The organism is Calothrix sp. CBUCES-K 9914 (genome assembly GCF_059640475.1).
The window spans coordinates 1-57,671 of the sequence record NZ_JBXXZH010000016.1 but is presented as its reverse complement, the minus strand read 5'-3'; the positions used below and the strand labels follow the sequence as shown (position 1 = coordinate 57,671).

41 protein-coding genes and 1 CRISPR repeat array (1 of these 42 running past the window's edge) are annotated in these 57,671 nt (G+C 39.9%); of the genes, 5 read left to right on the top strand and 36 right to left on the bottom strand.

The window, feature by feature from the left end:
• On the bottom strand, nt 1–3,086 hold the 5' portion of the coding sequence (locus AC2JBO_RS05585; RefSeq protein WP_496952641.1) for a beta strand repeat-containing protein. 1,294 nt of this gene lie to the left of the window's left edge; the window shows 3,086 of its 4,380 coding nt (coding positions 1–3,086); its start codon is at nt 3,084–3,086; its stop codon lies off the left edge, out of view.
• Nucleotides 3,087–3,300: 214 nt separating this feature from the next.
• On the opposite strand from AC2JBO_RS05585, the gene AC2JBO_RS05580 reads away from it, so the two are divergent.
• Nucleotides 3,301–3,573 (top strand): hypothetical protein, encoded by a 273-nt coding sequence (locus AC2JBO_RS05580; RefSeq protein ID WP_496952640.1) that lies wholly within the window; start codon nt 3,301–3,303, stop codon nt 3,571–3,573.
• A gap of 201 nt (nt 3,574–3,774) precedes the next feature.
• Here AC2JBO_RS05580 and AC2JBO_RS05575 read toward each other — a convergent pair whose 3' ends face one another.
• The 4 genes from AC2JBO_RS05575 to AC2JBO_RS05560 form a co-directional block, all read right to left on the bottom strand.
• The gene (locus AC2JBO_RS05575; protein WP_496952639.1) at nt 3,775–4,719 is read right to left on the bottom strand and encodes a GDP-L-fucose synthase family protein; all 945 of its coding nucleotides are present in this window, start codon (nt 4,717–4,719) and stop codon (nt 3,775–3,777) included.
• A gap of 116 nt (nt 4,720–4,835) precedes the next feature.
• Entirely contained in the window at nt 4,836–5,912 is a 1,077-nt protein-coding gene (gene gmd, locus AC2JBO_RS05570; RefSeq protein ID WP_496952638.1) for a GDP-mannose 4,6-dehydratase, read from the bottom strand.
• A gap of 393 nt (nt 5,913–6,305) precedes the next feature.
• Nucleotides 6,306–7,055 (bottom strand): undecaprenyl-phosphate galactose phosphotransferase family protein, encoded by a 750-nt coding sequence (locus AC2JBO_RS05565; protein WP_496952653.1) that lies wholly within the window; start codon nt 7,053–7,055, stop codon nt 6,306–6,308.
• A gap of 93 nt (nt 7,056–7,148) precedes the next feature.
• Nucleotides 7,149–8,306, bottom strand: coding sequence for a glycosyltransferase (locus tag AC2JBO_RS05560; protein WP_496952637.1), 1,158 nt, complete (start codon nt 8,304–8,306; stop codon nt 7,149–7,151).
• Nucleotides 8,307–8,537: 231 nt separating this feature from the next.
• Here AC2JBO_RS05560 and AC2JBO_RS05555 point away from each other — a divergent pair, with 231 nt between their 5' ends.
• Nucleotides 8,538–9,470 carry an NAD-dependent epimerase/dehydratase family protein gene (locus tag AC2JBO_RS05555; protein WP_496952636.1) on the top strand — a complete coding sequence of 311 codons (933 nt, stop codon included), beginning with the start codon at nt 8,538–8,540 and terminating at the stop codon, nt 9,468–9,470.
• A gap of 120 nt (nt 9,471–9,590) precedes the next feature.
• Nucleotides 9,591–10,208 (top strand): hypothetical protein, encoded by a 618-nt coding sequence (locus AC2JBO_RS05550; RefSeq protein WP_496952635.1) that lies wholly within the window; start codon nt 9,591–9,593, stop codon nt 10,206–10,208.
• 79 nt (nt 10,209–10,287) lie between these two features.
• Here the strand turns inward: AC2JBO_RS05550 and AC2JBO_RS05545 are convergent, their stop codons facing one another.
• From AC2JBO_RS05545 to AC2JBO_RS05450, 20 genes are all read right to left on the bottom strand, one after another.
• A complete protein-coding gene (locus tag AC2JBO_RS05545) occupies nt 10,288–11,349 on the bottom strand; it encodes a metal ABC transporter solute-binding protein, Zn/Mn family (protein WP_496952634.1) in 1,062 nt (353 codons plus the stop codon).
• A gap of 104 nt (nt 11,350–11,453) precedes the next feature.
• Nucleotides 11,454–12,758, bottom strand: coding sequence for a PrsW family glutamic-type intramembrane protease (locus AC2JBO_RS05540; RefSeq protein WP_496952633.1), 1,305 nt, complete (start codon nt 12,756–12,758; stop codon nt 11,454–11,456).
• A gap of 385 nt (nt 12,759–13,143) precedes the next feature.
• Nucleotides 13,144–13,413: a hypothetical protein gene (locus AC2JBO_RS05535; protein WP_496952632.1), complete on the bottom strand. Its 270-nt coding sequence runs from the start codon at nt 13,411–13,413 to the stop codon at nt 13,144–13,146.
• A gap of 129 nt (nt 13,414–13,542) precedes the next feature.
• Nucleotides 13,543–14,595, bottom strand: a complete 1,053-nt coding sequence (locus tag AC2JBO_RS05530) for a WD40 domain-containing protein (protein ID WP_496952631.1) — start codon at nt 14,593–14,595, stop codon at nt 13,543–13,545.
• 543 nt (nt 14,596–15,138) lie between these two features.
• Nucleotides 15,139–17,400: a CRISPR direct-repeat array (repeat unit 37 nt; unit sequence GTTTCAATCCCTAGTAGGGATTATTTATAGTTTAAAC).
• Nucleotides 17,401–17,871: 471 nt separating this feature from the next.
• A complete protein-coding gene (locus AC2JBO_RS05525) occupies nt 17,872–18,849 on the bottom strand; it encodes a CobW family GTP-binding protein (RefSeq protein ID WP_496952630.1) in 978 nt (325 codons plus the stop codon).
• Between the two features lie 182 nt (nt 18,850–19,031).
• On the bottom strand, nt 19,032–19,943 hold the full coding sequence (locus AC2JBO_RS05520) for an alpha/beta fold hydrolase (RefSeq protein ID WP_496952629.1): 912 nt from the start codon (nt 19,941–19,943) through the stop codon (nt 19,032–19,034).
• Nucleotides 19,940–20,377 (bottom strand): SufE family protein, encoded by a 438-nt coding sequence (locus AC2JBO_RS05515; RefSeq protein WP_496952628.1) that lies wholly within the window; start codon nt 20,375–20,377, stop codon nt 19,940–19,942. The genes AC2JBO_RS05520 and AC2JBO_RS05515 overlap by 4 nt, the downstream gene beginning before the upstream one ends.
• 46 nt (nt 20,378–20,423) lie before the next feature.
• Nucleotides 20,424–21,125 carry a polysaccharide deacetylase family protein gene (locus AC2JBO_RS05510; protein ID WP_496952627.1) on the bottom strand — a complete coding sequence of 234 codons (702 nt, stop codon included), beginning with the start codon at nt 21,123–21,125 and terminating at the stop codon, nt 20,424–20,426.
• 178 nt (nt 21,126–21,303) lie between these two features.
• On the bottom strand, nt 21,304–22,506 hold the full coding sequence (locus AC2JBO_RS05505) for a glycosyltransferase family 2 protein (protein WP_496952626.1): 1,203 nt from the start codon (nt 22,504–22,506) through the stop codon (nt 21,304–21,306).
• Nucleotides 22,507–23,013: 507 nt separating this feature from the next.
• Nucleotides 23,014–23,556 (bottom strand): alpha/beta hydrolase, encoded by a 543-nt coding sequence (locus tag AC2JBO_RS05500; protein ID WP_496952625.1) that lies wholly within the window; start codon nt 23,554–23,556, stop codon nt 23,014–23,016.
• 117 nt (nt 23,557–23,673) lie between these two features.
• Nucleotides 23,674–24,714, bottom strand: a complete 1,041-nt coding sequence (locus tag AC2JBO_RS05495; protein ID WP_496952624.1) for an N-acetyltransferase DgcN family protein — start codon at nt 24,712–24,714, stop codon at nt 23,674–23,676.
• Nucleotides 24,698–25,750 carry a dipeptide epimerase gene (locus AC2JBO_RS05490; protein ID WP_496952623.1) on the bottom strand — a complete coding sequence of 351 codons (1,053 nt, stop codon included), beginning with the start codon at nt 25,748–25,750 and terminating at the stop codon, nt 24,698–24,700. Before AC2JBO_RS05490 ends, AC2JBO_RS05495 begins: the two co-directional genes overlap by 17 nt.
• Nucleotides 25,741–26,502, bottom strand: a complete 762-nt coding sequence (locus AC2JBO_RS05485) for an LmeA family phospholipid-binding protein (RefSeq protein ID WP_496952622.1) — start codon at nt 26,500–26,502, stop codon at nt 25,741–25,743. Before AC2JBO_RS05485 ends, AC2JBO_RS05490 begins: the two co-directional genes overlap by 10 nt.
• Before the next feature lie 170 nt (nt 26,503–26,672).
• Nucleotides 26,673–28,025: a cytochrome P450 gene (locus tag AC2JBO_RS05480; RefSeq protein WP_496952621.1), complete on the bottom strand. Its 1,353-nt coding sequence runs from the start codon at nt 28,023–28,025 to the stop codon at nt 26,673–26,675.
• Between the two features lie 242 nt (nt 28,026–28,267).
• Entirely contained in the window at nt 28,268–29,074 is an 807-nt protein-coding gene (locus AC2JBO_RS05475) for an SDR family NAD(P)-dependent oxidoreductase (protein ID WP_496952620.1), read from the bottom strand.
• 187 nt (nt 29,075–29,261) lie between these two features.
• Nucleotides 29,262–29,498: a hypothetical protein gene (locus AC2JBO_RS05470; protein ID WP_496952619.1), complete on the bottom strand. Its 237-nt coding sequence runs from the start codon at nt 29,496–29,498 to the stop codon at nt 29,262–29,264.
• A 136-nt stretch (nt 29,499–29,634) separates the two neighbouring features.
• The gene (locus tag AC2JBO_RS05465; RefSeq protein WP_496952618.1) at nt 29,635–30,975 is read right to left on the bottom strand and encodes a cytochrome P450; all 1,341 of its coding nucleotides are present in this window, start codon (nt 30,973–30,975) and stop codon (nt 29,635–29,637) included.
• 54 nt (nt 30,976–31,029) lie between these two features.
• Nucleotides 31,030–32,418, bottom strand: a complete 1,389-nt coding sequence (locus tag AC2JBO_RS05460) for a cytochrome P450 (protein WP_496952617.1) — start codon at nt 32,416–32,418, stop codon at nt 31,030–31,032.
• Between the two features lie 219 nt (nt 32,419–32,637).
• Nucleotides 32,638–32,913 carry a type II toxin-antitoxin system RelE family toxin gene (locus tag AC2JBO_RS05455; protein ID WP_496952616.1) on the bottom strand — a complete coding sequence of 92 codons (276 nt, stop codon included), beginning with the start codon at nt 32,911–32,913 and terminating at the stop codon, nt 32,638–32,640.
• Nucleotides 32,906–33,163, bottom strand: coding sequence for a type II toxin-antitoxin system Phd/YefM family antitoxin (locus AC2JBO_RS05450; RefSeq protein ID WP_496952615.1), 258 nt, complete (start codon nt 33,161–33,163; stop codon nt 32,906–32,908). The genes AC2JBO_RS05455 and AC2JBO_RS05450 overlap by 8 nt, the downstream gene beginning before the upstream one ends.
• Before the next feature lie 282 nt (nt 33,164–33,445).
• Between AC2JBO_RS05450 and AC2JBO_RS05445 the strand changes: the two genes are divergently transcribed.
• A complete protein-coding gene (locus AC2JBO_RS05445; RefSeq protein ID WP_496952614.1) occupies nt 33,446–35,650 on the top strand; it encodes a phosphoketolase family protein in 2,205 nt (734 codons plus the stop codon).
• A 119-nt stretch (nt 35,651–35,769) separates the two neighbouring features.
• On the opposite strand, the gene AC2JBO_RS05440 is transcribed toward AC2JBO_RS05445, so the two are convergent.
• The 10 genes from AC2JBO_RS05440 to tnpA form a co-directional block, all read right to left on the bottom strand.
• Nucleotides 35,770–36,600, bottom strand: a complete 831-nt coding sequence (locus tag AC2JBO_RS05440; RefSeq protein WP_496952613.1) for an Rpn family recombination-promoting nuclease/putative transposase — start codon at nt 36,598–36,600, stop codon at nt 35,770–35,772.
• Nucleotides 36,601–36,728: 128 nt separating this feature from the next.
• Nucleotides 36,729–42,188, bottom strand: a complete 5,460-nt coding sequence (gene mads8, locus AC2JBO_RS05435) for a methylation-associated defense system ATP-binding protein MAD8 (RefSeq protein WP_496952612.1) — start codon at nt 42,186–42,188, stop codon at nt 36,729–36,731.
• Entirely contained in the window at nt 42,188–43,861 is a 1,674-nt protein-coding gene (gene mads7, locus AC2JBO_RS05430; protein WP_496952611.1) for a methylation-associated defense system protein MAD7, read from the bottom strand. Before mads7 ends, mads8 begins: the two co-directional genes overlap by 1 nt.
• A gap of 21 nt (nt 43,862–43,882) precedes the next feature.
• Nucleotides 43,883–48,037: a methylation-associated defense system protein kinase MAD6 gene (gene mads6 / locus AC2JBO_RS05425; protein ID WP_496952610.1), complete on the bottom strand. Its 4,155-nt coding sequence runs from the start codon at nt 48,035–48,037 to the stop codon at nt 43,883–43,885.
• Nucleotides 48,037–49,455 carry a methylation-associated defense system restriction endonuclease subunit S MAD5 gene (gene mads5, locus AC2JBO_RS05420; RefSeq protein WP_496952609.1) on the bottom strand — a complete coding sequence of 473 codons (1,419 nt, stop codon included), beginning with the start codon at nt 49,453–49,455 and terminating at the stop codon, nt 48,037–48,039. Before mads5 ends, mads6 begins: the two co-directional genes overlap by 1 nt.
• Complete coding sequence (mads4, locus tag AC2JBO_RS05415) at nt 49,452–50,096, bottom strand: methylation-associated defense system protein MAD4 (protein ID WP_496952608.1); 645 nt, start codon at nt 50,094–50,096, stop codon at nt 49,452–49,454. Before mads4 ends, mads5 begins: the two co-directional genes overlap by 4 nt.
• Nucleotides 50,093–51,361 carry a methylation-associated defense system AAA family ATPase MAD3 gene (gene mads3 / locus AC2JBO_RS05410; RefSeq protein ID WP_496952607.1) on the bottom strand — a complete coding sequence of 423 codons (1,269 nt, stop codon included), beginning with the start codon at nt 51,359–51,361 and terminating at the stop codon, nt 50,093–50,095. The genes mads4 and mads3 overlap by 4 nt, the downstream gene beginning before the upstream one ends.
• Complete coding sequence (gene mads2, locus AC2JBO_RS05405) at nt 51,358–53,400, bottom strand: methylation-associated defense system DNA methyltransferase MAD2 (protein ID WP_496952606.1); 2,043 nt, start codon at nt 53,398–53,400, stop codon at nt 51,358–51,360. Before mads2 ends, mads3 begins: the two co-directional genes overlap by 4 nt.
• Nucleotides 53,401–53,451: 51 nt before the next feature.
• Nucleotides 53,452–53,832 carry a helix-turn-helix domain-containing protein gene (locus AC2JBO_RS05400; RefSeq protein WP_496952605.1) on the bottom strand — a complete coding sequence of 127 codons (381 nt, stop codon included), beginning with the start codon at nt 53,830–53,832 and terminating at the stop codon, nt 53,452–53,454.
• A 555-nt stretch (nt 53,833–54,387) separates the two neighbouring features.
• A complete protein-coding gene (gene tnpA, locus AC2JBO_RS05395) occupies nt 54,388–54,792 on the bottom strand; it encodes an IS200/IS605 family transposase (protein WP_496952604.1) in 405 nt (134 codons plus the stop codon).
• A 275-nt stretch (nt 54,793–55,067) separates the two neighbouring features.
• Between tnpA and AC2JBO_RS05390 the strand changes: the two genes are divergently transcribed.
• Nucleotides 55,068–55,298, top strand: coding sequence for a hypothetical protein (locus AC2JBO_RS05390; protein ID WP_496952603.1), 231 nt, complete (start codon nt 55,068–55,070; stop codon nt 55,296–55,298).
• A 2,183-nt stretch (nt 55,299–57,481) separates the two neighbouring features.
• Here the strand turns inward: AC2JBO_RS05390 and AC2JBO_RS05385 are convergent.
• The coding region (locus tag AC2JBO_RS05385; protein ID WP_496952602.1) for a hypothetical protein at nt 57,482–57,671 on the bottom strand (190 nt) is incomplete at its 5' end.

The following is a 57,671-nucleotide window of genomic DNA, read 5'->3' as shown; positions in this document are numbered from 1 at the left end:
GTATTGACTGAAATATTGCCACCTCTAGAGGCATTTAAAGTTCTGGCATTAAGTACGCCTCTATCCCAAACACGCAAACTAGCAGTTGTAACGGTTATATTTCCACCTTGTCCACTATCACTTGCTTCTGTTCCAGAAATTAAACCGCTAACAAACCCAGAAGTTGAGTTGAAGCCAGAGATAATAGCTGCATCTGTTGCCTTCACTTCAATATCGCCAGCTTTACCATTCCCCAAAGTTAGGCTTTGCACAACACCGCCATCTTTTAACGATAGAGAACGACTTTGGATATCAATTTTTCCACTATTACCAGTGGCGCCTGGTCCCACACCACTCAGAATAGAACCATTGTCGAGACTGACATCATCTGAAGAAACAAGTATATTTCCGCCATTGCCGTTACCAAAGGTTGTTGCAGCAATAACGGCTTGGTCTTGAACTAATAACTTTCCTGTTTGAATATTAATTACACCTGCATTACCTGCATTCTGAGTTTGTCCAGAAGTTTGGGTGTATAGCCCAGTAGGAAATTCCACATCACCAAACTGACGGGAAAACGCTAGAGGTGGAATGTAACCACCTAGTTTTATGCCTGGAGGTAGTCCAGAACCAGGAGCAGCAAATAAGCCTTGTTGTGTATAAAAATAACGTACAAGTTCTGGACTAGAACCACTCAAACGCACAAATTCAGGAGCAATTATTGTTAAATTGCCTCCTGTACCCTGAGTTGGTGTAGAAGTTGATACTTGTGTTCCATCTTTTAAAGCGACTGACCGCGCGCGAATTTCAATATCACCGCTTTTACCTGCACCATTTGTACTTGTAGAAATAATACTGTTGGCGGCTTCAAAAGCTCCGTTAGTCGTGACAGTAATATTGTTTGACTCAGTGCCACCGTAACTGATAAGTGAACCTGTAGTTATATCATTAAGGGCTGTTAAAGCAATTGCTCCTCCCTTTTTTGAGATACCATCTGGATTAATTGGCGATTCATTACTAACTGAGAAAGCAAAAATATCCTGTGTTTTGATGCTGCCATTAGGAGCAGTGAGAGTAACTCGACCGGCATTGCCCGAATCACCTGTATAATTCACCAGGGAATAAGAGCTAACCCCACCAAGACTAATATTTCCGTTGGTAGTGTTGAGGGAAATATCTCCGCCATTACCAGCATTGCCACTTGCTGCTGAGGAATTTGAGGATAAATTATCGCGAATAGCAATATCTTTTAAAGCTGTTAAGTTAATGGCGCCACCATTACCAGAATTACCAAAACTAGCGCTGGACAAACTGTTAATGCTGAAGTAGCCATTGATTTGAATACCACCTTGAGGAGCATTGAGTGTAACATTTCCCCCGTTTCCAATGTTGCCAAATCGAGCAGAACTGTTAGAGCTAATACTATCAGTAATGGCAATGCTACCGTTAGATGTATATAAGTTAACTGCTCCCCCACTGCCACTAATGGCATTACTTTTGCTACCAACTACAGAATTGGGGTCATTATCGTTATCGTTACGTACACTTGAGTCGATACTACCAACTACTTTAATCCCGTTAGGGGCTGTCAGTGTGATTTTTCCACCATTGCCAACATTACCCGTTTGGAGAAAGTTATCATACGGGGAACCTAATTCTAATGCAGCTTGGGACGAAATTGTTGAGAAAAAAGTACTTGTACCTGTAATATCAATGTTATTGCCTGCACTAACTGTAATTGCTCCACCATTTCCAACCTTTGCATCGGTAACTGCAATATTAGATAGTGAACCTAGGCTACCTGTAGAAGCGGCATCTAAACGACCTTGGATTTTAACACTGCCATTAGAGGCGGTAAGAGAAATATCTCCACCATTACCTGTACCACCAAGATTGGCAGTGGACCCAGAAGAAATATTGCCTGTAATATCAATATTATTTGCAGCTAAGAGTTTGATATTTGCCCCATCTCCGGCTCTAGAAACTTGTCTTGACAGAGGATTGTATGAGTAAGCACTCAAATCCCCTTTGATATTAATACTACCTTGAGGGGCATTAAGAGTAATTGCTCCAGCATTTCCAGGTATACCAGAATTAGTGCTAGGTGATGAATCTAAATTGCCTGTAATGTTTATATCACCATTCAAAGTATTAAGTACTATAGTACCACCATTGCCTGTATTACCAGATTGTGTAAAAGCCCAAGAATTTAAATCACCTGTAATATTGATACTGCCATTTGAGGTATTAAGGGAAATAGGGGCGCCATTACCCGCGTCACCAAGTCGAGCAAAAGCAAAGGAATCTAACTCACCAGAAACGGTAATATTACCAGTAGCCTTGAGAGTAATGGCGCCAGCAGGACTACCAAAATAACCAGTTGTACCAATATTTTTAACTGTTATGTTACTTCCCAAAATCTCTACTTGACCACCCAAAGCAATTAAATCTCCACCGCTGCTGTCCACATCACCACCTACTAACCGCAAACTCTGTCCGTCTTTAACTCTCAGTCCAGATAAAGAACTACCTGCGGGAGTTTGGCCTGCTGGTGCAACTGATTTATTTATAATTGGCGCCGCATTAATTTGATTAAACAAAAAAGCCGAAGGATTTACCGTCAACAAAGGTGAAGGAACGTTTTTATCAGTAGCGCTAAAAAATCCAAGATTCCCGAATTGCAGTGCATTTGCTGTACTTGCAGTAAATGAACCACCTATATCCAACCGCGCGTTCTGTCCAAAAATAATCCCACTCGGATTTATGAAAAAAAGGTTTACCCCATTTTGTGTACGAATCAACCCATCAATTACAGATTGATTACCACCTGTCACGCGCGAGAGAATATTTTGAATATTAGGACTACTTTGAAAAATTGCCGCTTCGTTACTATCGAGATTAAACTTACCAAAGCTGTGAAATAAATTGTTACCAACCGTTTGCCCTACAGATTGAGGAATTGTGTAATTAACTCCCGTTAAAGTTTCTTTTGTTCCCAAAGACCCATCCAGGGTGATGTTTTGCGCCAAAACTTTAGTGCTAGGGTATGCTAAGGCGACACAGGAAGCCAAAATTCTTGACAGTAATACCAGCCTATCTTTCGGCATAGATTACCCTCCTACCAACAATATCAGCAGATTGGTTATGTATAGGATACTGAGTTTAGTTTAAGGGTAAATACAAAGCTTAAAAAGCTATTGATTGTAAATTTGTGTAAAGACGCTGCATATTTTCTGAGTGCAGACGTAAACGTAAATTAGGAAAAATTTTGGGTTGTATCTACTACCCAAGTGATTTATTGTATCTTTACTATCTGCTAGCTTGACAGACACCAAAGACCGTTTAGCACCTGGAACACAAAATACTTTTGTACTAAGTATGGGTTTGTCTGAAGCTGTGCCTGGGTTTAAAGCCTTACTCAATGTACCATCAGAATTAGACACAATTGTCAAGCAAAAGCCTACCGATACCAAAGGCATTTATCCTGGAGAACAATTCCTTAATAAGGCTTTCGACTTTCCTGCCGAACCATTAGTACTTCATGTCATTAAATTTGGACAGTTGGCGCCAAATAATAACTCTTCTCTGGTGTGAACTCTGTGTCTCTGTGGTAAAAAAACTATATGACTGCACAGGCGGGACGCCTATGCTACGTCAACGTTTTCGTTATTTTGTATATGGTGCAATTTCCTTACCAAACAACGGTTAAGATTTATTAAACTAGTAGACAGTTAGCAAAAATGTCCACAAGGCGTGGACATTTTTTACAGTATCTATAAGTTGTACTGTGGATAATTACTGAGCGTTTTGGCGCCACCAGTCAATTGTATTCTTCAACCCTTCCTCAAATCCAACTTGTGCAGTAAAGCCAAAAGCTTGTTTAGCTCGTTCGGTATCGAGGCAACGACGGGGTTGACCGTTGGGTTTGTCGGTTTCCCAAACGATTTCACCTTCAAATTCCATTAACTTACATATTAAAGTTATCAAGTCCTTGATGGAAATTTCATAACCTGTACCTAAGTTTACAGGTTCGGAATCGTTAAAAAACTGAGTTCCCATCACGATACCGCGCGCTGCATCTTCTGAATAAAGAAACTCACGAGTGGGAGTTCCATCACCCCAAACTGGAAGTTGCTTGTCACCTCTCGCTTGCGCTTCTTGGACTTTACGAATTAAAGCTGGGATAACATGTGAGCTTCTGGGATCAAAGTTATCCTCTGGCCCATACAAATTAACAGGCAACAGGTAAATACCGTTAAAGCCGTACTGTTGACGATAAGCTTGGAGTTGCACTAACAACGCTTTTTTCGCAATACCATAAGGTGCATTCGTTTCCTCAGGGTAGCCATTCCAAATATCATCTTCTTTGAAAGGCACTGGCGTAAACTTCGGATACGCGCATATTGTACCAACACAAACAAATTTTTCGACACCAGCTTCGTAAGCAGCGTGAATTAACTGTGTTCCCATCATTAAGTTGTCATAAAACAACTCTGCTGGTTTCTCGCGGTTCAAGCCAATACCGCCGACATGTGCCGCTAGATGGATGACAACATCTTGCTGGTCTGAGGCGCGCTTACAAGCTTCCATTTGCCGCAGATCATAGTCGCGTGAACGCACCACTGTGATTTTCTCTGGGCTAGCTCCAGCCTTACATAACTGGCTAATTACCTGTTTACCAAGAAAACCGGCGCCACCAGTTACAAGAATCCGTTTGTTATTTAGCTCTAAGCCAGTCATAGGATTTTGGATTTTCCCTAAAAGGGACATGAATGGGATTTGGTATTTTGGATTCTATAGAATCAAATTTGATTTTTGAAATATATGTAGGTGGCTTCTGCCACCTAAATCTAAAATTAGAAGTGTAACGCACCTAGTTCTTGACGAACAGTTGCGATATCTTTTGGAAGGGCACCATTTTTATTAGGTGAGGTAATACCCAAAGCTTGTAAGTCAGCTTCAACCATCAACTGCACAAGTTCATCAAATGTTACAGATGGTTTCCATCCTAACTTTTGCTGCGCTTTGGTTGAGTCACCAATTAATAAATCTACTTCTGCTGGACGTAAATAACGCTGATCAAATTCAACGTAATCTTCCCAGTTCAAATTTACATAACCAAACGCTCGCTCTAAAAAGTCACGTACTGTATAGGTTTCGCCAGTTGCAATTACATAGTCATCGGGAGCATCTTGCTGGAGCATCAACCACATTGCTCGTACATAATCTTTTGCATAACCCCAGTCACGCTTAGAATCTAGATTACCCATGTATAGCTTTTTCTGTCTACCCGCAGCAATTCGAGCAACTGCCATTGTAATTTTACGGGTTACAAAAGTTTCTCCACGACGTGGTGATTCATGGTTAAATAAAATACCGTTACAAGCAAATAAGTTGTAGGATTCACGGTAATTTATTGTTTGCCAGTGAGCGTATACCTTAGCGCAAGCATAAGGACTACGAGGATAAAAAGGAGTTGTTTCGCTTTGTGGTACTGCTTGTACCAAACCGTACATCTCTGATGAACCAGCTTGATAGAATCGTACTTGAATGCCTGTACGCTGTTGATAGTCACGAATTGCTTCCAACAGACGTAAAGTTCCTACACCTACCGAGTCAACAGTATATTCTGGCGAATCAAAGCTAACACGTACATGGGACTGGGCGCCGAGGTTGTAAATTTCTACGGGTTGAACTTCCTCTAAAATACGGCGCAGTGTAGTGCCATCTGTTAAGTCACCATAGTGTAACAACAAACGTACTCCCTCTTTATGAGGGTCTTCGTACATATGGTCGATACGGTCAGTATTGAATGTAGAAGTACGACGGATAATACCGTGAACCTCATAACCCTGCTCAAGCAAAAACTCACTCAGATAAGAACCATCTTGACCTGTGATACCTGTTATCAGCGCTCGCTTTCTTTGCGTCATGCTTTATATCCCTTGTTATTTGCTCTTCTAAACTAATCTAAGTAATAGACATATACAACCTGATACAATTTAACAAGTCTAGCTAGATTTCCCAATGGGAAAGCTACTAATAATTGTTTGTATTTAGAGAAATGTATCAGTATATATACTTACTTTCGCTCCCTGAACACAACTCTTTAAGCTTAACTACGAAATATTAAGTCACTCAGTAGTGTTATGTTCATATTCATCGAAACTTTATATAATTTATATATTTATGAAGAACATATTAATTTGATCATTTGTTGAAATGATTTTTTGAAAAAACTGGTTCCAAAAATAAATACTAAATTAAGTATCTGTAAAGCAAATTTTTACTTTACAGATACAATCAAAAATATACAAGTATACTCTTCAGTAGGCGCCGTTATCTTTGGGTATAACAACCACACCGACAGTCTTTAAAACAATCCAAAGATCGAGCCAGAATGTTCTAAATTTTACATAATGGAGGTCAATCTGAACCCGCCTAGGATAAGGAATGTCATTACGTCCAGAAACTTGCCACAACCCAGTAATACCAGGTCGAATTGTTAAGATTTGTTCGATGTGGCAACCATATTTGGGTAATTCTTCCTCTACTAGTGGTCGTGGACCAACAACGCTCATGTCTCCCATCAAGACATTCCAGAACTGAGGGAATTCATCCAAGCTAGTTATCCGCAAAAAGCGACCAATAAGCGTAATTCTAGGGTCGTGTTTGAGCTTAAAATTTGACTCAAACTCTTGCCTCAACTGCGGTGAGGTTTGCATCATTTGCACGAGAATCTCGTCCGCATTGGTCACCATTGTACGAAATTTTATACAATTAAATCGTTTATAGTTCTTCCCGACTCGTTCTTGGATGTAAAAAATCGGTCCTTGTGAACTGATTGCGATCAGCAACGCTAGCACTAAGTATACAGGGAAAAAAGCTATTAGCATGAATAGCGAGAACGCTATATCAAACAATCGCTTGGCAAACTCTCCGTTGATACTCTCGAATGGCAAAGGCGATGGTGTCTTTTTTTGTTGAACCAGTTTTATAATACTGGGTTTAGACGACCCGCTAGTTGTTTGCCTTTGGTTTCGTTTCCCGGAGAGTAGTGAGCTTTGAGCTGTCATCATACTCCTTTATAATCCACACCACACATAGTCCCAATCTTAAAGCTTAATGGAGGCGCCGTGAGAAGGAACCCACTGGCAAAAGCATACCAATCAAGACTTCATAGACTCCTGTTCCTTGTTTCTTTGAAAGCACCCATTTACAAACTCAAGATAGCGACGCGCAAAAACACCCTTGTCAAATTGAGCAGCATGTTCCTTGACATACTGATGGTCGAATTTGTCTCCCCAGGTTTCAAATTCCTTTACTGCTTCAATCATTGCTGCTATCGTTTGAGTTGCAAATAGTATTCCAGTACCAGTCCCAGGTGGTGAGGAGCGAATATCCCGCACAGTTTCCAAAGCACCTCCAGCACCTAGGGCGATGACTGGAGTGCCACAAGCTTGAGCTTCAACCAGAGCGATGCCGAAATCTTCACATGCTGCATACACAAAAGCCTTAGCGGTAGACATATATTTTTTTACCACATCATCTGGTTGCCATCCCAGTATATTAATATTAGGTTTTGATATCTGTCGTATTTTTTCCATTTCTGCTCCTGTGCCGATAATAACTAAAGGTTTTTGAAGTTCATTAAAAGCTTTGACTATTAAGGATACTTGTTTATAGCTTACTAAACGGGAGACAATAACGTAATAGTCTTCTTTTTGGGCTAAAAATGGAAAATTTTCGATATTGACAGGTGGGTAAATCACTGTTGAGGAGCGACGGTAGCAGCGCCAAATCCGTGCCTTAGTATGGTGTGAGTTAGCAATGAAATAATCTACACGATTTGCGCTTAACACATCCCACTGACGTAAGCGGTGCAGTATATAACGAGATATCCACCCAGCGGCGCCGTGTCCAAGATTACTCGCGTTTAAGTAATCGAACGTTAAATCCCAGGCATAACGCATCGGACTATGGCAATAGCAAATATGTAGTTGGTTTGGACTTGTTAATATACCTTTAGCAACCGCGTGTGATGAAGAGAGTATTACGTCGTAGGAACGCAAATCCAATTGTTCAATCGCTAAGGGCATCAAAGGCAAGTATTTTTGTACGCCTTTCTCTGAAAAAGGAAAATTTTGGAGAAAAGTGGCGCCAATCTGACGTTTATATAAATAACTATCAGGATTTCGAGATTCAAAATCGATCAAGGCATACAAGTCAGCGTCAATATGGTTCAGAATTTCGCGGACAACGAGTTCTGAACCTCCGGTAGCTTTTGGTGTAAGCCATTCATGTACTAAAGCATATTTTAATGACACAGAAGTGTAGAAAGGAAGCTATAGGGTGAAAAAAAGAATATGTAATTATTTACGAGATTTACTAAGAATCTCTTATTTGCACACAAATGGGCAACGTCCCATCCAAGCTGTCCAGACGTTTTTCTACCAAAACTGGTTCCAGAGGTATACCACAACCTGATAACCTCGTTGTTGGGATTGTTGTTGAGATTAATGTAAACGGCAAGCCAGATATACAAACAAAGGATATTTATGCGAATCTTAATCATGGGTGGCACCCGCTTTATTGGCGTTTACCTCACGCAACTGTTAGTAGAACAGGGACATGAAGTTGTTTTATTTAATCGCGGTAATCGTCCTGCACCTGTACAAGGGGTGGCAACAATTACTGGCGACCGTACAGACCCTGAACAATTGAAGCAAAAACTAGCAAACGAAAAATTCGACGCAATTTTTGACAATAACGGTAGGGAACTTACTGATACTCAACCATTAGCGGAAATTTTTCAAGGCTCCGTGCAACATTTTATATATATGAGTTCCGCTGGAGTATATTTAAAATCCGACCAAATGCCCCATAGAGAAGGAGATGCGGTTGACCAAAAAAGTCGTCACAAGGGTAAATTGGATACCGAAGAATACTTAATACAACAAAACGTACCGTATACATCAATTCGTCCAACTTATATCTATGGACCACAAAACTACAACGACCTAGAAGCTTGGTTTTTTGACCGGATAGTTAAGAACCGTGCTATCCCTATTCCTGGTAACGGGATGCACATCACCCAATTCGGACACGTCAAAGATTTAGCCAAGGCAATGTGTTTAGTTTTGGGTAACTCGAATACGTTAGGGCAAGTTTATAACGTCTCTGGCGACCGTTTTGTCACTTTTGATGGTTTAGCGCGCGCTTGTGCAGTTGCCGCAGGAAAATCTCCTGACGACATCAAAATTGTCCACTACGACCCTAAGAAATTCGATTTTGGCAAGCGAAAAGCTTTTCCAATGCGCGTCCAGCACTTTTTTGCCTCTGTCAGCAAAGCGAGAACCGAGTTAGGGTGGCAACCCGAATACGATTTGGTATCAGGGCTTAGAGACTCGTATGAGAATGATTTTCTCTCCTCCGGAAGGGACAAGAAAGAAATTGATTTTTCTTGCGACGACGAAATTTTAAATAGTTAAGAGTGCTGAGTGCTGAGTGCTGAGTGTTGAGTGTTGAATAGGGTGGGCTATTGCTCACCGTTTCTATTTTTTTATTGGTGTTTGTCTATAGAATATATAGAATCGAAAATATATATAAAAATGCCTTTTGCTTTTGAAATTATTTCTACTCGTGAAGTCCATCGCGACTTTGGAACAGACAGTTACCGTCACTGGACTTTATTAATTGGTGTTCTTCGCTCTGGAGTTATTAAACTTCGCGACCATATTTGTCTACCCTCATATAATGGGCAGCATTTAGTAACTACTGTTATTGGGTTTGAGCCGAGCGTTGGTAATATATCAGAAGGTGAAAAGCTTGTAATGCTGCCTTCGCGCGCTTTTTCTCAAGAAATTCCCGACTTTATGCGGCGCCGACGTAAATTATGGCTGAAACAATCTGAAAAAAAGCAAGTTAAAGCAAGTGAAGTCAGTCAACCTTTCATGCTGGTTACTTGGGAACCAGCATACAGTGCAGCAGATATCAGGTTAGGAGGGGTAGCTAGCGACTGTTCAAAAGAGTCTTATCAAAATCAAATATTAGAATTATTGCGACATTCACCTGAACGTATATTACACTGTCGCGATTGTGCGGCGCCTCTATCAAATATACCTGCTGCAATGCCCGAACTCAAAGAACTTCTTACTCATCCAAACCGAGAACTCGTCAGTCGCGCTGTTGGAATATACAATTACCTTCATTGGCAACAGAAGGGGTAGGGTGCGTGAAGGCTACCAACAATTATTAAACGAAGCTAGAAACTTGTAGCCTTCACGCACCTTACTAACGTCACAATTATTATTCGGTGCGTGACGCTACAAGTCTTGTATCTACGTTGAGATTTTTCGTAGCGTCACGCACCCTACTCTGAATTTTCACATTCGGTCGAAATATTAAATATGTTCCTCCTAATCCTTCTACAATGGTACGTGTATTCGCGACCATCATTTTTTGATATGTGTCGCTATCACTTCCCTTTACACCTAAATTATTTGTCGCAAGCGACCGTTCGGATACTCGAACATCAGCTTGTTTTGCCACGGTTTTAACTAAGTTTGGATTGACTGCGTTATTAATAAAGATAGATGGAACGCGCGTTTGTTTAATATTTTGGATTAAAGGTTTGAATTTTGGGGATGATGGGTTTTCTGAATTAGTTATAGTTTGAAATGCGGTTTCATACTTAAGTCCGTAAGCCGTTGTATAGTAGCCTAGTTCAGCATTATTTGTAATCAGTGTGCGTTGATAAGGTGGAATGCTCGCAATTCTAGATTTAATCCATTTGTCTAGTTTTGCTATATCACTTTTGATTTTATTTGTGTTAGCTGTATACAACTTAGAATTTTTCGGCGCCACTTTCTTTAGGTTATTACTGATAACGTCCACCATAGCAGTAGCATTTTTGGCATCGTGCCATAAGTATGGATTAGTTAACTTTTTGTCACCTTGTTGAATATTCAAGCGAGGTTTAGGGACTGCGACTTGGGCAACAGCTATTTTTGGTACAGGGTTTTTACTAGCTTTGATGATATTAAATACACCCGGTTCAAGATTATAACCGTTGTAAAGAATTAATTTAGCTTTATTTATAGCTTGAATGTCATTTGTTTGTGGTTGATAAGTACGGGGGTTAACGTCAGGTGGAATAAGGCAATTTACATTAACTGTATTTCCTGCTACTTGTTTTGTGAGGTCACACAATACACTTGTAGTTACAACAACTTGAGGTAGATTATTGTTTTGGGGACGTTGCGGCACCGTTGTTTTAATCGTTAAAGTAGTATTTTGTACATTGTTTGGATTGCTACAAGCTGATAATAAAACTTGGAGTGTAAAAAAAGGTATCAGCAACTTCCTCATATTGTCAAACTGTTTTTTAATAGTAAGTATTTATGAGGTATTGTACCCACGTAAGGGCAATTACGCCCATAAGCTTTGCACTATCTTTAACAACTTAAATTTCGTTATTGAATAAAGCGGGTGGCAAAATTAGAAGCGCGTGTGGGTGATATGACGCGCGCTTTGAGAACTGCCCCTATAAGTAAAGCATAAGAAAATCCACCAATCAGTATCCACCAGAGAAGTACAAGAATACCGATGATTTGAGCCAAGGCACCACCAACATCCCATAAACCATGTAGTAAAGCTGCACTGAGATAACCAACTATAAGAATTCGCCAACGTTTGTTTGGCTTTAAAATACTCAACCCGATACAGTAACCAAACCAACCACTCCAAGCCATATGTCCAGCAATTTCCCCTAGAACTCTGGGGATTAATAGTTGTAACCCAGCGAGTTCACCACCAGCAGTTCCTAACTGTTGCCCAATTTGTATGGCTTGCCGTGGTACATATAAGCCTAAAGTTTCAATTAATGTAAAACCAGTTGCGGATGCGGCGCCTAGCAGTATACCATCTAAAGGTTCCTCAACTCCGATTCTACTTCGAGTTGGTTCAGCTAGGCACCTTCCCAAAAAATGAAATATAAAAATTGGTATTGCTTTGGTTAATTCTTCTGACATTCCCGGCCCGACAAAGTTACCAATTAGTGCTGGTATTAAGGATTGTGAATCAGAGAGTCTTCCAGGCAAAATGTTGTAAAATACTGGTGCAATTATAAAAAAGTAAACTGTGGTTAAAAGAATTACACAGAATACCGCAGAACCCGTCATTACCCACCAAGGCTTTCTTTTACCACATAACTGATAGATAAAGAAAAGAGCGGCAAAAGCCAGGTAAGTACCAAGCAGTATCTGGTAAGAGTAGCCTCTCACAATAAATAGTAGTACAACGAATATAACTGTAATTATTCCAGGTACTAAAAACCCTTTGGCAAATAATTGCCGTCTAATTTCTTTTGAGCCAATTGGAAAAATTCCACTGTCATCAGTTCTATTATTTCCGCTGCTAACTGCTGTAGCGACTTTTGTTTGCGCTACTTGATGTTCAAAAACAAACTCTGGTCCATCTTCACCTAATTTTATTCTGTCACCATTTTGTAATTCTTGACTGCTTTGCAAACGCTGATTATTTAAATACGTGCCGCGCGAGCTATTTAAATCACTAAGTGTAAAAATTTGACCTTGCTGTGAGGATGTTACTTTAGCATGGCGCCGGGAGACACTTGGGTAAGCATTGGAGTCAAGAAGTATTTGACAAGTTGCTGGGTCTCTCCCAAGCTCAAAGGATATTTCGTTTGTTCCTTCGAGTGGATAAGTTTGAATGGTTATACCATTATTAGATACTAATCGCAATAACGCATCATTCATATTGGTAGATACCTATTTATATATTGTTAAATTAGTTGCACTTTATGTATTTTATACACACCCCACTACACCACATCACGTCACACCACACCACATTACACCACACCACATTACACCACATCACATTACACCACATCACGTTACACCCTATAAGGGTGAGGCTACACGAACAAAGCCTGCCTACGCAGGCTAGGACTCTAATTTATTGTGTTATTGAGAAATTTAGATGTTTATTAAAAACGAAAAATATTAGTATAAATACGTTGGTACAAGATGTGAAACACATCTATTAATTTTAATTTTTCTTTCTATAATATTGACAAAAACCTGCCCTTTGCGATAAATAAGAGCAGGTTTTGAAAAAATCTATATAGATAATTTATTTTTATAGCATACTGGAAAGTGACAGTTTGCCTTCGAGTTGAAGCTTTGCTTTAACGCAAACAGAACAGCTACAACCCATTGCATCATTTATAGGATTGGATTTTTGTGCGAATCTAGGAACAATAGTAGCGCGCGTAGGATGTTGTGATACTAGTTCAACACGTTGGACAGGTACGGGTTGAATAACTTCTGCCGTTGCTGGACTAACAACAAACAGCAGCGAGGCTAGCAGTACGGGAAAAGTAAATAAAATCAGTTTGGTTAACTTCATGATTTACACCTAAGAAGGCATTTGTGTTACAGCATAACGAATTCGCAGCAATTAGTCATTAGCCACAATCTAAGTATAAAGACTTTTCTTGTGTATGACTTGGTTCCCAGATACTTTAAATTTACACTTTTATTTGCCAAAACCTTGACCGCGTAATGATTTTGACCAAATAAGGATTTTGCCACTGTCACCTCCTGCTGCGAGGAGTTTTCCTTTGGGGTGCCAAGCAAGACTTGAAAATCCTCCATCAGTTGTGAGAACTTGGGAAACTTGTTTTGCTTGTTTCCATAAGCATAACCATCCATCGCTAGCAGCAGAAGCAAGTAGGAAACTATCTGGTGCAAATTCAATACCCTGAATAATATCAACGTGGTTGGTTAAGACGTTTGCTTCCCATCCTTGGGACTCATCTTCTAGTTTTTCCCAAACTACCATACCTTCGACGCTTGATGTTGCAAGTAATGGGGCGCCGATTTGTGTATTAATATTAGACCAAGCAAGTTGACGTATCTTACCAGGGAAACCGCGCATCAGCCAAGGCTCAGAATTACCCCACTCCATTACACCTACTGAACGGTCCATATTACCCGAAGCAAGGAACTTACTATCTTTTGACCAGGCAAGAGCAACACTAACTGTAGGCATTTCCCAAAAATAAGGTTCGTCATCCCAGTTAGAGCAGTTCCAAATTTTAACACCTTTGTTGCCACCAGCAGCCAGGTTTTCGCCGTTACTAGACCAGTCTAATCCTAACGGAGAGGAATCTTCAAAGTTGAGTGTAGCGACTACTTCCTGAGAAGAAGCATCCCAAATTTGAATATAACGGTTCAAGCAAAAAGCAAGCTGGTTACTGGTTGGGTTCCAAACAAGTTTATCAACCCATGCAGGAGCATTTTCCAATGTTGTGACTAACTCACCATCATGCCAAATTTTGACTCTTCCATCTTGTCCCGCTGCAGCTAGAAACTTACCATCATGGGAAAACCCTACACAGTCAACAGACTCCGAAGTCGCAGCTTGTAATATTTCCAGTTCATCATCCTGCCATAGCGCAACTTCTCCCGCAGCAGAAACAACAGCAAGCGTTGAACCAACAGGTGCCCACTTTACAGCCGTTATATAATCTGACAGTGTGGCAGTAAACTTTGGCTCAAAATCTTTTGTAGTAGTTGAAGAACTCATAAACCATATAAATGAGAGTGATACTCAAATTATTATCCTATCAACATCAGGTAAAAATCTACATGTAGGGTGCGTAACGCCATAACAATTTCTCAACGAAGCGAATAATCCGGTGGCGTTACGCACCATAAACATAAAATAATATTATCAATGCCTTAAATATATAATAAACACAGCATTCGCACTTCGATACACGAAATCTATCTGCGGTACACTTCGTTGACACGTCTATACAATTTCGGTATTTTTTATAAATCATTTGTAAAAATTACGATTAAATTGCGAACCGCAAAGTACGCAAAGTACGCAAAGAAAGAAAGAAAGAAAGAAAGAAAGATAATATAAGTTATATGGTATTAATATATTTTTTCAGTTTTTATTATCATAATAAACATTATTATTTTGTTGAAACTATGAAACAAATTAGATGGTGTAAATTAAATATGTTTGGTACTAATAGCAACGTTTACCAGTTTCAAACTTTAAAGAGATTAGTTATAGTTTAAACTTTTTTGTTCATACGCTTCAAATCTTTTTCACTAAGTTTCAATCCCTAGTAGGGATTATTTATAGTTTAAACCAATTGGTTCAATCAAGAACCAAAGCGAAATCAGACTGTTTCAATCCCTAGTAGGGATTATTTATAGTTTAAACTAACGTAGATTGACAATCTCCTAACACAGAATGTTTCAATCCCTAGTAGGGATTATTTATAGTTTAAACCCTCACAGCCTTTTCCTTCCCCCGCATTGTGATGCGTTTCAATCCCTAGTAGGGATTATTTATAGTTTAAACAATTTATACCTTTTTAGAAAGGCTACACGTTTCTAGTTTCAATCCCTAGTAGGGATTATTTATAGTTTAAACTTTCTAGCCACGTTATATAATTGGTGTGGTCTTTAGCCAGTTTCAATCCCTAGTAGGGATTATTTATAGTTTAAACGATTTTGGGCAGATTTGTACTGAGGGGAAGCTGAGTTTCAATCCCTAGTAGGGATTATTTATAGTTTAAACCCCTTAGTAATTCGTCAAGAAAGATATGTTTGGGGTTTCAATCCCTAGTAGGGATTATTTATAGTTTAAACGTCGAATTAAGTTGGGGCAACAAAGATTATGAAGTTTCAATCCCTAGTAGGGATTATTTATAGTTTAAACTTTGATAAGTTTCCATACTACTTGTTTATTATTCACGTAGTTTCAATCCCTAGTAGGGATTATTTATAGTTTAAACAATTGTCTGGGATTTCAGAATCTCAAGCTTCAGGTTTCAATCCCTAGTAGGGATTATTTATAGTTTAAACCTTGCTGCCACAGAATTTACAGATGAGGCGCCTACTCATGTTTCAATCCCTAGTAGGGATTATTTATAGTTTAAACATCAAAAATCGATTGTAATCGCTATTTTGGTTACGTTTCAATCCCTAGTAGGGATTATTTATAGTTTAAACCTGCCTGTAATTGCTCTCTAAATCTGGTATCTTGTTTCAATCCCTAGTAGGGATTATTTATAGTTTAAACTAAGTTGCTCACTGATTTACGCATTTTAGCCGTGGTTTCAATCCCTAGTAGGGATTATTTATAGTTTAAACTTTTTTAGATTCCCAATCACTAAATTTTATTTCAGTTTCAATCCCTAGTAGGGATTATTTATAGTTTAAACTCCAAAAACACTTTACTGCAACAATTAAAGGCAAAGAAAGTTTCAATCCCTAGTAGGGATTATTTATAGTTTAAACTTGGCATTGAATATCATTTGATTGCAGGCTATTAGTTTCAATCCCTAGTAGGGATTATTTATAGTTTAAACTTCGCGAATACGTACCACATATTGAACAAGCCATTGTTTCAATCCCTAGTAGGGATTATTTATAGTTTAAACTTCTTCCATGTCTTTATGTAAGAAAGAGGCGCCATTAAGTTTCAATCCCTAGTAGGGATTATTTATAGTTTAAACCAAGAAGCGGGCGCAGGAAGAAAAAAATTTCCAAGTTTCAATCCCTAGTAGGGATTATTTATAGTTTAAACGTAACACGTCCTGAGAAAACTAAAGTTACTGCCTGTTTCAATCCCTAGTAGGGATTATTTATAGTTTAAACAAAGTATTTTTAAAGCAAGACGCCAAGATAGGTGTTTCAATCCCTAGTAGGGATTATTTATAGTTTAAACTTCCTTCTTCTTTCTTCTTTCTTGTTCAAGGAATTCTGTTTCAATCCCTAGTAGGGATTATTTATAGTTTAAACATCTCAGGAGATGTGGCGCCTAGCTTGAGGATTGTTTCAATCCCTAGTAGGGATTATTTATAGTTTAAACTTAGACTTGCTTGACGAACAAGGGTTGGATGTATTTGGTTTCAATCCCTAGTAGGGATTATTTATAGTTTAAACTCATATATAAGTTACCTGTAAGTTTTACGTCTATGTTTCAATCCCTAGTAGGGATTATTTATAGTTTAAACAATATGTTTTACCTGCGCCTGTGGGCAGCACAAGTTTCAATCCCTAGTAGGGATTATTTATAGTTTAAACAAGCGGGTTTGAGCGATTCTAAGATAATCAAAGTTTCAATCCCTAGTAGGGATTATTTATAGTTTAAACTTGGCAAACGGCGACTAGTTCCCCCTTCTTCTCGGTTTCAATCCCTAGTAGGGATTATTTATAGTTTAAACTAATTCCAGCCAAGACAAGAGACTTAATTAGACCTGTTTCAATCCCTAGTAGGGATTATTTATAGTTTAAACGCAAGAGTTGTTTGGTGAGGGTAGCTATCAGGTTTCAATCCCTAGTAGGGATTATTTATAGTTTAAACTGCTGGCGCCTGGAGTGCTTGTGTTATTAGGTTTTCAAGGTGCATTTCCGCGAACCTCGTTATCATAACATATAAAACAGTGTTTTGATTTTTGTGAAATGGCTGAAATGCTTTCTGGATATGGTGCGCGGGTAGTTTTAATTTTTGAGTGGCTGAAACCCTTGTCCTGAGAGAAGTCCAGCAGTTTTTGCTAAGTCGCATTTTTTGACACCCCCCCTTTCGCGGTGATACATGAGTTTAGTGATAAAATACGTAGGTATATTTGCTTGCGAGAAGGGCAGGCAAGATGCCTACCCTACGTGTTGGTGCCATTTAAAGGACTTTCAAATAAAATCTCTAAAATTGTCTTGTGGGGTGGGCATCCTTGCCCGCCTTCTTTATATGGAACTGATATGGAACGGGCGAGGATGCCCATTCCACAATTACAGGGTTCATTCCACAATTGTAGGGCAATTTAATTTTTGGAAGTTCCTAGGACAGGCAATTTAGGAAGTCTTGTTTTAATTTGGCTTCGTCCAGGTTGCGTCCAATAAAAACTAGTTCGTTTTTACGAGTTTCGGTTTCTTTCCAAGGACGGTCTGGTTTGCCTTCAAATAACATGTGGACTCCTTGGAACACAAAGCGCTCATTTTCTCCCGCTATGTTTAATATTCCTTTCATGCGGAAAATATCAGGGCCTTGAGTTTGTAGTAACTCGCTCATCCAAGCGTTTAGCTTTTCTCCGTCTAAGGCGCCTTTTTCTACGAGCGCTACAGATGTTACAGTTTCATCGTGTTCATGGTCGTGTTCTTCGGTCAGAAATTCTGGCTCTATTTCTAACGCGCGTTCTAAGTCAAAAGCTTTTACACCTAATAGTGCATCCATTTCTAACTCAGAATTACGGGTGCGATAGATTTTTGCCATCACGTTCATCGATCGAATTCGCTTTTCCAGTTCTTCTAGTTCTTCTGGTTCAACTAAATCAGTTTTGTTTAATAATATAACATCGGCAAACGCTATTTGCTCCTGCGCTTCGTCCGCGTCCCAATGTTGCAAAATATGCTTTGCATCTACTACGGTAACGACTGCATCGAGTTCTAATTTCTCTTTCATGTCCTCATCGACAAAGAAAGTCTGAATTACTGGCGCCGGGTCTGCTAACCCAGTAGTTTCAATGACTAAATGGTCAAATTTGTTACGACGCTTCATCAAGTTGCCGATAATGCGTATTAAGTCTCCACGCACTGTACAACAAATACAACCATTGTTCATTTCAAAGATTTCTTCGTCTGCATCGATAACTAATTGGTTATCAATTCCTACTTCTCCAAACTCGTTCACGATAACAGCTACCTTTTTACCGTGTTCGTGGGTGAGAATTCGATTTAATAGCGTTGTTTTGCCGGCGCCAAGATAGCCAGTTAAAACGGTTACGGGAACTGTACTTGTTATATCAGTTGTTGTTGTCATAATATCGCAGAGTGTGGAGTGATAAATTTACCTTTTTGCCAAATACCATTTTCAACTCAATGTGTGTTGTTTCTGGATGATTTAACATTAAACATGTTTATTGTGTTGGGTTCCGTTCCTCCACCTAACCTTCTTTATTATCTTGAATGGTATTCATTCTCAAAGGCTCATAGCTATGATAGCTATATTGCTTGTAAAAATGGAGCAATTGCGGAAACTACTTCTTGTGAATACTCTTCGTGCATCCCTAGTGTGCCTGGAAGCGTGACACTAATAACATTGGGTAATGCTGCTAGTGCATTCATATCAGCGCGCGATTTTGGAGGAGATGATTCGCCAACTACTACCATTAAAGGTATATTCAAACCGCTTGCTAGTTGTAAATACTCAGATTGACTATGTACTGCATCCAGATTACCTGTAACAAATGCTGCTGGTGCATATCTAGCTCCCGGTTTCTGAGTATTACGCCACTTGTGTTCTACAAATTCGGGTGTTAGTTTATTTGCATCAACGTATACATGGCGCCGATACATCCAACTCAAAAATGATGGCGCCGTATTGAGTTTATATAGTAATTGTCCAACAATTGGGGAACGCACCAAATTTTTACCAATATTCGCTTTATCCCGACTTAACCCCATCGTTGGTAATGGTCCTCGCCAAGTTGGCGCCACTAATACAATCCGCGAAAATAGATTTGGTTGCTTATTCGCAAGTTGCAGAACGTATGCACTGCTATGTCCTGCTGACACAACGGCAACAGGAGTTTGTAGGCAATTTATGACAAAATCTTGAAGAAATTGATGATAAATGGCAGGTTGATAATCAAGGGATGGTCGTGACGAGTCTCCAAACCCAGGAAAATCTACAGCTATAGTTTGAAAGTTGGGTGATAGTAGCTTTGCAATACCACCCATTTCCGAACGCATGGACACGGTACTAAATGCAGGTAGTAACAGTACTGGTGTGCCGTTGCCAAGGACTTCATAAACAACCCGGACTTGTTGGTTTTGGTAATTCCATGTGTATTCTCGTTCCTGCCCACCAATATTAAGATTGATTGTGGTGTCTTGAGATAATAAATTTGTCATTGACTGTTAACCTCAGATTCCAAAGCTTTTTTTTGCATGGTTTTGAAAATATTGTAGAAACCATTGGCGCGCGATGGGGTGAGGCTAACGTTTAAACCTGTTTCTTGGATAAAGTCTGGGGTAAGTTGAACAATTTCTGCTGGGGTGAGTCCGTTGAGTCCCTCGACTAATAAACCCACTAAACCTTTTGTTAGTTGGGAGTCAGAGTCTCCAGTAAATGTAACCTTACCATCATCAAACGCAGCAGTAATAAAAACTTGCGAGACGCAACCAGGGACTTTATTTTCTGGTACTTTGTCTTCGTCACTGAGTGGGTTGAGCTTAGTACCATACCAGATTAACTGTTCGTACCGTCGTTTCTGGTCTGTCGCGCGCTGGAAACGCTGAACAATTTTCGCCAAGGACGGTGGCAATGATTCTATCGAAAACGACATAACAACAGCATCAAATAATCGGTATCACATCTTGAGTGTAGATTATTTAAACTACCTTTTCCAAATTTAGCATTTGTGATACCGTTTGGAACTTATAGCCTTGCGCTTGTAGGTTACGCACTATCATTTCTGTTGCCGCAACAGTGGCACCTCGTTCTCCACCACCATCATGCAGTAATATTATGGCGCCAGGGGTAACATTATTAATAACGCGATTTGCAATTACCTCTGGGTTTGCCTCGTGATAGTCTTTCGGGTCTACACTCCACAGAACATTCTTTTTGTGCATTTTATTCAGAATATAAGGTAGCGTAAACCTCTTGTATCCATATGGCGCGCGGAATAAAATTTCTTGCTCAACTCCCAGATGGCGTATTAGTTCATCAGTACGCTGTATTTCTGAACGAATGAAAGATGGTGTTTTCCAAATTAGTTTTTGATGTGAGTAAGAGTGATTACCAATTTCGTGTTTGTGGGCAATCAGTTTTTGGACAGTCTGGGTATGTGCTTCCAAATTTTCTCCAACAGTGAAGAATGTTGCTTTGACTCCAAGTTGGTTAAGTACGTCTATTAGTTGGTCGGTGTAAGGTGGGTTGGGACCATCGTCATAAGTTAAAGCGACTACAGGGTCTTGCGTGTTTATTTGTGTGAAATATTCGCCGAATATTTGCAATTTGGACGTTTTGGCGAGTTTGTCTAATAGTACAAGGGTTATAAATAATACTGTAATTATGATTAGTATATACATTGTATTTATATTTGTAAGGACTTTAGTCCTTAAATTTGAAAAGTTAAGATTCCTTTAAGATTCCCGACTTCGCGTTCATTTGTCGGGAATCTGACCACCCAATCTAATTAACTATCAACTCTAGTGGTTCATGTCAATAAATTTGGTCGGCTCACGGCGTCTCGCCTGACCGCGCGCACTACACATCGCGTTCGGTACGTATCCAGGTTTTTTGAGGTTTGAGAAGGAAGGTGAAATAAATTCTAAGATTCCAAATCATGTATAAGGGTATTGTCAGAAGCGCGCGCGCGGGTAATAGAGTATATCCGAATTTAAACCATGAGCTTGTAATTGCCAGAGTTATACATAACCCTTCAATACCTAAGATTAATGTGGGTAGCCATGTTCCGAAAAGTGTTGATATAAACAACGCGGAGGTAAAACTAACTAGCCAAAGTATTATTAGTAAAGATATAGGCAAAACTGATAAATCTAAAGCGATGGCTATTAAGTCAAATCGTTTTTGTTTTATTGCTGCTAAGAATAATTTGGGTGCTTGTGTCAGCAGAGTTTGCAAGTGTCCGTGAACCCATCTTGTTCGCTGTGCGTTTCCTGCTTGTTTATGTTTGGGAAAATATCCTGTTACGAGTGCGTCTTCACAAAATAGTGGAGCATGACCAATTTGAGTGAAATCTATTCCTATTTGCTTATCTTCTGCGATGTTACCGCTTGCAAATCTGACTTTGGTTATCAAAGACCAGGGGAAAGCCATTCCTGTACCTGTGAGTGAAGCTGGTACACCTAATCTGGAACATCCTCGCTGACGAACAAAGTTTTTGATTAGAAATGCCAGAACTGATACTGCATGTCTTGGTGTAAAGTTCTCCGGCGCCTTCAGTAGATTTGTTGCTTGAACTGGTCGATTTGTCTCTACTGCCATTGCTGCTAAACGTTCTACTGTACCTTCATGAACAGTGCAGTCAGCATCAATTACGACTACTACATCCGGTGGATTGTCTACTAGGTATCTGAAACCGAAGTCAAGCGCATATCCTTTACCTCTATTTTGTAAATCAAACCGTTCAATTACTGTGGCGCCACTGACGCACGCAATATCTGCTGTGTTGTCAGTACAGTTATCTGCAACAACTAATATCTTTTCATTTATTGTTGACGCGCGTTGTACAGATGCGACTGTTGACCCGATACAAACCGCTTCGTTATGAGCTGGTATGACCACACATACATCTAGCTTTTGCTGATTATTTAAAGAATGATTGCGTTTCGGTAGAAGAGCTGCCATACATTCAATAAATAAAACTGCTACTGGTAATGCCAGAAATAATGAAATAATTAGTAATAAAATGTAAATCATGGCCAACAAAAAGTTGCTAGTCAGCATAAAAAACCCCTACTTTCTAGAGTGAATAAAAGGATATTAAAAACTCCGGTATGAACTACCGTTTAAAAAAGAGTTTTAAGATGTCAGTAATCTCAAAAGAGTAGCAATTTATTTCTACAGCGAACAATCACGCTCACGAGAAGGAAACAAAAAATGCTCTTTAAGTTATTATATGGAGTAATCCGGTAATTTTATTTACATTTATTATTTACTTTTGATGAATTTTTCGGTGGTGATTGTATTCTACTTTACAATTGATGAGGTTATTATGAAGCTTATGATGTAAAGTTTAAAATACTAATAAATAAAAAACGAGATTTGTTCGTCCTGTAGGATAGGCATCTTGCCTGTCCATGTATTAGCCTGTTCGTGTATTAGCCTGTCCATGTATTAGCCTGTCCATGTATTAGCCTGTCCATGTATTAGCCTGTCCATGTATTAGCCTGTTCATGTATTAGCCTGTTCGTGTATTTGTAGGACAGGCGAGACGCCTATCCTACGTGATTCTTAAAAGATTTTGGCAAGCGTGCTTAAGCGTTCATAAACAGAGATGAGTTGGTCTCCTTCAAGCTCAACAGAAGTACTTGGGTAGTTACGAATAGCTGCAAGCAGTGTTACTTCGCCATTTCGCTTTATTGACTCACCCAAAGCTGTTCGTAGCGCTTGCTCATCCAGTTGTTTTCCGGGAGGATGAACTACTGAACCTATTTGGTCTACCAAAACTGGCCCTGCCCAACTCGACAATAAATTATTTAAGAAGCCAGTGTCGGCTTTTATTCCTGCTGTCAGTGCCTTACGAGCAACAGCAGGGTTTTGGCCAGCTGCTTGTAAATAACCTCTGAGTGTAGGTGTAGTTTGACCAGTTTGTACAAACTGACTTAATTCGTTAACGGAGATTGTCCCCTGGAACTTACCGTATCGTAAAATAACTTGGTCGGCAGCATTTGCACTAGTGCTAAAAAGTAAAACTCCTGCACTAACTCCTAAAGCTACAAGTAGAGAATTCAAACGCTGTTGCTTGATACGGTTGAAAAAATCAAAAATCTGCATCTTAACTCAACTATTTTATCTTGAGTACATACATCCAATTGTAAAGAATCAGCACTTCTACTGGCTATAACTTACGATGTAGCTATTTTGACTATTTTTAAACAATTTTCAAATACTTCAGCTTCGCATAACAGCATCTAATAACTTACCACCACCAAAACGAATTACATCAGTACAAGGTAAACCAGTTTCTGTTTGCACTTTAACTATTTCTTCTTTGGCAGTGGTTTCGTCTAAATGTCCTGTATTCAAAGCGACACCAACAACAGAGGCGCCTTTGAATGCTCCAGCAGCTTTAGCAACCATTTCGTATAACTTAATAACTTCACTCAAAGGTGGAATATGTATACCTTCCATAACTTCAGTTTGACCTGAACGATGCACGAGAATCAAGTGTGTTGGTTGTGAACCGCGTATCAAAGGTAACGTTGCTGTTGATGCTGGATGTAATAGTGAACCTTGTCCTTCGATGTGCAAAATGTCATAGTTCTTTGCATACCGTAACACCATTTGTTCAACGGCGCCTGCTGCAAAGTCAACTCGTATGGCATCCAAAGGTATTCCGTCACCTTCGAGCATTAACCCAGTTTGCCCTGTCGCCAAAAACTTAGAACGCCACCCTCGCAACCTTGAAGCATGATGTAATTCTATACTCGTAGACATTTTACCAACAGCCATGTCGGTTCCAACAGTTAATATTCGGCGACAAGATAAGTTGCGTGCTTGTGCTGTTGCCATACCTAAATTAGATGGTTCTTTTCGCACATCCCAAATTAACTGTCCAGGTTTTAGCAGTGCTTTGAGTTCAGGAATATTTTCTAAAGGAGTGTGTAAACCGTTTACTATAGACATTCCCGCTTTTATAGCATCTTTCAATTCGTGCCAATATTCATCGGGCAAGGCGCCACCTTTGGGTGCTATCGCAATAACCAAAACTTCAGGTTGATATTTCAGGGACTCAACGACCGAAGCAACTATTGGTACATCCCGCTTAATACCCGTCAACTCCAAAATCGACTTACCTGCACATTCTTTATCGATTGCGGCTACTATTGGAGCTTCGCTGTATCGTAACAAAGACAACCCAGTTTTACCAATCGTTGTCTCAATTCCGCCGTGTAATAGAATTGCAACCCTTTGATTAAGCGCTAGTCGCACGATATTGTACCCCCAAACCTGGTAAATCATTAGGTAACAGGCGCCCAGATTGCAGAACTGCACCGCAAAAAGGGTCATCTATAAGATTAAGATGACTATCCAAATCTAGATAGTCGAAGAGCGGAGAAAGTTGTGCAGCAGCAGTATTCGTTAATGCACTATCCGAATAGCAACCAAACATTACTTGTAATTGATGCGCGCGCGCTACATGTACCATCCGTATTGCCTCGGTTAAGCCGCCTGACTTCATGAGCTTGATATTAATACCATTAATGCTATTTGCCAAGTGATTAACATCAAAACTAGTAAAGCAACTTTCGTCTACAAATATCGGCAACGGTTGTTTTGCTTTCAATTCAGCTAGTTCTGCTTCATGTCCTTTTGGCAAGGGTTGTTCAATATACTTAATATTTAAATCAGCTAGCCACTTGCCCATTACTATTGCATCCTCTAAACTCCAACCGCCATTCGCATCAACAAATATCTCAAGATTAGGCGCCTCATTCTGTACAGCAAGTAACATTTCTTTGTCAGCTTCGATACCAAGAGTATTACCGAGTTTTACTTTCAATACCTGAATATCAGCATATTCCAACCATTTTCTAACTCGTTCTCTAGCTGCATCAGGTGTATTTATACCAATTGTTACGGAAGTTGGAACAATAGTACTTCTATCTAAACCCCAAATTTTCCACAAGGGTAAACCAACGCTTTTACCAAACCAGTCATGTAAAGCAATATCAAGAGCCGCGCGTACTGGGCTGATAATATTAGCTTGAATCAAAAACTTTTCTATCGAGTCACGTTCATACGGACTAAACTTTTCAATAATTGGCGCCACCTTAAGAAAACTTGAGTAAATCATCTCAGTAGTTATGGCAGCACCTCCTGCACTAAATGGTGATGCTTCACCCCAACCCTCAATACCATCATGTAAAATCTTTACCCATACATTCGTTGTCTGCGCTGTTGTACCATAACTAATTGTCAGCGGAAAACGTTTTGTTAAGGAAAAGGGTTTTACATCTAGTTGCATGATTCTACTTTGTTAGAGGAAGGAATTTTACGTAAATGCACTTGTGCGATTAATGTCATCATACCTTTTTCTACCTCCATCTTTTTAACACGGAAAGCAGTCCCGCCTATTTCTAGTGATGGAGCTTCTGTTAATTCTTGAATTTTCTGGATAAAAGCTGTGACGAAATCAAGGGTAACACCTTCATTTTCAGCACAGACAAAGCTTTCGAGTATAATTGGTGAGGTTTCAGTACGAGGACAAAAGATAGATTGAAACGTTAATGGACGTGTGGCGCCACCTTGTTCGAGTAAGATTTTACCGACAACCTTTATTTTGTTTGCTTCAGGTAAGTGAATACGGATAAGTTGGGGTTTGAAGGTTACATCTTCACCGTTAAGATTTAAAGCAAGTCCCTTTTGTAGGTAGCTACGAACAATATTAGAAGTCATAGCACGATTTAAATCATCCTCGGTAAATACGAGACGGGCATTAGCATTAACAGGTTTGTCAAATTCAACTTTACCCAAAATAGCGTTTAAAGGGTTAACTGAAACACTATCGGTTTGCAACTGAAGTTCTTGTATGCGAACACCTTGCGTCTCCAAACCCTGTCCTTCTACTCCTACACCATCGACTTGTCCTTGAAAAAGTTTAAGCAAATCTGTTTGAATATCAATATCAATTTCATCAACATTATCAAAAGCAAGACCCACACTTGTTTCAATCGCTTTAGAGACAAGGGTTCCTTCTAGATTTTGTTCAGTTTGCATAGTTTAGTCCTTGAGGTATTATCAGCTCTATAAATCTAGACGCGAGAAAATTAAAATTAATCTGCATTGCGAAGGTAATATATTATTTTGATGATTCTACCAATTGATAGAAGGCGCCTCATTCTGTTAATTATCTTGTGGAACAGGCATCCCTGCCTGTGCCTTGTATGTTAAGGGCGGGCAAGGATGCCCACCCCACAAGAGTTTACTTGTTTTACTTTCATTGGGACACCTGAAGAGGGAACGATAGTAATACCGCGACGCACAGGTTTAACGTAAGTGTTCAGGGGGCGCCTGTCAACAAGTTCGAGTTCAAACTGGGATAAAATAGCGGCTAATACTAGCTTTAATTCATACATTGAAAAAGCGGCGCCAATACATCCTCGATATCCACCTCCAAACGGTAAATATTCGGTTGCAGAATACTTTTGATTTAAAAATCTATCAGGATTAAATTTTTCTGGTTCTGTGTAGGATTGACTACGATGATGTGCCAAATAAATACAAGGAACTAAAACAGTACCAGTTGGATATTCAACACCACATATTTCTACTGTCTCTTTTGTCATGCGTGGAGTACAAATTAATGCAATAGGGTGAAGTCGCATTGTTTCTTGGCAAACAGCAGAAAGATAAGGCAATTTAGTAATTTCGCTTACTGCTACACCTTTTAGTTCATGAATAATTTTTGCTTTTACATCTGGATGTGCATGAATTAGATAAAATAGCCACTGTAGAACACCAGCAGTCGTTTCATAGCCTAAAAGTAAAAGCGATATAAGTTGGTCTTTTAATTCTTCATCGCTCATTACTTGTCCGTCTTCATCACGCGCGGACATTAATAAACTAAGAATATCAGTAAGTGAATTATCTTGTACGCTTCGTCTTTCAGAAATTTCAGCATAGACAAGATTATCTATATCTTGTTTACGCTTGAGATAATTTCCCCAAGGACTCCAGGCGCCTAAGTCTTTTTGTAGCGGTGGAAAGAAAAATAAGCTGGAGTACCAAGGTGTAGTAATATCATCTAACAAAGCGCTCAGAAGTTGCTTAAGCTTTTGATACCGCGTACCTGGACTAATTCCAAATACTACTTGTAGTATAATCTGTAAAGTAATATCGGGCATTACATGTTGCATTGAGACTACTTGACCTGGGCGCCAGTTTTTAGTGGCATCTTGGGTAATACTATATATAGTCTCGCCATAAGACTTCATCCTATCGCCATGAAAAGACGGCATCAGTAAACTACGCTGACGGTTGTGCTGTTGACCTTCTTGGAGGACAATCGAATTGGCGCCGAACAGTGGTTTAAATACGTGGGTTGCTTTTTTAAAGTCTAATTTCTGTGCAGGAATAGCGAAACATTCAGATATAGCTTGCGGATGACCAAAAAATACAACGGGTGGAGAGTTTATACCTAGTACCCGCATTGTAAAGGTATCGCCGTATTTTGCGGCGCTTTTGTCTAGAAATTTGGTAGGGTTGGCAATTAATTGAAGAGTTTGTATTAAAGAAGACATTTTGATAAGCTGTTGGTTTTTTGCTTATAAAGGACGGGCAGGGATGCCCGTTCCACAAGAATTATCCCATAAAGCTTATTAGACTTTAATCCTTTGTGTTCTTTGTGTCTTTGTGGTTTATCTTTTTAAGGAACCACAAAGGTCACAAAGGAAGAGAAGAAAGAGAAGAAGAGTAACTTTGAGAGACTTGTGTGTACACCGTAGTTATTAAGGGGGGTTGGGAGGATCAATTATCTCAATTATTAATTTTTATTACCCGAACCTGGTTCAGCTAATTTACTGTGCATTTCCGTCTTCAGTGCATCAGGCAGAACCTGAGCGACGGCGCCTTGAATTTTAGTCATCAGCGAACCTGCAATAACTTTATCTTTGCCAGCCATTAAAGCTTCAAAACCTTGCTTTGCCACCTGAGCAGGGTCATCCTTTTTACCGCTACCTGCCTGTGTATCATCCATATCCGCGCGGTGGAAGAAGTTGGTATCGGTAGGTCCAGGCTGAAGCGCAGTCACAGTTACACCAGTATCTTTTAACTCGTTACGTAGGGACAGTGAGAAGGATTGCAAAAACGCTTTGGAAGCTGCGTAAACTGCCTCGAATGGTCCAGGCATTATAGCAGCAATCGATGAAGTAAAGAGAATTTTACCTTTGCCGCGTTCGACCATATCTTTTACCACTCTTTTGGCAAGATGGACAGACGATACAACATTCAGGTTTATAAGATTAAGTTCGTCTTGTAAATCAGTCTCGCGCGCAAAGTCACCACCAACACCAACACCCGCATTAATAGCGATAGCATCCACAGGTCGGCCAGTCGCTTTTATCTTGTTATACAGAGTCTCAACACCTTCATAAGTCGCAAGGTCTGCTTGTACTGTTTCAATTTCGGCCTTTGAGGTTTGGGCGATTTCTTTCGCAACTTCGTCTATGTTTGAACCAGTGGCAGTAATTAGCAAATCAAAGCCATTTTGAGCGAACTGTTTCGCCAGCTCGTAACCTATACCATTAGAGGCGCCGGTTACAACAGCCAAAGGTATAATTGATGAATTCATAATCTGATACTTCTATATATTCACAACGCTTACAATCCTAAGAAGGCAGCATCAAGATTACGTCTTTCCAACGAAGTATCGTGATTTATGTTAAAAGTTATACTTGTGTCATGCCCAGGTAGAAGCATCTAAAGATTTTGATACTTGTGTAAAAGTAAAGTTATAACCCGTTTTTAGTATAGTTTTATCAAGTTGTGGCACCTTCAGTTGCCAATTGTCCCAAACGCTTTAAAATACTAAGAACTATATATAAGTCGTTTCCCGGATTGAAAATATCGAATAATCTAGATAATATATATCTAGGCGCCTCCTGTTTAATCAGTTTTACGAACAAGAAACTGGCGCCGTTAGTAATCAAACCGTATACTGGTTTATCAGAATTAGAAAGTCCTAGCATATAGGACAAAAGTTGTGGTTTTGCCATAGTAATTTAATAATATTTTGGTTATATTGTGTTATTTAGACCGTTTACCTTTAGCGCGAATATCATCCGGCACCAAGAAGTTAAAATATTCTTCGAGATTAATCATATTCCGCCTTTAATCATGGGTATATTCATACTATGATAACCGATTCATGAGGATGGGACGGTCGGGAGCGGAAACTAAACCTCGACGTTTGGGGTTTACTTTGGTTTTCGTGACTAGTTCTAATTGTATAGATGTAAGAATTTTTGCTAGTACTAGTTTCATTTCAAATTGAGCAAATGCTAGTCCAATACAACGTCTGATACCTCCACCAAAGGGTAAAAATTCATAGGCTGAATATTGCCGTTCTAAAAATCTTTCAGGTTTAAACTGGTCAGGATTGGGGTATAAATCTTGACGACGATGTGTATCGTATATTGAACCATAAACTAATATACCTGGTTCTAAATCATAACCACACAAGGATATCGGTTTTTCGACTTTGCGCGGAAAGGTAAGCAGTGCTACAGGGTAGATACGGAGTGTTTCGTTACAAACGGCGGTAAGGTAAGGTAATTTAAAAATAACGTTTGAATCAGGATTATTGCCTAAACTACTAAGTTCATCCAGTAATTTAGTTTTAACGTTTTCGTTCTTATAAATGAAATATACTGCCCATGCCAAAGCTGTTGCTGTTGTTTCGTGACCTGCTGTTAATAATGTCATGAGTTCGTTACGCAGTTCCACATCAGTCATTGCTTGTCCGTCTTCATCGCGCGCTGACATTAGTAAACTTAAGATATCAACGTGCGTTTCGGGGTCTGGGTTATTGCGTCGTTCTTGAATTTCTTCGTAAATTATTTTATCAGCTTGTAGTAACAAGGTATTAAAGTCTCGGTCAGAATTAAATGTACGTAATACTTTGCCTAGTACTGGAAAAACGGCAGCAGCAAGAGATAACGGTGAACTTGTAGAGTCTAAAATATTGCCTAACACCCGTTCTAATTCTCGTGCGCGCGGACTATCATATAATCCAAACACAGCTTGCATGATAACCTTAAGTGTAATGGTTTGCGTGACGCTGCGAATCGAAAAGGGGGTGCAAATCTGCAATGTAGATATTACTTCATCAGTAACTTGATAAATAATATCAGCATACGCGCGCATCCGCTCACCATGTAATGCGGGCATAACTAACTGTCGTTTACGCTGATGCTGCTTTCCACTAGCAGTAATTACTGACTGCGTTCCTGATATGGGTATAAAAATTGCATTTAACTCACCAGGAGACGATAACTCTTTTGTATCACTTGTCAAAAGAGTTTGCAAAGCATCAGGATTATTCACAAGAACAGTTGGATAATCAGGACGTAAACTCAAACCATAAATGTCACCATATTTAGAAGCGCATTCGTCCATATATGACATTGGAGCAAAAATCCAGCGCAGCAATTGTACATTGCTAGGAGTACGAGGTGTAGGTGGTAGATGCATATCTGGTAAATCTAATCAGAAGCTACACATCGATTTTACACAAATAAACACACCTTATTGGACGTGAATACCCGTAGTAAGCACTTCAGTACTTTCCCCAGTACTTCCCCTCATCCCCCTAACACCCATATTAATAACCCGACTTGGCCCCGTCACCAAACCACGGCGCCGAGGTCTAACATCCCCACTAGTAACAAGTTCCAACTCCACCAACCTCATAACCGTAGCTAACACCACCTTCATTTCCAACATTGCAAAAGCATTACCAATACATCGACGCACACCACCACCAAAAGGTAAAAACTCATACGGTGAAAATTGTTTCTCCAAAAATCTTTCCGGACTAAACTGCTTCGCTTCCGGGTATATATCCTCACGTTGATGAGTTAAATAAATCGAACCCATAATATAAGTACCAGGTTCCAAATCATAACCACACAAATTACATGGTTCTTTAACCTCGCGCGGAAAAGTCAGCATTCCTACAGGATAAATTCGCAGAGTTTCGTTACAAACAGCACTCAAATATGGAAGCTTATTAACAGTATTAAAATCCATATCACCCAAACCATCAAGTTCAGCCATTAACTTATAACGTACCGATGGTGTTTTATGTATCCAGTAAAAAGCCCAAGTTAAAGCTGTTGCCGTCGTTTCATGTCCAGCACTTAAAAGTGTTATCAACTCATCACGTAATTCCACGTCAGTCATCGGTTCACCGTTTTCATCGCGCGCTGCCATTAGTAAGCTTAAAATATCAGTACGTGATGGATCCGGGTTTTCTCGACGTTCAGCAATTTCGGTGTATATTAACTTGTTCACTAGTTCACGGCGCCGTAAAAAAGTACCCCACGGCGTTAATTTACCCAAATCGCGTTGCAGAGCAGGGTAATATAACATTAGCGTGCGTAAAGGTGAACTTCCACCAGCATCCATCATAATGGTAATTACCCGTTCAAGTTCCTGGGCACGGGCGCCATTGTATAATCCAAACACAGCTTGCATTATCACTCGTAAAGTAATAGTTTGCATTGCCGAACGAATACAAACAACTTCGTCTACCTGCCAGCTTTGAATAACTTCTTGAGCAATATTACTGATAGTTTGAACATAATTATGCATCCGTTCACCGTGAAAAGGTGGTGTTAATAATTGTCGCTGACGTTTATGTGTCTCACCACTGACTGTAATTAGAGAATTTTTTCCTAGAAGTGGCTCAAATGCCGAATTTAAATTGCTAGGCGCCGTAAATTGTTTAACATCACCAGTTAAAATTTGCTGTAACGCTTGCGGGTTACTAACAAGTACAAGTGGCATATTTAACTGTAGCGTAAAGATATCACCATAACGTTTTGCACAATCTTCCATAAACCACATGGGAGTAGCAACCCATTGAAGCATTTGTACAATTGCAGGAGTTTGCGGACCTGAAGGAAGTTTCATACTTGTATATAGAGAAGTATTACTTCTGTTGTGCCATTGAAACCCCAGATTAGTTATTAAGTATTTATAAAAAAATAAAAACCCCGTAGGATAGGCATCTTGCCTGTCCTACAAGGGTATTGGACGGGCACCTAGTGCAGCGCGGCTAAAATAACTATCAAGTTGAAAAAGGGTACAAAGCTTGTAAAAGACGTTACATGTAACGTCTTTACGTGGCGGTTACAGGTTTTTATAAACCTCGTCATCCTTCCTTTTACCGACACGAAATACATCAACCATTTGATTTTCGTCATCAATGGTGTATAAAATTCTGTACTCTCCTTGATCAACACGGTAGCCGCCTTCGTAACCTTTAAGCGACTTGCAATCTTGTGGTCTAGGATTGCCTTGGAGCGAAAATATTTTTACCGCAACTTGTTTAAATTGCTTGTTGGGTAAATCAATTAATTCTTTTTCTACGCCTTTATCAACTCTAAGGGTATAACGATTACTCATTGATTTGTCTTTGAGCAATAATTGCCTCTAAAGTTGTAAAACCATTGTTTTGTTCAACTACTTCCCGTAATTGTCTGGACGCGATAGCATCTTCTAAATCTTCCAGTCGCTTCAAGTCGTCTACTGTTACAATAGCAACCGCTGCTTTACCGTGTCTCTCAATTACAATGCGTTCACCTCCATGCTCGACTCGGTTAAGCACGTCTTGGAGGTTCGCGCGTGCTTCTGTTGTGCTGATAGTATTTGTCATTTGTAAATCAACGTACAAAATGTACAAAATATAAAATTTGTACATTTATTATATCTTAAATATTAGGGACAGGCGAGACGCCTATCCCACAAGAGCTTGTATGTCGCTAGCTTTCTAAACGTATTATCCAGGCTTGCTTATTCTTGTATTGTGGAAAACAAATAAATTGAGGAACCGGGAAGTTGTAAAATCTTTGTTAAATTGGACAAGCGCACCACTCGGTTCAAGAGTGGTGAGTTTAATGAGCTTCTATTTGTAATAAGCATTACTTAGGTACTTAGCATGACAGCAACAACCCCAAAGGCAACTTCAGTTATTCCCAATTTTTGTGAAGGCATACAATATTTTGGGGAACCTTTGCCGGACTTTGATAAGTATGGAAAAGAAAGTGCATTAACTGGTAATGCCGTTGACCCTAGTGACGATGCCGCAGTATACCAGACACTTCTCTACGCCGATGCACTCCGTTACTTAACTTTACAAGTCACTGGTTCCAAAGCTTCAGGACACCCAGGTGGTTTTGCAAGTCAAGCTGAAGCTTATGCTGCTCTAGTCATGCTTGGTCACAAAAATATTGTTACCGAAGTAGGGCACCATGCTCCCGGTTTTTATAGTGCCATGTTCCTCGACCGTTCGCTCGAAGATATGGGCATTTCCACTGTGCAGCAACTACGCGACCGTTTCCGTGAGAAGCATGGACTTCTCGGACACCTTTCTGGATATATTCCTGGTATTCTGGCGCCAGCAGGTCCATTAGGGCAAGGTCAACACTTTGCAATGTCAGCAGCGTTACTTCATCGTGATAAGCTTTTCCCGTTCACTGTTGGTGATGGTGGTTTGGGTGAACCTTATATTATGAGTTCGATGGGTCATTTTCATACTGCGTACCCAGATGTGACAAATTTCTTACCCGTGTTGGTATGGAATGGTTTTAGTCAAGAACACCATAGTATGGTATCTACTAAATCTAACGCAGAGATGATAGCGTATTGGCAAGGTAATGGTTTTGAGGAAGTGATATTAGTTGACGCGAAGGACTTCGACGATAAAAACCAGCCTGGTGATTATATTGATAGTACAGCTTTTTCTTTCTCGAAACGGATAGAGTTTACTAAGGCTGTTTTAGCAAATGTAGATAAAGCTGCAAAGTCGGCACTTGGTGGAAAATTAACTGTATTTATTATTAAACAATTAAAAGGTGCAGGAGTTCACGCGCGCGGCGCCAAGTCACACAACTTGTATCCCAAAGATACGCTTGATGCTCCTCACATAATGAACGCACTTAAAGAACGCGCGTTACCTGCTGAAGTATGGCAGTTAGTTAGAACCAACCTTGAAAAAGCAGGTGGTGGGCCAGCATCAAAAACCGCTGTTACTGAATTTGAGTTACCATTAGCTGATATTGGCGGCTTACCTTTAGAAGAATATGAAGTAGGTGGCGAAGCGAAAGTTTCTACTACAGCTATGGGAAGATTAGTAGGTGTAGTTGGACAAAAAGACAAAAACTTCCTTGTCACTAATGCAGATGGTAACGAAGCATCGGGTATTGCCAATATCAACCAAGCTTTAAAAATTAATCACCCTGTCAAAGATGACTTGTATAACCAAGCACCTGGCGGTCAAGTTTATGAACCATTGAGTGAAGATGCTTGTGCAGGTTTAGCTGTAGGTTTGGCATTGATGGGTGCCAGAACATTATGGTGTTCTTACGAGTCGTTTGCAATTAACGGGTTGCCAATTTTTCAAACAGTCACGCAAGCAATGGCTGAATTACGGCGCCAAACACCATCTACAATTACTTTATATACAGCAGGCGCCTTAGAACAAGGACGTAACGGTTGGACTCACCAACGTCCCGAAATTGAAGCGTACTTTGCCTCGATGATGCGTAATGGAAACGTTTTCCCTGTATTCCCACCTGATGCTAATAGTATCCAGGTTTGTTACGATTGGGCATTAAGTACCAAGAATAAGGGAATTGTCATTACTGCGAGTAAGTCACCTTTGGCCATTAGAACTACTTTTGCACAAACGCGCGAAGGTTTAGAAAATGGCGCCGTAGTTTTACAAGAAACTTCTGGAAATAAAACAGTAGTATTTGCAGTAATTGGCGACATGACATTAATTCCTGTTTACGAAGCTGCTAAGTTACTTCAAGAACAAGGTATAGGAAGTCGTATCGTTTCTGTTATTAACCCCCGTCGTTTATATCGTCCTTCTGATGTAGCTTGGGATACTTGTTCTGAGCCTGATGGTGGGTTTATTGATGATGCGAAGTTTAATGAGTTGTTTGGAGGAGATGGTTTAATTGGTGTTACTGGTGGCGCCTCGGCTATGTTGGAACCTATTATGTTACGTAGTAATGCTGTGCGAGATACTTTTGCATGGAAACGTGGGGAAACTACCGCAAGTGCAGGTGAGTTGATGGCGTTTAATGGGTTGACTGCTGATGCTTTGATGAAGCGTGGAATGCAACTCGTAGGTTAGGTATCCCGCCTAACCGTAGCACATCTGTCATAGGTGTGCTACATATGCTTTTTTAACCACAGAGACACGTAGACTTGGAACAGGCATCCTTGCCTGTTCTACAAGAATAAGTTTTCAAATCATTTCAGTATTTGCTGAAACTCAGAAATATTTTTAACGGTAACAGCTTGTTTCAACAGTCTACCTAAAACAGAAGAATCTGCGATACTATTCAATTTTTCAGAAATACTAGAAGGTACATTGGTGAATCGTGTCTCCAAAACTGATACGATACTCTCACGCGCCTTTTGTAACCTACCTTCTTCCATTACATCCTGAAAATAGCGTGTCTTTTTCAAATCATCTAAGCTAAACATAGTCTCTAACTCCTGTCTACTTAATTTCGGAAACTTGTATACCAGTATTTTATCGATTAATTCCAAAATTTTCTCTTGCGCTTCAGCATTGGTAACTTGTGTCTTGGCTTGCTGCATCAACTGTCTGGCTGTTTCACCAGTATTGACTTTTGATTCTACAACCAATTTTATCATCCCTAACCCAAGCGATGATGAAGATGCTTGTGGTAACTCATCCAAATATATCCTTGTTAGGCGCCCGCTATCAAAGAATTCTTCATACTGCCTTAATTTTCCAGTATCTAAGCTTTTACGAGCAAAAATTGCTACCGCACGCCAGTTTTGCCGTGGTCGATATTGCTTAAGATATAAAGATATCTCTCCGAATAAGTCCCAATAAAAAGCTCTTTTTTTACGAAACTGAACCTCAACAAAATATATAGATTTCTTTGAACCCTTAGCTGGTAAATATATACCGTCAAAACGAAACGCTAGCTCTTTCACTTCTTTAGATGAAAATTGATAGACATTAGCTATTGACGATTCACCTATAAGCTCAAATAAAAGACCAGGTAAAGTTTGAAATAACTGGTAGAAGATTGTATCTGTTCTCATTATTGTTTGAGAAGTTAAAACCTGTGTTCATCGAGTATCTAATAAATTTGTATTAAAGCGCTGTTCATTAACAATTATTTAAACTTTATTTCTATAAATTCTGTTTAATTAAAGATTTCATAAACAATTTACAAATTCTTTACTGCTGTTTTCGTAGCTCCACCATGTTGAGTAACTCTCGGACGACACCTAATTTTCATTGTTCCTTTCGTAAATGCATCATCACTGGCTTTACCCGACCATACATAGGCTTCTCCAGCACTTAAATTACTCATTTTCTCTGGAGTTAGAGAATTAAGTGAAACGTTGGCTTTTTGAATGTGCTTCAGCCAAGCAGGTGAGTTAAAGCGATGCATTATAATGTGTGAGGATAATTCGATTAGAGAAATAGGCACCGATGACGGGTCTTGTGAAGCAACCATAATGCTAGTTCCTTTGTGACGCATTTCTCTAACAACTTCAATAAGTCCGGTAACAAGGTTTGGACTTTCTATGTATTTGTGCGCTTCATCAAATACAACAAGTTTGCTGAATGTTTGCCCGTTATAAGTTGCTTCTGAAAAAATTTGTAATAAAACTACAAATAATCCTAAAGCTTCATCTTTTTGAATAAATTCATCTCGTAAATCTACGATAATTAAGCGACCAGGACGAACAGCATCTGTTAGCCGACGGTTATCATCGATATACTCAGCTGCAAATTCTAACCTCATTTTGGCTAAATCTTTTAAATTGTCTGTTAAAGATGAAGCGTCAACACTACGGACAATTTCTTCAAGGGTTAGTTGGTCGCGTAACTTTTTAATAATTTGGTTAACTTGACGTAGATATATGCTTTGACTATCTACGGCGCCCATCAAAAATTTCCAGTGCGTAGCTTTTAGCTCTGACGCAGCAAACGTAAGAGGTAGAACTTCTATATTTGGGTATTCGGCTTTTCTTTCTTCAACTTTTGAAGCAGGAACAAGAATTAGAACATCTTTTAGTGCTGCTGGTTCTGCTCCAAATCTTTCACGTAATAGCGTTAGCTGATTAGAATCTGAGTTAGGAGAAATCATTGAGGTAAACTCAGGTTTATAGTCTTGTGTTGGGCTATAGTGGAAAATTACTGTTGTCAAGGGATTTGGTAGGACATTGATATTTAATATCGGCATACAAGCCATTTCAACTATGCTACCAAGCGTATAACTTTTTCCTGCTCCTTGAACCCCAAAAAGACTAATAGTATGGGTTTGATTAAGGTCTAAAGCCACTTTGCGACCGTGCATTTCTCCTAAAATTCCATATTGTGGTGTTTGGGATTGAACTCCAAGCATAATATCATATTTAATTTCATTGCTTTGTGTTACAGCTTCAACTATCGATGCTGAAAATGATACTACATTTTCTTTTGGTTCTACGTCTTTATTATTCGCAGAATTAGTAACATATTGCTGTTGTTTGTCTTTCGTTTTTTCCGTTTTGGTTTTAATCTCTTCATACTTGCCGGAGGAAACCTGGTTTGAACTATCTTCTATGGAAGCTATAGCTAATGGTGCTTCAGATATTTCTGAAGAAACACTTAGTTTCTCTGTCAAAATATCCCATGTAGTAGAACGTTCTCTTGGCGGGACAATAAAAGAGGCTGAATTTAAACGAGGTATTGAGTCTGTAATTTTCTCCTGTGATGTTTCCGTGATTTCTGTAATGGGTTTAGCTAAGGCAATCAGTTCTCTAATTAAATCGATACCTATACGATGGTATTCAATATCTTTTTCATCTTCTGGCGGTTCTGTTCCCGGCTTTTCAAAGTCGAAAATTAGCGCGCTTTGGGTAAACTGAAGCGTGTAGCCATCTTCTAAAGTTGTAATTAAAATCCTAGCTTCTTCTGCGGCGCCTTTTTCAATTACTCCATATCGTAAAGCGCGGTCTAAGTAAAATTCAAGTATAATAGCAAACTCACGAGTCTTTAGTAAAAGATCGGGTCTATTTTTGACTTCAAAATGTAAGCCTAAAACGTCTTTTGATTGACTAATCTGTTCAGCTATTTGTTCTTTTAACCGATTGTAATTACCAATACTTCCTACCTCTGTATAGCATTTAACCTCTACTAAATTGCAAACTATAGTTCGAGTTGTTGCATTGAGATCAAGAAGTGCTAAATCTGTGCGTTGCTGGCTAATTGAATGACCTAACTCTTCGGCTTGCCGCTTTGCTTTTTGAAACAATTCTATATGGGCATCCAGTGGTAGTACAATTTGGTTCGATAATGCTCCTTGATATTGCAAAAATAAACGAGCTAAAGCTAGTCCAAGTGCTTCTGCTTGCTGAGTGTAAGATGAGATTAGTTTCAACGCTAACCGCCCAGAAAGTGACCGTAATTGTTCAAGAATTAACCCAGTATGGCTTCCTTCTACCATGACTTTGTACCTTTCTATCACTTGAGATAATATTGTTTCCAGTTCGGATAATGAGCGTGAGGTGACAACCAGTCGATGACCAAAAGTAGCTGTAGCATCAGGAACATAGTCAACTAAGTAAGGCGGACGATTTTTCTGACCACCGTGGTCGAAAAATTCAATGCCAATGTTACGGTCGATAGTAAAGACCCAATCACAAACATTATGGATACGGTGCAGTAACTCGCGTTGTTCTGTATTTAAACCCAATGTTAATAATGGGCGATTATCAAAAGCTGGTACGCCTGTAGCTACCGTTGTAGTCGCGCCAGACATTATTTTCGGTAATTCGGCTAATAAATCAATCAAGCTTTCGGCACCTTGACAGGTATGCGCTTCTCCATGACGTGGTTGGCGCCGCCAAAAAGTACCGTTTTCATCATCTTGAAACTCAGTTATAAAATCTTGAATTAAACCATGTAGAGGTGCAACATCTCTTGAACGCAAGGGAAGGGCTGAACCAATTTCTTTAGCCGGAAATAAATCTATTAAGATACTGATATGAGCCTGATATGCATTTTCTGAGGAACGAAAATCATTAATAGAATGAACAGCAAGGTTTAATTTAGGGAATAAATAATTTCCGCTTGATGTAGAAAAAGCATCGACAACTTCCGAAGTTATACTAGAACTGGGTGTTAGAAGTTGTTCTATAGCTTCACCCACTCCTGGCGCCTCTGGGTTAGGAACAAATAAGCGAATGTCGTAGCGTAAATCTTTGAAAGCTTCATGCTTCTGCAATTGTATTAGTGCATCTGCAAGGACGGTAGCCCGCCCTGAGTTAAAAACATTAATACTCAATGTGCGTATATACGGATTTTGTACTAAATACTTTTCAATACGAGAAGACAAAACCTTGGCATTTACAGCGGCGCCAATCGTGGGTTCTGGCAGTCCAAAAGCGGCACATACTTCTCCTAGTAAACCGCGCGTGTTTTCTTCTTTCGATGAAGCATAAAGCGACCAAAAATGATTAATATTATCAACTGTTACAAAAACTCGGCCATCGATTAATGGTAAGGATGGAGGTATATTTAAAGGCACTAAGCCCTGCAAAATAGCATCACGGGTAGTACTTAAATATTCTTCCGAACCATTATAAGCAGCATTTACCCATACTTGTCCGATTTGGCTCCATGTTGCCAACCACAAAGCGCGCAGTGGATGAGTTGGTCCGAGTAATATTGCTTCTTGTATGTTTCCTCGAAAATCTATAACCTCTACGCGGACTGTATCTATTAAAAGTACATTTTTCAGATCGCTGAGAGATTGCCTGTCTGAAGCATTACTTTTTTCAATTTTACGGCGCAAGTCAAGTAATAGTTCTTGGTATGCATTGGCGTACTCGTAACAGTAATTTTGTAATGAGGTAAAATCAACTGCTTGGGAAATCAGATTTTTATCTCCCGAACGAACAGCATTGAAATAAGCAGCACGGGTTGATATAAAACTTGATGCTACTGCTCCCGACGGAAAGTTAATAATATCCTTTGAGGGAGAATTAACTTGACCTATTTTGACCTGTAATTTCCAGACTACAGGTTTTTCGGGAGATTTTAACGTTTCTAGCTCTAAATCTTTCAGTAATTGTGATACAGGGATACGAAATTTTCCATCGCTACCAAATTTAACTTCTATTGCTTCTTGAACTGTGCTACGTGTTTTAGTACTTTTTTCAGCCCAAAGTATATCTTTGATAGTTACTTGAGTGGGGTTGCGGCGCCCGGAAATTGCGGAAAACTGTAGTCTGAGTTTAGCATGTTCTAGGCTAACTTCTTGGGGAATTGTTGTTGATGGTGGTTCTTCATCGATTTCAGCTTCTGGAAGTACATAAAATAATTCGCTTTCATACGATGGCTTACTCTGGGTAATAGTTGAACTGTTAGTAATATTATTTAAACTATTTGATTCGGCTAAGAGTATTGGGTCACTATTGGCAGTCCAAGGTAAAATTCTAATAAAATGCCATCCTTCCTCAAATTCAAATTTATCGAGTTTATCTAAAATAATACTTTTTTTTGGGTTCTTTGGTTTCCATGCCTTAACTTTTTTCGCGCCCCCTATAGTACAGCCATCTTGGTTAATAATTTGTATAGTAAAGTGGTCTAGTCCTTGTATCTGTTGTGGATGTGGGTCTACTTTAAATTCTACTTTAATTTTTTTCTGTTCTCTCGGAGCTAATATAGGTTGACCAATTAAACTTTGTAAACTTTGCTTTGTTTCATCCTCTTTTACATAATTTAAGCCTATATCCAAAATCTCTATAGATATTTTTTCTGTATTAACTTCTTCTTTAAACTTCCACTTATCAAACGAAATATCCCATTTCTTTCGGTCTAATACAATTTGTTTCGTCCACTTACTTGGATTTTCTATACCTGATTCTACCAAAAAGTCAATTAATTTAGTTTGAACTGTTTTGTCTGTTAACTCTAAATCTAAAACTCTACCACGAATTGATTTATCTAAATTCAAGGTAAGTTTTTGCATTGATTCTAGATTTTTCCGAATGCGAAAATTTACTGTTGCAGGTTCATTAAATAAAATAAAATCGGGAACCAAGCCTAACTCATATAATGCGGCGCCAAGGGTATCACCACCAACCACGTTATGAATTGCTGTTAGCAGGAAACGAACTTGCGTAACTGGATTAGACCAACGCCATTTTTCTTTGTCCAAATAATTAAATAAGTCCTTAATATAACCCATAATTTGCGCCGGAACTTGCTGTATTAAATGATGAGCAAGTTTTTGATAAATCTCAGCTAAGGATATTTCTTCAAATGATGCGACATTAAAGGAGTCTTCAGCGTTTGTTTGTAGATTAGATGGTAAGAATACCAGTAATGGTGGTCGTAATGAACTATCAGGTAAAGGGTTACGTAGTTCTACTAATTTAGTCGATGAAATATATAAACCGCCTTCATGGATATTTTGACCATTACCATTCAAAATAAAAATCTGCGCTTCAGAGATTTGTTGACGCAAGCTAATAGTTAACATCACCATCAAAGGTGTGTCTAAATCAGCAACTCGCATACAATGACCTTTACTCCGTGAAGCAATAATATCTCTCAGATGCGGTAATAGTAATGATTGTAAAGACTCAGTTAATTGTTCATCTTGAAGTTCTTGAATACCTTGAATCATTATTTACCCCCTGCAATTTTAGATGTAATAGTATAGCGAGGCGTTACCGTTTGGTTAACATAAGCATCGGAAAGGTCTTGGAAAAATCCAATTTCGCGTAGACGGGTCTTGAAAGCCATAACATTTTTTCGTAAAGCTTGCTGGTCTACAATGCTAGGCTGCTCAAAACCATCACCAGAAGGTAAGCGGTCAATATAAAGACCGTAACGTTCTCGCAAAAATGTAAGCAATTCATCTACCCTAATTTCACGAGTTACAAAGCTGCTGTTTCTAAGTTCTAAAACTGCAATTTGCAACAGGACTTCCAATAACCTACTTCCAAATGCGAACCAGCGAGGACTTCCCTTAGCGCGGGATTGACGCAGTAAACCAGAGTCACTGTTTTTTAATAGAAAAGCATCTAGGCATTTAATAATTGCTTCTCGATGGTAACTACCTCGAAGCGCAACTAAAATTTCTATATAAGTCTCGAATTCTTCCAACCCCATACTAAGAATGCGCTCTACTTCAGGCGGTATAGAGCTATCTGTTCCCTGTTTAAACCTTTCAACTAAACCTGTTAGCCTGTAGTTAGCAAAATCATTCCGGTCTTTTTTACTGCTGGGTCGCAAAAGCTGTAAAACTTCATTAACAGAAAAATCATCCCCAGTAGGTGAAAGCTTACTTCTTGCTTTGAGATAATCAGCCGCTTCATCCAACTTTTTGGTAATGAAATGGGCTTCGATGTAAGTGGGTATGCGACGGTAGTGAGTATCAGCACTGTGACGGGCTAACTCGGTCATATAAGGGTTATCAACGGCGCCCATATCGACCACTATACCAATACGATACGGGCAGTTGCCATGTGGTAACGATGTTCTAGGTTTGACAGGACAATTTTTACATATCGGGTCGCTTTCACATCGCTTTACAAGTGCTGGTAAAAGTTTCATCAACCGCAAGTGGTAAAGAGCTAAATGAAACGACAAGAGTGTTTTTAAATAGTCTACCAAAACTGACCGTGGCATATAATTTTCATAGGTCAGTAAGCGTAAAATATCATCTGCTAGCAAATCAGCTTGACCAACACAAAGGGGAAAGTACTTCTCAGGTTCTTTGGAAGTGTCTTGGACATCTTTAACCTGAACTAACTCATCAAAATGTAAAATTGCCTGAGTTTCTACATCAATTTTATCTGACAATATAATTCGGTCGGTTTGACGGTCAAGTCCAGCAAAAACAAAATCCTTTAACGCATCTCTTGCGGATTGACCTAAACCTTGACGCGCATGATAAAGCATCCAATATATATGCTCTGAGGAGCCATAATCTCTAGCATGTTTAGAGTTTCGGTATTTGTAAGTATTGCCATGTAATGGTCGAAGCGAGACGACTGCTTGAGTAGCCTTACCACGATTTACTAAATCTAATAAATCCGTTTCTAGCCATTTATAAACTATATCTTGATATTTGTCAAAACCAATAAACTTTTCTTTATTTTCTTCCGATGTAAATTCTTCTAAAAACTTTTCTATAGTTAATTTAATTGCAGAGCTTCTTACCTTTGATGGATAGCCATCAAATTTCAAGCGGGGAAAAAAGTTTAGCAAAGTCCTGTCTATTTCAATATGCTTGTAGTCAACGTAACTAATTTTACTAAGCACAAAAGCTTTGTCTTTTTTCTCCAATCCCATATATATTTTAAACTTTGGATTTTATATTTTGGATTCGATACTCTCTGAAACTTGTTTGAGTAACAGATTACCTTCCGTATCACGGCTGATACTATAAAAATCTTGTCCTGTCTCCGTAAGCAATACTTCCTGATACGGCGCCGAAGCCAAGAGATTTTTGAATACAGCCAAGCTCCGGTAAAGACCTTGTTGTTCCTCAATACTGGGACGATACCCAGCATCAAGTCTTTTTAGCATCTCGAATACATCCAAGTTTATACTTAACTCCGCATTATGGCTAATTATAGAATTATACTCAAGAAAAAATGCCTGTGGCAAAAATTCAACAAAGCGGCTTATCCCTTCAGCTTGGCGAAGCCCAGTGCTAAAATTACTACCATCGAATACGCGATAACTACGGATAGTGCCGTTGTTTACTTGACGTACTTTTAAAGCTAGTTTATCTCCAAGTAAAGATGGATTTCTTAGTCCTTCACCCCTATTTATCGCCAGCAATAAAGGTTGAACTTCCTTGGCTACGTCTTCGTGTCCAGTCACCAAATTTAGAAAATCCTCTGCGTAATGATAAGGTAGCATTTGTTTCCATCTTTCATCCCGACGTTCAAAGTACTGTCGGCGCCGCAACATGGCAACATAGGTTTTGTGAGCTTTTTGTCCAGCAGATTGTGTTCTTCCTTGGTAGTCGTCCCGTAGACCTTCAAATGTTTTTTGTAACAAATCCTCATCATAGCGTTTACGCTCAGAGAAATTAAAACGTTCCATTTCTCGCGCGTCTGGTTTCAGTAAAGCGAAACTACGGTCTAAGCTAGGGTTACTGGTTTCACCAATATCAATTTCTTTGAGGAGAGAAATTAATCTATCACCAGAACCCTCTTTACCTCCCATCCAAGCATTAAAATAAAAGCCATCAAGAATTTTTTGTCGGTCTTCGGCGCTGCTACTGCGGTATAATTCATGGACTCCATGACAGTCTCTAGTACCCGCGAGCATAAAAGCTACGGCAGACCGCAAATCTCGTAAAGTAATGTGTAACCGCGCGCGTAGGTGAGTGATAGTGTAAAGAGTTTTGAGTCTTTCGATTATTTTAGAACCCGCTGTATCGTCCATAAAAGTACGGGCATTGTGATAAATATAACATCTATATTTTAGGTTGCAATTGCCACAAGCTTGCCAGAACTGCAGTTCAGTCATACGGCGAACTAATCTATCAAATATAGAGTTATTTTCTTTACCTAAGTCAGCAACAATCGACCGTAGATTCAGGTTAATGACCGCAACTCCCTCTTGTGGGTCTGCACCTTTTAAACCACTTTTAACAATTTTAGCTAGTTTGGGAAAGCGTTTTTCGTGTTCAGATAAAAAGTCAACGAGGCGCCCTTCGTTAATTGCAATTAATCGTGTTTCATTATTTTGCCAGGTTTTTGCGTCTTCACCTTGGAAAGGCGCCAAAAATTCTAACAGTACATCATTATTAACTTTGTTACCTTCGTCTTGGCTACCATCGTAATTGGTAAGGAAAGTTCGTCCTTGAAGCTGAAATACAGAACCGTTGAGACCCCGTTGTAATATGGCTTTTTGTTTTTCTGCTTGCTTTTCCAACTGCTGAATAAAAGCGGTTTTACCGTCACCTGCATTCCCAGAAACAATCACTAAGCTAAATTCGCCTGCTAAAATTGCAGGTTGTAACTCTGTATCTAACAATGTTTCTACATAAGTTAACTCGCCAATTGCATCTAAACCCCTTGTTCCTGCATTAGTTTGCTGGCTTTGACTATATAGCGTTAGTAAATGGCTAACAAAAGGATTGAAATTTGGAATTGAAGTACTTGTTAGAGTTTCTGGTAAGGGTTGAGTCGTAATTTGGGTGGGTTGAGAAACTATTCGCAGGTGTTGAATTGCCTCCAAAGCTGCCCTGAATTCTTTTGCCGAAGAAAATCTATCTTTCCTATAGGGAGAAATAGTCTTCATCAGTAGTTGTACTAGCTCATCACTTAAATTTTTGTACAATGTATAACTGCGAGGGTCATGAGGAAACTTATCCTTTCTCAGCTTTGGGTCTTGTTCATCAAAAGGATATTTACCTGTGATGCATTCGTAAAAGGTAATACCCAATGCATAAAGGTCGCGGTCGATTTTTTGGGCTTGGTCGATTTGATCTAAATCTTGGCTAAAATCAAAATCGGGTGGAATATAGCGTCGAGTTCCCCCATGTCCAGTAATTTCTTCTCGTTCTGAGACAGCGACGTTAAAATCAATAATGCGGACTCCTGTATTTGTCCACAGCAGGTTTGAAGGTTTAATATCTTGGTGGTAAACACCAATCTCATGGAGATGCGCCAACCCTGCGGCTGTTTGAAGGGCTATTTTGACTGCATCTTCCAAGGAAAGTGCTTGTAATTCAATAAGTTTTTCTACATCCTTACCATCAACATAGTTAAATAGAATATAAGGTGTACCGTCTAAGAGTGTTTTAGCATGAACAACTTTAACTATATAAGGATGTTCGGGAACTTCTAGGAGTGTTTTATATTCGCGTTTTAGGCGCCGATAAATTGATTCTTTATCACGGGTGATAATTTTCATTACTAAATCTCTGTCACCCATTGAATCAAAAACTTTGTAAACAACACCAAATCCACCTTGACCAAGGCGCTTTTGGATAGTATATTGACCATCAACAACATCGTCTGATGCTAAATTTGCCCAGTCGATTTTAAGTGACGGTTTCGGGGTTTCTGCTGGATTTTGCATTCCTAGTTGAACTGGTGCATTTGGTGTAATAATACTATTAAGTTCGGCTAGCGCTAAAGCTGCACTGAAATAGCGGTTTTCAGGGTCAAAAGCACAAAGCTTCTGTAACCATTCATCCATACCTGGGGGAAGGTCTGGTTTATAAGCAGATGGTTTTTCGGGGAAAATAGCAGTGAGTTCAAAAACTTGGGAAATATCTTCAAAAGCAGTTTGTCCCGTTAATAACTCGTAAAATACCAACCCAATCGAAAATAAGTCAGAAGCGATGCTAGCTTGAGTAGGGTCTTCGTAACATTCCGGGGCTTGATAATTATAATCAAGCTTATCTTTAACCAATTCTGCAACTGAACTTTTACGGTTTTTAGTGACTCTCGCATAATCGAAACCAGTTAACCGTGCGTTACCATCAGGGGTAACTAATATTGCGTCTGTACTTAAGTTGCGGTGAATAACTTCATATTTGTGCGCGTGGTCAAGTGCAGAAAGTATATCTCGCATAATACCAAGTTTTTGGTCAAAAGTCAGTGCTAAACTCGGCTTTCTGATGTGTTGGCTAAGAGGTTCTCCAGCAACATCTTCTGTAACTATAATGATTTTATCTTCTGCTTCGGTAGGAAAGAATTCTTGTACTTTTAATATATTAGGATAACCTGGCATATGTGCTACCGAGCGGTAGGCATTACTAATTAATAATCGTTGTTCGTCACGGGTAGCTTGGTCTTCATAAACATCTATTTCATAAATACGCAGTCGCGCAACTCCCCCACGTTTACCAAGTAAAATATGCTGGGCACGATATTCTTTATACTTATTTTCTACTTCGCCTAATTCTTCTTCTATTTGCCAGTCACGGTAGCACAGAGGCGCCGATATTGGACGAGCTTTACCAACAATTGCCTCTTCAATATTAGTATTGAATGGGCGAATATCCTGTAAACGGCGTTCAGGAATATGACCTTTGTCTTTAAAATAAGTTAGACATCTTTGGTCGAGGTAGGTAATATTATTTTCATCATAACTCCCGTGAGCATCGACATGAGAGTCATGAGCAGTCATTAAAATAACAGCATGAACATAAATTCCTTCAAGGTCTTTTTTACTAGGATTTGTATCACATATTAAGCTTTTGAGTACCTTCGCATGGTGTCGTAGTTTGGGAAGTGGCGAATTAATAGAAGCGCGTCCTTGTGGATACCAAGTTGAACCGTAAATATCGACTAGTCCACGAATACCTTTGACATCAACAACAAAAACACTATGAGGGGCAATAATGGCTAGGTCTACTTCAAACTTGCCTTTGCCTACAGAAAGTTCAAAGTTATGAATTATTGTATAAGTATCTGGTAAATTATCGCGAAGATATTTAATAGCTTGGCGTTCGGAGTCGTTGACTGGTTCGCCAATACGGATGACTTTAGCTACCATTAGGCGCCTCCCAAAAATATTTCCTCTTCAACCATAGCAACTGCCTCATCCTCTAAAACATTAGAGAAATGTCGTTTTTCATAAGCATCTATAACAAGTTCATGGATTTCTTGTTGAGTTTCCTTATCTGGGTAGGGAATAGGTATATAAGGAATAAAATCTGGATGAAGGTATTGTAATTTACTGCCAAACGCAATTGATCTTAACATCCTAAATGCTGTTTCCGATCTCATAAAAGCAAATAAGCAACCTCTAGGCATAATTTTCTCGTCTGCTAACACGCGCACAAAAAGTTCTGAGTAAGCCATTAATGTAGCCGAACCCCATATAAGTTCAGAACGACAGTACATTTCATTTTCACCAAGAGTTCCTGTTGCAGCTATTAAAATAGTACCTGGTTGTACAAATACATCACTTCCTAAAGCAGATTTTACAACCCACCTACCTTCTGGTCTTAACCAAAAAAGTTGTCTTTGTCCTATCAATTGGCAACCAAATTCTGGGTTAGAATCAATACGCCTATATCTTCCTCCTCTTTGTAAAGTTCTAGGTATGCAAATTTCATTAAGTTCTTTATATTGAACAGAACTAATCATTTTACATAACTGTTTAAATCTAGGGTTAAAATTAGCGGCACGAAGGGAAGTTTGTGAACTTAGAGTGTGAGAAAAACCTAAATCTGCTCCCATATTATGCCATTCAGCAGTAGTAATATCTTGAAGTCCTACTGAACTGAAAAGACGATAAGTTGCTTGCTTAATTTGTGATTGATACTCACTGCGTAATCTAGCTGCTTCTGAAATATTTTTATGTGCTTCCTCTTCAATATCTTTGCCTAACCTAGGTACTGGCAAATCAGCTATGTGATGAGGTTCTATATGCTGAATAATGGCGCCGTAAGTTCCTGAAACAATAATAGGAACACCAAATTTACTACTCAAATAAGCATATAAATAACCAGGCAAAATTTTATCTGGGTCAGCAACAACCCGCATAAAATGCTGTGAACCCGCCATTCCCTTCATGTCAGAACGGGAGTACACCATCCGCCCTATGGTTCCAGAGCAAGTTATTAAAGTCCAACCCTCATCAATTAATAATTCAGGATGTGCAACTACTTGTTTTTTTGATAATAGAGGTAAATTAGATAAATCTGCTGCTAGAATATCGGTACTACCGAGAAACGGAACTCCGTATTCTGGGTCTTCAACGTAATTACGAGGAAATCTCGGGCCATTAAAAATTCCTTTCATTCCTTCTTTTGTAACTTCATGCAGAGGTTGCTTCTCTGCTGATAACTTCTCTAATATAACCTTTGCTTCAAAAGCCCCTGATAAATATGGATTACAATCTAGCCTTCGCCCATTATCCTCCATCCAAGAGGACATTACAGGAAGTTCAAGTTTTGTAATTTTCATACCTGACCTCCATCAAGGGGAAACCACTGTTGCATAGTATAACAAAGTGTTTGGAAAGCTGGGTCTACACATCCTTTAATAGAGACTTTGCTAGTTATATTTTTATAAATAGCTGATGAACGAGGGGTTTTGGTTGCTTTTAAAGCGTTTTCCACAGCTTTCTTTGGGTCAGCAGGTTTTAATGTAGCAGCATCCCATAAACCTTTTTGCTCTAACCATTTTCTTAAAGAGATATCCTGCTTAAACCGAAAAGCTTGTTCTACATTAGGATTATCCTGCAATATCCAAACCTCTAATTCTGGGTCAATGACTATTACTGCACACTGTTCTTCATCCCAACCTGTTTCAATTAAATTTGCTTTGATGTTATTATGAATTTTCTCGACTCCGGGTGAACCATCCCAAGCATTATCTAAAACTACCACAGCATAACGATGTGTTCGCTGGTAAGGACGTAGAAACTCATGCGCGCGGGTGTATACTCCTGGGTCATTACCGCTTTCATCAACAATAATGTCTTGCTGTGGGTCAAAGCCAATTTGCCGAATACCTAAACTATAATGAAACCCTTCTCTTGTTAAAAAACCAGTAAACGTTGCTTCCATATTTTTATCTGCTAGCAAAAATATACAATCTCTCATCCCAATACCCCCGCTGCAAACAGGGAACCAAGGTCAATACCTCCTTGCCAATCTTGAAGACGTGGATGTTTATTTCCTGCAACAGCTTCGGCGCCATTTTCTTTACTCCCGCGCATTACTATTACTGATTCTAAATCTGTATGTGCCAAAACTATTGGAGAATGCGTAGATACCCATACCTGAGAATCGTACACAGAGCTTAAAGATTGCATGACAATTTCGATTGCTCTAGGATGAATACCGTTTTCCGGTTCCTCTAAAAAAATTAAGCTTGGCGCCTTGGGTAAATAAGGCAAAATAGTTAGTGCTAGTATATGCAACGTTCCGTAAGATAATCCCGAAGAAGTTACAACGTGGTTTCCCCAATAAGTTAATTTTAGGTAAGCGTGATAGTCTTCTTCGCGTTGAACTGCTTCTATTCCAATAAGATTCGGCAAAGCCATTTTGATATGCTCTACCCATGCATTAAATAAATCGGGTTGTTCTTGCTGTAAACTGAGAACTAACCAAGGCAAATTGCCTGCATCGCTACGAATTGTTTTCGGTTGGCCTGGTGAAGATGCTCGACGTAACATAGACCAACTAGGTTCGTAGCGCATTACTCCCCTTTCTAACAAATCTCGAAACCAAATAGTGGCTGGAAATTTGGTTGCATCACGTGGTATATTTGCTAGCGCTAATTCTTGTGGCTCTAAACGTAGTTCAACATTATTTTTACTGCGGTCTTCAAGTTTAAGTGAAACTGGTTCTCCAGATTCGCGCTGAATAACAGAAACCCAATCGCGCGGACGTGTCCCTCCTATTCCCCACCCTGTATCAGGCTCAGTAACTTTTTGAGGAACTATATACAAAAATTCATCTGTTACTTGAAGTTCAATTTTATTAAATATTTGAAATCGTATTTCATAACGTAAACTGTGAGGATATTTACTACGGTCATTTTGAACACTTTTAGATGCAAATTGAAGTAATTTTATAATGATTTCTTCTGGTAAGTCCGCTTCCACCGCAAACCCAAAATAATTTCCTCGGCGATAATGCACTAGCTCTTGTAAACTTTGTGCCCTTGGACTTCCAGCTATCGAAGGTGATTCTAAAAAAGCTGGAACTAAACCGCGCGATAATATTTCACCTAGTAATAAAGGAATATCCAACAGCGTACTTTTACCTGTACCATTGGCGCCTGCCAATACATGATATTGACCAACTTTAACATCAAGTCGGTCAAAACAGCGATATTTAAATGCTTCTATCCGAGTAATCATACACCTGGAGTTGGATATTGTTGCCGAAACTCTCGATATTTTTCTGCTATTACAGGTAAGTCATCATCGAGTATTTTTTCTTTACGTTTTAAAGGACGTTCAATAACACGTTCTCCAATTTTTATTCTTTCTAGTGTCTCCCTCAGCACCACTATTTCTTCACCATCAGGAGTTCTTTTATAAAGCGTATTTCCCCGACGGTCAAAACCGACTTTCTCAGCAACCGCCATAAATACAGGATATTCTGTCTTACCTCCAAAATCCTCAGCCCTAATCTCATCTTTTGTTTTCCGCTTCAAAAACAATAAACTCGTCAAAATATTAACATTTGCATCAACAATAAATGCTTCAACTGGGATATCCACACTCGCCAAAACCCAACAGTAACGAAGAATCCACCAGCGAATGTACTCAGTACCAGGATTTCCCAAAATCCCATCTGGTAAAACAATTGCCATTCGTCCACCGGGTTTCAGCCAATTTACACAGCGTTCGATAAATAACACTTCTGGCGCCACGCTATTTTGCCGTTTAGGAGTTCTGCGAAAACTCCCATCCTCCAAACGTTCCCACACCGAAGCTAGTTCATACTGCTTAAGTATATTTTCGTCAGTTATGGGAATATCTGACCCAAACGGCGGATTTGTCAACAGTACATCTATTGATTCTAGCGGAATTTCTTTTCTGGCGCCTTCTAAACCCTCTAAATGTCCATTCGGAAATTCCAAGGAATTAATATGATAAAGATGACCCCTGCCATCACCTGCCATTACCATGTTCATTTGGCAAGCTTTAATCAAAAACTGGTCAAAATCGGCACCGAATACCTGAGTACCTGCAAATCTCCGCAAGCGTTCGTCAACTGAAAGGAACTCCTCTGTTGTCTCAAACTCAATTGGTATATTTGCTTCGTCCCGAAACTTCTTTAGCATATGTGCCAGTACCGCTACCAAAAATCCTCCAGTTCCACACGCACAATCTAAAATCCGCTCATTTTCCTTGGGGTCAAGCATTTCCACCGCTAATTTAATTACTCCTCGTGGTGTAAAATACTGCCCCCGATCACCGCGTAAATTGTTACCTACAATTTCTTGATAGGCGCCTCCCTTTGCATCTACGTCTGTGCGTGTAAATTCATACTTTGCTAACTCCGACACCATAAAAGCTAAAGCACGGTCAGAAAGGATTATTTCCTCGTTTCCCCGGAATAAGTTAGTGTAGCTCTTTTTCACGTCATCAAATAGCGGCATTATTCGCTTGCGGATTTCCTGACGCCCTTCAGCATTAAACTGTTCTTTGGGACCTGCCCAAAATCGCCGTTGACCGCGAGGCGATTTCTGCTCATCGTGCATTTTACAGAAAATGAGGTATAAAAACTGCCAAAACGCTGCATCCTTTGGCATTCCTTCATTCCCGTGAATAAAATTATGGCAGCGTCGAAAAGCCACACGCAACATTTCTGCATCTGCTTTACGGGTGCGCGCGGTTGAAAGCACTTGCTGTGTTTCCAAAGATTCATCAGCAGGAGGAAAATCGCCTATCTGCTCAAACTGCACCTCAAACCGCTTAACGTGCTTCTCCAAATAGAAAAACTCTAAACCATTTGTCCATAAACCATACTTACAGGAATCAATATGCTCCATGATGGTTTCTAATTCTTCTAAATCCTTTGCTGCTTGGTCATAATCTCGAATCCTGACAGCATTTCTACCTACTTTCGGTTCTTGACGACAAACTACTACCCGACTCAAATTTTGTACGGTATGTTCTTTGTCGTGGTGAAAAATCGCAATATCGAGCTTTTTCCGCTTCCCATTTATAGAAACCGGAAAATCAGCCGCCATATCCTCTACCGAAATGCCATACTCATGAAAAAGCGCGCGGGCAATTCGCTGACGCACTTGTTCTTTAGGGGTATCCTTAAGACTTTTCTCACCACTAATAAAGTCAAGGATGTAACCGTCAGAAATTGTGGAATCTTCGGTATCTACATCTAAATCAGGGATAGGCAACTGTTTTGATTTCATTCGCTGTGACATTTTCCTCATTCCCATCCCCCAGATATCTAGGGGTTAAAGATGGGGGCATTATTATTCAGAGACAGCCAGTATTGTATCCGAAGATGCCTCCTTTAAAACATCCAGCTTAATAAAACGCTCAACTTTAGTTATTTGTTCATCAGAAAGTTCCTTTGCCATTACCAAACGTACTAGTTCCAACACTTTCGGTCTTTCCTTTAGCAAACTCACTATATCCGGGTCAGTCGAAGGACAAAGCCGGAATAACACATCAGGGTCAGCAGCTAGTACCTTTGCCAAAGCCTTAATAATTTCTGGCTTTGGTGGGTGTTCCTTGCCTCGTTCAATACGACTCAGGTAAGCAGGTGAGATACCGACCAGAGTCGCAGTTTCCCGAAGACCCAGCTGTTGAGCCTCACGAAGTTGCCTAATTGTTTCTCCAAACTTGGTCATCTCTCTAAATTTTGTTGCATGTTATGTAACACTAAACAGTTTATGCACGAAAGGTCAATGAGTAACCTTACAAGATGCTACTCAATGACAATTAATGTGAAAAGTTAAAAACCATCTTTAATTCATTTTACAATACTATTGTATTAATGAGCGAATTTAATTATAAATCTTGATGTAAACATTGTTTGTAAATTTGTAACATTATGATAGGTGATTTTTAACGCTAAAGGATATGCTGCATTAACTCAATTTTTACAAAATATGAAGAGTACATTTAAAGCCGTTGGTTTAACCGAAGATAGTATTTTATAACAGGTAATTAAGCTGTGATGAAGTGGAATAGGTATTGGTATTATTAAAAATGGGTGCCAGGTTTATTAAGAAGCTTAATTCGGCAAGCGGAAACTAGATAAATAATATCTTTAATACGTTGCCCGTCACCCATCACCCATTACCCGTCACCCATTACCCGTCACCCATTACCCGTCACCCATTACCCGTCACCCTGAAGGGTGGGGCTATACGAACGAAGCCCGCGAAGGCGGGCTAATTTAGTTATATTTCCCAATCGGAGACTAAACTTTTATGTCCGTGGTGTTGAGCTTGATTTCTGATATAGTCTGCAACTTTATCAATACCACGCTCGCTAACGGTAAAGGCACCGTAACCTCCTTGCCATTTAAAAAATGTACCTGGCTTAATTTCATGAGTAACAAGATGCGATGAACTTCCTTTGGCTTTACCTATTAGCTCCGATACCGTTAGATTAGGTGGATAACCTGTAAGAAGATGTACATGGTCTGCTACACCACCAATAGCTATAACCGTACATCCCAAATCATTGCATTGTTTGACAATGGCGTTATAAATAATATTTTGGATATCTGGTGTTACCAACGGAAGTCTATCCCATGTTCCCCAAACGCAATGTAAATATAATTGCGTAAAATTTCTTGTCATGTTGGTTTTAATAAATTTCAAAGATGCTAATCCTATATTTCCCCAACAACATAAATAAATAACATCTCCCCCACCTAGCCCGCGAAGGCGGGCTTTGCTCGTATAGCCCCACCCTTGAGGGTGAGGGAAATTTAGATGAATGATTCAGGAATCATAAATAGAGACGAAGTAGTTAATATCTCATCTGCTCTCACGTCATGAGAAAGCGTGTGGTGCATGGAATATTGGCTCATGACTAATTAGCTACGGATAATTTTATCTCTTAACAAGCTTTTATGCAAAATACATCTTTTCGCGAACGCTTTCCACAATTGTTTAGCGGGTTGTTTGCTTTATCGCTAGCATTGGTTGCTGGTTCGTTTATTGGCGCCAGTGCTATTCGCAACCTGAAACAAACTGATGTAGTAACGGTAACAGGTTCGGCAAAACGTCCTATTCGTTCAGATTATATAATTTGGAGTGAGGCGTATCACCCTTCCCTGTCTGCCACTGGTTGGTGCAGCTGACATTGCATGCTGTTGTGTGCAGCAGATTGTGCGTGCTCTGCAGGCACCTGCAGGCGCCAAAGCACTGTCTGCTTTATCAATACTTGTGCGGTCCTTTGCTTTGCAGCGCTGTGCATGGCATCCTTTGGCGTGATGATGTGCGAGGCAGCTGTTGCGTCTTACTACGTGTTGAAGGATGGAGGGAGGGATGGGCTTTTATTCCGCGCTTGTGTTAATTTTGCTGCCACAATTGCAGTTACTGGCGTGCTGTGTTGTCACTGCAATTTTCTGTATGCCCAACTGACTGGCCATACTTGCATATTTATATACTATCACCTGACCTGATACTATATACATGTATGTGTGAGCAGGTGATGCTGGTTTCTCATGTCTCATGCTTCCCTCTGATTTTGTGCTACACCTGCCTTATACAATTTCACTGCGGTACCTGTTTTTGCATGTCACTTGCAACCCCATCTGTGTGCATGGATCTCTGGCTGATATGTACGTGTGGTGGTGTCCTGACGGCATCGCCAACCGCACATAATGTGTGCATACTAGGTGTGTGTGTTGAGCTGTTGTGCATGTGCAGGGTGTCATCTTGCTGACCAGTCAAGCCAGTGGCGACTGATGTGCAATGCATGGCCCATGTGTTGTCTGTCACGCTAGTGACCAATCCACTCAGCAGAGGCTGATACTCCATGCAGGCCTTGTGTGTTGTCTGTTGGTGTTGGCCAGTAGTGAGTCAGCACCACACAGCCTCTTGCAACTCAGCTTGCATCATGGTGCGGAACATCACACAGCCTTTTGCAACTCAGCTTGCATCATGGTGCGGAACATCACATTTGGTGTTACAACTCAGCTTGCCTCATGGTGCGGAACATCACATTGGGTGTTACAATCCAGCTTGCATCATGGTGCGGAACATCACATTGGGTGTTGCCAGTCGGCATACGCCAATGTCAGCACACACTGTATGCTGAGTGCTGGACTTGGTGTGATACTCTGTCAGAACATGGTTTGGCATGTTAGGGCTGGAATGCTGGCGCTTAGGCGGCTGCGGAGCCATGGGCTTTGTCCACTGCACCAGAGTTACTCTTATCATGTTGGCAGTTTGATTCAGCAGCACTGCTCATACAAGGCCAAGAGGGCGCCTGCTTTGCATGTTTATCTTGCGAGCGATTGGCAGGCGTGCAACATCATGGCATGCCCAAAGGTATGGCTTATCGGAATGATTATTATTATTATTATCATGGCATGCCCAGGTCTGCAGTTCTAATGGTGTGCTGTTGCAGGTGGTAATGTTGCTCAGTGTGGCACGTCGTGCTGTCTTGCCGAACCGTGCCAGCGACAATGCTGTGCTTTGCCAACACTATGGCGCAATCATGCCCAACTGATTGCTTGTGAAGTCTTTGGGCCGAGTGCCCTAACATTGGGCCTGTTGTCAGGCAAGCTGAGAAGTAGCCCTGCATTGAACTGTATGGTTGCCAACGCAGCAGCTGGGTGGACAGCTTTTGCTGAGCGTGCACAGCTGCCCCTGCATTGCGTGTGACATGTGATGGATGCTTGCAGTGCACTTGATGCGTGGCGGGCCCATGCATGCTCACCTGCCTAGTAAGCTCACAGTGCTCTTTATCCACGCAGATTGCTTTCGGGTGGCCTGTTGGGGATGTATGAGTGGCCTGTGGCAGGTGTGCCAGGAGGTGCACTCGTTGTGCCTGGCAACCTGTGCTTTCTTGCAACTCTTTATAAAGGTGTAATTACACCGCGCTCAGTGCCAGTGACTGGCGTGATTTGCCTGATGATGTGGTCTTCCACCGTAACACAGTTCCCCGCAAGTGCTTGGCCTTTGTCGTGTGCGCTTGCAAGAGACAATTGTCTCTCTGGTCTGCTTAGGGTTGGGCCTTAGGAACCCCAACTGTCAGCCTGACTGTCATGAAGAAAACGTGGTGTACACCACTCTGCAACTGTGGATTGTTCTACAGAAAAAGACCGCTACGTATACTCTGTTACACCAGACGAACTTCCAGATTCACAGGACTACTTGGGACTACAATTAAGGCTGATGCACGGCAGAGTTTCACTGCACAGGTACAGCGCACAACAACGCTTAGGCAGCTGAACAACGCCGCACAAGCGCCAAGATGAGCTTAATTGGTAGCTGCTAGTAGCTACTAGGACCCTGGCACCAAGCAAGCACGATGCTAACCCTTTCGCGATGAGTATGCAGGTCTACCAGCCATAGCCGCTGCTGCAGCAGGGTCTGCTGAGTCAGCCAAAACTCTGCTGAGTTCGACCCACATGCTGCACAGTGCTGCTGCTCGTTTACATGCTGCCCCAAGCCGCAACTGTTTCAGAGCAAACTGCTGTGCAATCTGCCAGTGAGAAGCAGGG

Excerpts from the sequence above, each read along its gene's own strand:
- AC2JBO_RS05575 (WP_496952639.1), bottom strand. The coding sequence starts at position 4,719 with ATGACTGGCTTAGAGCTAAATAACAAACGGATTCTTGTAACTGGTGGC.
- gmd (WP_496952638.1), bottom strand. The coding sequence starts at position 5,912 with ATGACGCAAAGAAAGCGAGCGCTGATAACAGGTATCACAGGTCAAGAT.
- AC2JBO_RS05565 (WP_496952653.1), bottom strand. The coding sequence starts at position 7,055 with ATGACAGCTCAAAGCTCACTACTCTCCGGGAAACGAAACCAAAGGCAA.
- AC2JBO_RS05555 (WP_496952636.1), top strand. The coding sequence starts at position 8,538 with ATGCGAATCTTAATCATGGGTGGCACCCGCTTTATTGGCGTTTACCTC.
- AC2JBO_RS05550 (WP_496952635.1), top strand. The coding sequence starts at position 9,591 with ATGCCTTTTGCTTTTGAAATTATTTCTACTCGTGAAGTCCATCGCGAC.
- AC2JBO_RS05545 (WP_496952634.1), bottom strand. The coding sequence starts at position 11,349 with ATGAGGAAGTTGCTGATACCTTTTTTTACACTCCAAGTTTTATTATCA.
- AC2JBO_RS05540 (WP_496952633.1), bottom strand. The coding sequence starts at position 12,758 with ATGAATGATGCGTTATTGCGATTAGTATCTAATAATGGTATAACCATT.
- AC2JBO_RS05535 (WP_496952632.1), bottom strand. The coding sequence starts at position 13,413 with ATGAAGTTAACCAAACTGATTTTATTTACTTTTCCCGTACTGCTAGCC.
- AC2JBO_RS05530 (WP_496952631.1), bottom strand. The coding sequence starts at position 14,595 with ATGAGTTCTTCAACTACTACAAAAGATTTTGAGCCAAAGTTTACTGCC.
- AC2JBO_RS05525 (WP_496952630.1), bottom strand. The coding sequence starts at position 18,849 with ATGACAACAACAACTGATATAACAAGTACAGTTCCCGTAACCGTTTTA.
- AC2JBO_RS05520 (WP_496952629.1), bottom strand. The coding sequence starts at position 19,943 with ATGACAAATTTATTATCTCAAGACACCACAATCAATCTTAATATTGGT.
- AC2JBO_RS05515 (WP_496952628.1), bottom strand. The coding sequence starts at position 20,377 with ATGTCGTTTTCGATAGAATCATTGCCACCGTCCTTGGCGAAAATTGTT.
- AC2JBO_RS05510 (WP_496952627.1), bottom strand. The coding sequence starts at position 21,125 with ATGTATATACTAATCATAATTACAGTATTATTTATAACCCTTGTACTA.
- AC2JBO_RS05505 (WP_496952626.1), bottom strand. The coding sequence starts at position 22,506 with ATGCTGACTAGCAACTTTTTGTTGGCCATGATTTACATTTTATTACTA.
- AC2JBO_RS05500 (WP_496952625.1), bottom strand. The coding sequence starts at position 23,556 with ATGCAGATTTTTGATTTTTTCAACCGTATCAAGCAACAGCGTTTGAAT.
- AC2JBO_RS05490 (WP_496952623.1), bottom strand. The coding sequence starts at position 25,750 with ATGCAACTAGATGTAAAACCCTTTTCCTTAACAAAACGTTTTCCGCTG.
- AC2JBO_RS05485 (WP_496952622.1), bottom strand. The coding sequence starts at position 26,502 with ATGCAAACTGAACAAAATCTAGAAGGAACCCTTGTCTCTAAAGCGATT.
- AC2JBO_RS05480 (WP_496952621.1), bottom strand. The coding sequence starts at position 28,025 with ATGTCTTCTTTAATACAAACTCTTCAATTAATTGCCAACCCTACCAAA.
- AC2JBO_RS05475 (WP_496952620.1), bottom strand. The coding sequence starts at position 29,074 with ATGAATTCATCAATTATACCTTTGGCTGTTGTAACCGGCGCCTCTAAT.
- AC2JBO_RS05470 (WP_496952619.1), bottom strand. The coding sequence starts at position 29,498 with ATGGCAAAACCACAACTTTTGTCCTATATGCTAGGACTTTCTAATTCT.
- AC2JBO_RS05465 (WP_496952618.1), bottom strand. The coding sequence starts at position 30,975 with ATGCATCTACCACCTACACCTCGTACTCCTAGCAATGTACAATTGCTG.
- AC2JBO_RS05460 (WP_496952617.1), bottom strand. The coding sequence starts at position 32,418 with ATGAAACTTCCTTCAGGTCCGCAAACTCCTGCAATTGTACAAATGCTT.
- AC2JBO_RS05455 (WP_496952616.1), bottom strand. The coding sequence starts at position 32,913 with ATGAGTAATCGTTATACCCTTAGAGTTGATAAAGGCGTAGAAAAAGAA.
- AC2JBO_RS05450 (WP_496952615.1), bottom strand. The coding sequence starts at position 33,163 with ATGACAAATACTATCAGCACAACAGAAGCACGCGCGAACCTCCAAGAC.
- AC2JBO_RS05445 (WP_496952614.1), top strand. The coding sequence starts at position 33,446 with ATGACAGCAACAACCCCAAAGGCAACTTCAGTTATTCCCAATTTTTGT.
- AC2JBO_RS05440 (WP_496952613.1), bottom strand. The coding sequence starts at position 36,600 with ATGAGAACAGATACAATCTTCTACCAGTTATTTCAAACTTTACCTGGT.
- mads8 (WP_496952612.1), bottom strand. The coding sequence starts at position 42,188 with ATGATTCAAGGTATTCAAGAACTTCAAGATGAACAATTAACTGAGTCT.
- mads7 (WP_496952611.1), bottom strand. The coding sequence starts at position 43,861 with ATGGGATTGGAGAAAAAAGACAAAGCTTTTGTGCTTAGTAAAATTAGT.
- mads6 (WP_496952610.1), bottom strand. The coding sequence starts at position 48,037 with ATGGTAGCTAAAGTCATCCGTATTGGCGAACCAGTCAACGACTCCGAA.
- mads5 (WP_496952609.1), bottom strand. The coding sequence starts at position 49,455 with ATGAAAATTACAAAACTTGAACTTCCTGTAATGTCCTCTTGGATGGAG.
- mads4 (WP_496952608.1), bottom strand. The coding sequence starts at position 50,096 with ATGAGAGATTGTATATTTTTGCTAGCAGATAAAAATATGGAAGCAACG.
- mads3 (WP_496952607.1), bottom strand. The coding sequence starts at position 51,361 with ATGATTACTCGGATAGAAGCATTTAAATATCGCTGTTTTGACCGACTT.
- mads2 (WP_496952606.1), bottom strand. The coding sequence starts at position 53,400 with ATGTCACAGCGAATGAAATCAAAACAGTTGCCTATCCCTGATTTAGAT.
- AC2JBO_RS05400 (WP_496952605.1), bottom strand. The coding sequence starts at position 53,832 with ATGACCAAGTTTGGAGAAACAATTAGGCAACTTCGTGAGGCTCAACAG.
- tnpA (WP_496952604.1), bottom strand. The coding sequence starts at position 54,792 with ATGACAAGAAATTTTACGCAATTATATTTACATTGCGTTTGGGGAACA.
- AC2JBO_RS05390 (WP_496952603.1), top strand. The coding sequence starts at position 55,068 with ATGCAAAATACATCTTTTCGCGAACGCTTTCCACAATTGTTTAGCGGG.